The sequence below is a fragment of the Piscibacillus sp. B03 genome, assembly GCF_052246295.1.
Lineage (GTDB): Bacteria > Bacillota > Bacilli > Bacillales > Alkalibacillaceae > Piscibacillus.
Window position 1 is genome coordinate 1 of the sequence record NZ_JBQQCO010000015.1, and the last position, 57,671, is coordinate 57,671.

General features: G+C 37.2%; 60 protein-coding genes, 1 tRNA gene, 1 other RNA gene and 1 other annotated feature (1 of these 63 running past the window's edge). Of the genes, 14 read left to right on the top strand and 48 right to left on the bottom strand.

Features of this window, described 5'->3' with window-relative positions; genetic code table 11:
• Positions 1 to 141 precede the first annotated feature (141 nt).
• The 8 genes from ACTWQB_RS10930 to metG all read right to left on the bottom strand — a co-directional run bounded on the left by ACTWQB_RS10930 (position 142) and on the right by metG (position 7,600).
• On the bottom strand, positions 142 to 321 hold the full coding sequence (locus ACTWQB_RS10930) for a small, acid-soluble spore protein, alpha/beta type (protein WP_054754933.1): 180 nt from the start codon (positions 319 to 321) through the stop codon (positions 142 to 144).
• Positions 322 to 417: 96 nt separating this feature from the next.
• Complete coding sequence (veg, locus tag ACTWQB_RS10935) at positions 418 to 672, bottom strand: biofilm formation stimulator Veg (RefSeq protein ID WP_054754934.1); 255 nt, start codon at positions 670 to 672, stop codon at positions 418 to 420.
• A gap of 196 nt (positions 673 to 868) precedes the next feature.
• Positions 869 to 1,759 carry a sporulation peptidase YabG gene (gene yabG / locus ACTWQB_RS10940; protein ID WP_443139225.1) on the bottom strand — a complete coding sequence of 297 codons (891 nt, stop codon included), beginning with the start codon at positions 1,757 to 1,759 and terminating at the stop codon, positions 869 to 871.
• A gap of 62 nt (positions 1,760 to 1,821) precedes the next feature.
• Entirely contained in the window at positions 1,822 to 2,700 is an 879-nt protein-coding gene (rsmA, locus tag ACTWQB_RS10945; RefSeq protein WP_443139226.1) for a 16S rRNA (adenine(1518)-N(6)/adenine(1519)-N(6))-dimethyltransferase RsmA, read from the bottom strand.
• Complete coding sequence (rnmV, locus tag ACTWQB_RS10950) at positions 2,697 to 3,251, bottom strand: ribonuclease M5 (RefSeq protein ID WP_443139227.1); 555 nt, start codon at positions 3,249 to 3,251, stop codon at positions 2,697 to 2,699. Before rnmV ends, rsmA begins: the two co-directional genes overlap by 4 nt.
• A 68-nt stretch (positions 3,252 to 3,319) precedes the next feature.
• Positions 3,320 to 4,558 carry a ubiquitin-like domain-containing protein gene (locus ACTWQB_RS10955; RefSeq protein WP_443139228.1) on the bottom strand — a complete coding sequence of 413 codons (1,239 nt, stop codon included), beginning with the start codon at positions 4,556 to 4,558 and terminating at the stop codon, positions 3,320 to 3,322.
• Between the two features lie 251 nt (positions 4,559 to 4,809).
• Entirely contained in the window at positions 4,810 to 5,577 is a 768-nt protein-coding gene (locus ACTWQB_RS10960) for a TatD family hydrolase (RefSeq protein ID WP_443139229.1), read from the bottom strand.
• Between the two features lie 67 nt (positions 5,578 to 5,644).
• A complete protein-coding gene (gene metG, locus ACTWQB_RS10965; RefSeq protein WP_443139230.1) occupies positions 5,645 to 7,600 on the bottom strand; it encodes a methionine--tRNA ligase in 1,956 nt (651 codons plus the stop codon).
• A 276-nt stretch (positions 7,601 to 7,876) separates the two neighbouring features.
• Between metG and ACTWQB_RS10970 the strand changes: the two genes are divergently transcribed.
• Positions 7,877 to 8,158 carry an AbrB/MazE/SpoVT family DNA-binding domain-containing protein gene (locus ACTWQB_RS10970; protein ID WP_443139231.1) on the top strand — a complete coding sequence of 94 codons (282 nt, stop codon included), beginning with the start codon at positions 7,877 to 7,879 and terminating at the stop codon, positions 8,156 to 8,158.
• A 32-nt stretch (positions 8,159 to 8,190) separates the two neighbouring features.
• On the opposite strand, the gene rsmI is transcribed toward ACTWQB_RS10970, so the two are convergent.
• The 16 genes from rsmI to ffs all read right to left on the bottom strand — a co-directional run bounded on the left by rsmI (position 8,191) and on the right by ffs (position 19,883).
• A complete protein-coding gene (gene rsmI / locus ACTWQB_RS10975) occupies positions 8,191 to 9,066 on the bottom strand; it encodes a 16S rRNA (cytidine(1402)-2'-O)-methyltransferase (protein ID WP_443139232.1) in 876 nt (291 codons plus the stop codon).
• On the bottom strand, positions 9,041 to 9,823 hold the full coding sequence (locus tag ACTWQB_RS10980; RefSeq protein ID WP_443139304.1) for a tRNA1(Val) (adenine(37)-N6)-methyltransferase: 783 nt from the start codon (positions 9,821 to 9,823) through the stop codon (positions 9,041 to 9,043). Before ACTWQB_RS10980 ends, rsmI begins: the two co-directional genes overlap by 26 nt.
• Before the next feature lie 145 nt (positions 9,824 to 9,968).
• Positions 9,969 to 10,307 (bottom strand): initiation-control protein YabA, encoded by a 339-nt coding sequence (locus tag ACTWQB_RS10985; RefSeq protein WP_443139305.1) that lies wholly within the window; start codon positions 10,305 to 10,307, stop codon positions 9,969 to 9,971.
• A gap of 28 nt (positions 10,308 to 10,335) precedes the next feature.
• Positions 10,336 to 11,163 (bottom strand): PSP1 domain-containing protein, encoded by an 828-nt coding sequence (locus ACTWQB_RS10990; RefSeq protein WP_443139233.1) that lies wholly within the window; start codon positions 11,161 to 11,163, stop codon positions 10,336 to 10,338.
• Between the two features lie 10 nt (positions 11,164 to 11,173).
• Positions 11,174 to 12,166: a DNA polymerase III subunit delta' gene (gene holB / locus ACTWQB_RS10995; protein ID WP_443139234.1), complete on the bottom strand. Its 993-nt coding sequence runs from the start codon at positions 12,164 to 12,166 to the stop codon at positions 11,174 to 11,176.
• A 15-nt stretch (positions 12,167 to 12,181) separates the two neighbouring features.
• Positions 12,182 to 12,622, bottom strand: coding sequence for a YaaR family protein (locus ACTWQB_RS11000; protein WP_443139235.1), 441 nt, complete (start codon positions 12,620 to 12,622; stop codon positions 12,182 to 12,184).
• Between the two features lie 15 nt (positions 12,623 to 12,637).
• Positions 12,638 to 12,967: a cyclic-di-AMP receptor gene (locus tag ACTWQB_RS11005; protein WP_443139236.1), complete on the bottom strand. Its 330-nt coding sequence runs from the start codon at positions 12,965 to 12,967 to the stop codon at positions 12,638 to 12,640.
• Positions 12,968 to 13,050: 83 nt separating this feature from the next.
• Complete coding sequence (gene tmk / locus ACTWQB_RS11010) at positions 13,051 to 13,677, bottom strand: dTMP kinase (RefSeq protein ID WP_443139237.1); 627 nt, start codon at positions 13,675 to 13,677, stop codon at positions 13,051 to 13,053.
• A 12-nt stretch (positions 13,678 to 13,689) separates the two neighbouring features.
• A complete protein-coding gene (locus ACTWQB_RS11015) occupies positions 13,690 to 15,108 on the bottom strand; it encodes an aminotransferase class I/II-fold pyridoxal phosphate-dependent enzyme (protein WP_443139238.1) in 1,419 nt (472 codons plus the stop codon).
• Between the two features lie 280 nt (positions 15,109 to 15,388).
• Positions 15,389 to 15,580 (bottom strand): sigma factor G inhibitor Gin, encoded by a 192-nt coding sequence (locus ACTWQB_RS11020; RefSeq protein ID WP_443139239.1) that lies wholly within the window; start codon positions 15,578 to 15,580, stop codon positions 15,389 to 15,391.
• 67 nt (positions 15,581 to 15,647) lie between these two features.
• The gene (locus ACTWQB_RS11025; RefSeq protein WP_443139240.1) at positions 15,648 to 16,136 is read right to left on the bottom strand and encodes a GyrI-like domain-containing protein; all 489 of its coding nucleotides are present in this window, start codon (positions 16,134 to 16,136) and stop codon (positions 15,648 to 15,650) included.
• 305 nt (positions 16,137 to 16,441) lie between these two features.
• A complete protein-coding gene (locus ACTWQB_RS11030; protein ID WP_443139241.1) occupies positions 16,442 to 16,708 on the bottom strand; it encodes a pro-sigmaK processing inhibitor BofA family protein in 267 nt (88 codons plus the stop codon).
• Between the two features lie 78 nt (positions 16,709 to 16,786).
• Entirely contained in the window at positions 16,787 to 17,383 is a 597-nt protein-coding gene (recR, locus tag ACTWQB_RS11035) for a recombination mediator RecR (protein WP_443139242.1), read from the bottom strand.
• 12 nt (positions 17,384 to 17,395) lie between these two features.
• Complete coding sequence (locus ACTWQB_RS11040; RefSeq protein ID WP_443139243.1) at positions 17,396 to 17,713, bottom strand: YbaB/EbfC family nucleoid-associated protein; 318 nt, start codon at positions 17,711 to 17,713, stop codon at positions 17,396 to 17,398.
• 31 nt (positions 17,714 to 17,744) lie between these two features.
• Positions 17,745 to 19,436, bottom strand: coding sequence for a DNA polymerase III subunit gamma/tau (dnaX, locus tag ACTWQB_RS11045; RefSeq protein ID WP_443139244.1), 1,692 nt, complete (start codon positions 19,434 to 19,436; stop codon positions 17,745 to 17,747).
• A gap of 179 nt (positions 19,437 to 19,615) precedes the next feature.
• Positions 19,616 to 19,883, bottom strand: an RNA gene (gene ffs / locus ACTWQB_RS11050) — signal recognition particle sRNA large type.
• Between the two features lie 325 nt (positions 19,884 to 20,208).
• Here ffs and ACTWQB_RS11055 point away from each other — a divergent pair.
• On the top strand, positions 20,209 to 21,846 hold the full coding sequence (locus ACTWQB_RS11055) for a BCCT family transporter (RefSeq protein ID WP_443139245.1): 1,638 nt from the start codon (positions 20,209 to 20,211) through the stop codon (positions 21,844 to 21,846).
• 33 nt (positions 21,847 to 21,879) lie between these two features.
• Here the strand turns inward: ACTWQB_RS11055 and tadA are convergent, their stop codons facing one another.
• Positions 21,880 to 22,329 carry a tRNA adenosine(34) deaminase TadA gene (tadA, locus tag ACTWQB_RS11060; RefSeq protein WP_443139246.1) on the bottom strand — a complete coding sequence of 150 codons (450 nt, stop codon included), beginning with the start codon at positions 22,327 to 22,329 and terminating at the stop codon, positions 21,880 to 21,882.
• Between the two features lie 105 nt (positions 22,330 to 22,434).
• Here tadA and ACTWQB_RS11065 point away from each other — a divergent pair, with 105 nt between their 5' ends.
• Positions 22,435 to 23,718, top strand: a complete 1,284-nt coding sequence (locus ACTWQB_RS11065) for a LysM peptidoglycan-binding domain-containing protein (protein ID WP_443139247.1) — start codon at positions 22,435 to 22,437, stop codon at positions 23,716 to 23,718.
• Between the two features lie 126 nt (positions 23,719 to 23,844).
• On the opposite strand, the gene ACTWQB_RS11070 is transcribed toward ACTWQB_RS11065, so the two are convergent.
• The 5 genes from ACTWQB_RS11070 to acsA form a co-directional block, all read right to left on the bottom strand.
• Positions 23,845 to 24,606, bottom strand: coding sequence for a DUF3891 family protein (locus tag ACTWQB_RS11070; protein ID WP_443139248.1), 762 nt, complete (start codon positions 24,604 to 24,606; stop codon positions 23,845 to 23,847).
• Between the two features lie 98 nt (positions 24,607 to 24,704).
• Complete coding sequence (locus ACTWQB_RS11075) at positions 24,705 to 25,223, bottom strand: type 1 glutamine amidotransferase domain-containing protein (protein WP_443139249.1); 519 nt, start codon at positions 25,221 to 25,223, stop codon at positions 24,705 to 24,707.
• Between the two features lie 83 nt (positions 25,224 to 25,306).
• Positions 25,307 to 26,620: a lysine N(6)-hydroxylase/L-ornithine N(5)-oxygenase family protein gene (locus tag ACTWQB_RS11080; RefSeq protein WP_443139250.1), complete on the bottom strand. Its 1,314-nt coding sequence runs from the start codon at positions 26,618 to 26,620 to the stop codon at positions 25,307 to 25,309.
• Between the two features lie 47 nt (positions 26,621 to 26,667).
• Complete coding sequence (locus ACTWQB_RS11085) at positions 26,668 to 27,939, bottom strand: purine/pyrimidine permease (RefSeq protein ID WP_443139251.1); 1,272 nt, start codon at positions 27,937 to 27,939, stop codon at positions 26,668 to 26,670.
• A 306-nt stretch (positions 27,940 to 28,245) separates the two neighbouring features.
• Complete coding sequence (gene acsA, locus ACTWQB_RS11090; RefSeq protein WP_443139252.1) at positions 28,246 to 29,964, bottom strand: acetate--CoA ligase; 1,719 nt, start codon at positions 29,962 to 29,964, stop codon at positions 28,246 to 28,248.
• A gap of 243 nt (positions 29,965 to 30,207) precedes the next feature.
• Here acsA and ACTWQB_RS11095 point away from each other — a divergent pair, with 243 nt between their 5' ends.
• From ACTWQB_RS11095 to ACTWQB_RS11135, 9 genes are all read left to right on the top strand, one after another.
• The gene (locus ACTWQB_RS11095; protein WP_443139253.1) at positions 30,208 to 31,032 is read left to right on the top strand and encodes a M55 family metallopeptidase; all 825 of its coding nucleotides are present in this window, start codon (positions 30,208 to 30,210) and stop codon (positions 31,030 to 31,032) included.
• An 18-nt stretch (positions 31,033 to 31,050) separates the two neighbouring features.
• Positions 31,051 to 31,989: an ABC transporter permease gene (locus tag ACTWQB_RS11100; RefSeq protein ID WP_443139254.1), complete on the top strand. Its 939-nt coding sequence runs from the start codon at positions 31,051 to 31,053 to the stop codon at positions 31,987 to 31,989.
• A gap of 1 nt (position 31,990) precedes the next feature.
• Entirely contained in the window at positions 31,991 to 32,953 is a 963-nt protein-coding gene (locus ACTWQB_RS11105) for an ABC transporter permease (protein ID WP_443139255.1), read from the top strand.
• 5 nt (positions 32,954 to 32,958) lie between these two features.
• Positions 32,959 to 33,975 (top strand): ABC transporter ATP-binding protein, encoded by a 1,017-nt coding sequence (locus ACTWQB_RS11110; protein ID WP_443139256.1) that lies wholly within the window; start codon positions 32,959 to 32,961, stop codon positions 33,973 to 33,975.
• The gene (locus ACTWQB_RS11115) at positions 33,972 to 35,633 is read left to right on the top strand and encodes a peptide ABC transporter substrate-binding protein (protein WP_443139257.1); all 1,662 of its coding nucleotides are present in this window, start codon (positions 33,972 to 33,974) and stop codon (positions 35,631 to 35,633) included. Before ACTWQB_RS11110 ends, ACTWQB_RS11115 begins: the two co-directional genes overlap by 4 nt.
• A gap of 64 nt (positions 35,634 to 35,697) precedes the next feature.
• Positions 35,698 to 36,630, top strand: coding sequence for a S66 peptidase family protein (locus ACTWQB_RS11120; RefSeq protein WP_443139258.1), 933 nt, complete (start codon positions 35,698 to 35,700; stop codon positions 36,628 to 36,630).
• Positions 36,627 to 37,718, top strand: a complete 1,092-nt coding sequence (locus tag ACTWQB_RS11125) for a mandelate racemase/muconate lactonizing enzyme family protein (RefSeq protein WP_443139259.1) — start codon at positions 36,627 to 36,629, stop codon at positions 37,716 to 37,718. Before ACTWQB_RS11120 ends, ACTWQB_RS11125 begins: the two co-directional genes overlap by 4 nt.
• Before the next feature lie 18 nt (positions 37,719 to 37,736).
• On the top strand, positions 37,737 to 38,669 hold the full coding sequence (locus ACTWQB_RS11130; RefSeq protein ID WP_443139260.1) for a C40 family peptidase: 933 nt from the start codon (positions 37,737 to 37,739) through the stop codon (positions 38,667 to 38,669).
• Positions 38,666 to 39,673 (top strand): ABC transporter ATP-binding protein, encoded by a 1,008-nt coding sequence (locus ACTWQB_RS11135; protein WP_443139261.1) that lies wholly within the window; start codon positions 38,666 to 38,668, stop codon positions 39,671 to 39,673. The genes ACTWQB_RS11130 and ACTWQB_RS11135 overlap by 4 nt, the downstream gene beginning before the upstream one ends.
• Positions 39,674 to 39,746: 73 nt before the next feature.
• Here ACTWQB_RS11135 and ACTWQB_RS11140 read toward each other — a convergent pair whose 3' ends face one another.
• From ACTWQB_RS11140 to ACTWQB_RS11180, 9 genes are all read right to left on the bottom strand, one after another.
• Positions 39,747 to 40,103 carry a YidH family protein gene (locus ACTWQB_RS11140; RefSeq protein ID WP_443139262.1) on the bottom strand — a complete coding sequence of 119 codons (357 nt, stop codon included), beginning with the start codon at positions 40,101 to 40,103 and terminating at the stop codon, positions 39,747 to 39,749.
• Between the two features lie 66 nt (positions 40,104 to 40,169).
• Complete coding sequence (locus tag ACTWQB_RS11145) at positions 40,170 to 41,828, bottom strand: SulP family inorganic anion transporter (RefSeq protein ID WP_443139263.1); 1,659 nt, start codon at positions 41,826 to 41,828, stop codon at positions 40,170 to 40,172.
• Between the two features lie 85 nt (positions 41,829 to 41,913).
• Positions 41,914 to 43,044 (bottom strand): MBL fold metallo-hydrolase, encoded by a 1,131-nt coding sequence (locus tag ACTWQB_RS11150; RefSeq protein ID WP_443139264.1) that lies wholly within the window; start codon positions 43,042 to 43,044, stop codon positions 41,914 to 41,916.
• A gap of 95 nt (positions 43,045 to 43,139) precedes the next feature.
• Positions 43,140 to 43,709, bottom strand: a complete 570-nt coding sequence (locus ACTWQB_RS11155) for a sulfurtransferase TusA family protein (protein ID WP_443139265.1) — start codon at positions 43,707 to 43,709, stop codon at positions 43,140 to 43,142.
• 18 nt (positions 43,710 to 43,727) lie between these two features.
• Complete coding sequence (locus ACTWQB_RS11160) at positions 43,728 to 44,027, bottom strand: rhodanese-like domain-containing protein (RefSeq protein ID WP_443139266.1); 300 nt, start codon at positions 44,025 to 44,027, stop codon at positions 43,728 to 43,730.
• Between the two features lie 18 nt (positions 44,028 to 44,045).
• Entirely contained in the window at positions 44,046 to 44,525 is a 480-nt protein-coding gene (locus tag ACTWQB_RS11165) for a DsrE/DsrF/DrsH-like family protein (RefSeq protein ID WP_443139267.1), read from the bottom strand.
• 98 nt (positions 44,526 to 44,623) lie between these two features.
• Positions 44,624 to 44,851, bottom strand: a complete 228-nt coding sequence (locus ACTWQB_RS11170; RefSeq protein ID WP_277674082.1) for a sulfurtransferase TusA family protein — start codon at positions 44,849 to 44,851, stop codon at positions 44,624 to 44,626.
• Between the two features lie 100 nt (positions 44,852 to 44,951).
• Positions 44,952 to 45,212: a metal-sensitive transcriptional regulator gene (locus tag ACTWQB_RS11175; protein ID WP_091772922.1), complete on the bottom strand. Its 261-nt coding sequence runs from the start codon at positions 45,210 to 45,212 to the stop codon at positions 44,952 to 44,954.
• A 146-nt stretch (positions 45,213 to 45,358) separates the two neighbouring features.
• Entirely contained in the window at positions 45,359 to 45,946 is a 588-nt protein-coding gene (locus tag ACTWQB_RS11180) for a CotY/CotZ family spore coat protein (RefSeq protein ID WP_443139268.1), read from the bottom strand.
• Positions 45,947 to 46,120: 174 nt separating this feature from the next.
• Between ACTWQB_RS11180 and ACTWQB_RS11185 the strand changes: the two genes are divergently transcribed.
• The gene (locus tag ACTWQB_RS11185) at positions 46,121 to 46,768 is read left to right on the top strand and encodes a deoxynucleoside kinase (RefSeq protein ID WP_443139269.1); all 648 of its coding nucleotides are present in this window, start codon (positions 46,121 to 46,123) and stop codon (positions 46,766 to 46,768) included.
• Positions 46,765 to 47,436 (top strand): deoxynucleoside kinase, encoded by a 672-nt coding sequence (locus tag ACTWQB_RS11190; RefSeq protein WP_443139270.1) that lies wholly within the window; start codon positions 46,765 to 46,767, stop codon positions 47,434 to 47,436. The genes ACTWQB_RS11185 and ACTWQB_RS11190 overlap by 4 nt, the downstream gene beginning before the upstream one ends.
• Before the next feature lie 134 nt (positions 47,437 to 47,570).
• On the opposite strand, the gene ACTWQB_RS11195 is transcribed toward ACTWQB_RS11190, so the two are convergent.
• The 9 genes from ACTWQB_RS11195 to gyrA form a co-directional block, all read right to left on the bottom strand.
• Positions 47,571 to 47,708, bottom strand: coding sequence for a hypothetical protein (locus ACTWQB_RS11195; RefSeq protein WP_443139271.1), 138 nt, complete (start codon positions 47,706 to 47,708; stop codon positions 47,571 to 47,573).
• Positions 47,709 to 47,751: 43 nt separating this feature from the next.
• Complete coding sequence (locus ACTWQB_RS11200; RefSeq protein WP_443139272.1) at positions 47,752 to 48,669, bottom strand: peptidoglycan DD-metalloendopeptidase family protein; 918 nt, start codon at positions 48,667 to 48,669, stop codon at positions 47,752 to 47,754.
• A gap of 116 nt (positions 48,670 to 48,785) precedes the next feature.
• A tRNA-Ser gene (locus ACTWQB_RS11205) sits at positions 48,786 to 48,878 on the bottom strand.
• Positions 48,879 to 49,017: 139 nt separating this feature from the next.
• Positions 49,018 to 50,295 carry a serine--tRNA ligase gene (gene serS, locus ACTWQB_RS11210; protein ID WP_443139273.1) on the bottom strand — a complete coding sequence of 426 codons (1,278 nt, stop codon included), beginning with the start codon at positions 50,293 to 50,295 and terminating at the stop codon, positions 49,018 to 49,020.
• Between the two features lie 47 nt (positions 50,296 to 50,342).
• Positions 50,343 to 50,560: a binding site (T-box leader), on the bottom strand.
• A gap of 28 nt (positions 50,561 to 50,588) precedes the next feature.
• Positions 50,589 to 51,182, bottom strand: coding sequence for a pyridoxal 5'-phosphate synthase glutaminase subunit PdxT (gene pdxT / locus ACTWQB_RS11215; protein ID WP_443139274.1), 594 nt, complete (start codon positions 51,180 to 51,182; stop codon positions 50,589 to 50,591).
• Between the two features lie 12 nt (positions 51,183 to 51,194).
• Complete coding sequence (pdxS, locus tag ACTWQB_RS11220) at positions 51,195 to 52,079, bottom strand: pyridoxal 5'-phosphate synthase lyase subunit PdxS (RefSeq protein WP_443139275.1); 885 nt, start codon at positions 52,077 to 52,079, stop codon at positions 51,195 to 51,197.
• 27 nt (positions 52,080 to 52,106) lie between these two features.
• The gene (locus tag ACTWQB_RS11225) at positions 52,107 to 53,432 is read right to left on the bottom strand and encodes a D-alanyl-D-alanine carboxypeptidase family protein (protein WP_443139276.1); all 1,326 of its coding nucleotides are present in this window, start codon (positions 53,430 to 53,432) and stop codon (positions 52,107 to 52,109) included.
• A gap of 652 nt (positions 53,433 to 54,084) precedes the next feature.
• On the bottom strand, positions 54,085 to 55,191 hold the full coding sequence (locus ACTWQB_RS11230) for an HD-GYP domain-containing protein (RefSeq protein ID WP_443139277.1): 1,107 nt from the start codon (positions 55,189 to 55,191) through the stop codon (positions 54,085 to 54,087).
• A gap of 88 nt (positions 55,192 to 55,279) precedes the next feature.
• On the bottom strand, positions 55,280 to 57,671 hold the 3' portion of the coding sequence (gene gyrA / locus ACTWQB_RS11235; RefSeq protein ID WP_443139306.1) for a DNA gyrase subunit A. It continues 77 nt past the right edge of the window; only the last 2,392 of its 2,469 coding nucleotides appear in the window; the start codon falls outside the window, past its right edge; it ends in the stop codon at positions 55,280 to 55,282.

Consider the following 57,671-nt stretch of genomic DNA (forward strand, 5'->3'; position numbering starts at 1 on the left):
TTGTTAACGAATCGATCCCAATGATTATGTTTATCAAAAAATATGCGTCTTAGAATATTATCCATACTAAAAAAATACCACAGAACAGCGTTCTATGGCACAATTTTTATACTTTCTTATCTTTTAAAAAAGGATAGGCCATTATGACCTATCCTTTGACATTTGCTCTTGCGCCATCTGTACAGCCCTTTTGACCATATTTCCGGCATCTCGAGACTTAATGCCTCCCCATCCTTCTTTTTGCACCGTGTCGTAAAAACCCAATTCCTTTGCGATCTCTTCTTTCAAACGATCTGACATAATGCCACGTCGTCTTCCCATCGGTTGATCACAACTCCTTTTGTCGTTGTTTACGACACTCTTAGTATATGTAATTGCTAAGAAAAGATATTGGAAATGGATGGGGATCGCTTATTTTTACGCCATCTTGGTGACTTCATCTGTGAAGGTAATTTCAACCGTTTCAGTTAATACGTCCGTATAACTGTATGAAACTCTCTCAAAGTTGTGCTCTTCTTGGTCAAGTTCAACGATAAATACTGAAGGATATGTTTCTGCTAAAACGCCAGAACGTTCGATTGTTTTACGACGTCCTCCGTTTGCTTTTAACGTTAAACGTTCACCAATTCTGTGATCTAATACTTGTTTGATTTCCGCTAAGGTTTTTCCCATTAGACTCCACCTCACTGTATTTAATAATACCACACCAGTCCTCAAAAAGTCAAATAAAGTTAAACATTATATCAACTGGCACGCCGGCATGTCAACAAAATTTTATTCTTTTTTTAATTTTACCTAGTTTTTATAAAACATACATGAATTACCAAAAAACTTTTGTGTGGCTTGGTATAAACCCAACTATGATATACTATTCATCTTTTGACTTTTCGTTCGTAACCGGTAATTCTTTCATGTAAGGAAGTCCAACCCTAAACAAACCTCTCGTCTCTATTCCACCAATCCCTTTCTCTCTTGTGATGGTTTTGCTGACTACATCATAAATATCAACTTTTTCCATAAAAGGCGTATAACCAGCCTTAGCAACCACATAAACTGGGTCAAGGGCATGAATATTAATACGTGTTGGAGAGCTAGCAAAATTAGCTCCTGCTTTAATTAACGATTCAAAATGAGACTGACATGCTCCAGCAAAAATAACAAGTTGATCTAAACTCGGTTGAAACTTTCTGGCCTCTCGAACCGCTTCAACAAAATATTTGCTGTTACGATAGGCTCTAATGTCCTTCTCATCACCTTTTTGTTTTGAGTAAGAGTCGTGACCCGTAATGACTAAAATATCGGGTTGTACTTTCTCCATTAAAATTTTTACCTTCTCTGGCATTTCAGCTTCTTCAACATACATCCCGTGAACTTGAAGCCCTAATCTTTTATAAAGCTGAATACATTTTTTTAAAAAAAGTGAATCCCCATCAATGTGAAGCACTTTGGGACAAATTCTAAATTGTGAGATCGATTGTTCCTTTTCGTGTGTTGGCTGTGAATAATCACGAAATGAGCGTAAATAATAATCTTGACGAAACATTCGATAAGAATGATCTTCGTTGCGCTTCATCTCCTTACGGCGTAGGAAACGATCACTTTCGGTCACTTTCTTTAAATCTTTAAGTGGAGCATCAACTTTCAAGCGAAAATCTTCACCAAATAAAATCGCTTTGTCTTTATGAATATGTTGAACACGAAACAATAAATCATGATTATAAGAATGTCTCGTTACGATGTCACCTTTTTGCCAGTTCATAAAAAAATCCCCTTCTCAAATACCTTCTCTTATACGATATTGAAAAAGGGGCCTAAACGTGCCTACTCACTTAAGATCTTATGACAAACATTTGAAAGAGCCGCAAACTCTTTTATCGACAATGATTCGCCTCTTCGGCTAGGTTCAATTCCGGACTCCTCAAATAGCTGATTAAATTGTTCTTTTGTTATTCTGTTTTTAAATTCGCGTTGCAAGTTATTTTTGATTGTTTTACGACGTTGGCCAAAGCTAGCTTGAACTATTTCAAAAAATAGATCTTCATTTTCTACTTGGACAACTGGCTTTTCTCGTTTAACTAATTGTAAAATGGCTGAATCGACATTAGGTTGAGGGATAAAGCATGTTTTTGGAACTGTCATAACAACTTTTGACTTGGTATAGTACTGGACAGCAATCGACAATGAACCATATTCCTTTGTATTCGGTTCTGCCGCCATTCGATCGGCAACTTCTTTTTGCATCATAACCGTCATTGAATGTATTGGGACGTCTTCTTTTAAAAGCTTCATCAAAATAGGTGTTGTAATGTAATAGGGTAAATTGGCAACTACTTTAATTTGTTCACCATCTTCAACTTTATCGTCTAAGTACTTCTTCAAATTCGCTTCTAAGATATCTTGATGATACACCGTCACATGTTCATACGGAGATAAAGTGTCATTCAACACCTCAATCAAACGTTGATCTATTTCAAATGCATACACATGCTTCGCTTCAAACGCTAAATGCTCTGTTAATGCTCCTATTCCTGGTCCAATTTCAACTGCTATTGTATTTTGGTCCACCCCTGCTTTAGCGACAATTTTCTTTAAAACGTTAGGGTCAATTAAGAAGTTCTGACCAAGACTCTTTTTAAAATTAAGACCGTGTTTTTCCATTATAGCCTTCGTCCGAGTAATTGTTGCGATTGGTTTTGTCACGATGTTTCCTCCTCGATAATGTCTCTCATAGCATCTTCAAATGTATTAGGATCTATTTGAAACATGGATAACCTCTTGGCTAACTGCTTTCCGTTAGCATAGCCAATTTTTAGCTTTTCCCCGAGCTTTTGACGACGTTCTTTAGCATTAGAACCACCAATTAATCCATAATGAACTAAATATGGCTGCCAATCAGTCTCTAACTCTTTCTTCTCCACTAGTTCATAAACTTGGCTTAATGCCTCTCTAACGTCTTCCACACTCGCGTGTTCGATTCCAACTCCATTTTTACCAAGAGCCTTTCGTTTTGGTAAAAAAGCATGCTTACAACCTGGGACATGTTCGTCAATTAATCGACGCAACCGTTCTCCAGGGTAATCAGGGTCGGTAAATATAATGACACCACGTTTTTCTTTCGCGTGTCGGATTTGATTATATACTTGTTGATTAATTGCTGAGCCATTCGTTTCAATCGTATCAGCATCAACGGCTAGTTTTATTTTTACGGTATCATCTCGCCCTTCAACGACGATTACTTCTTGAATTTTCATGATCAAACCTCTCTAAACCAAAAATAAAGGATAATCCTTAGTATACCAGGATTATCCTTAAAGATTAATTACTTCTTAATTCTAACCTGAACGCTACGGTTACCCCAATTGTAAGCCTCAGATTTTGAATCAACTAAAATGTCAATTTTATTACCTTTAATAGCACCGCCAGTATCTAGAGCTATAGCAGTAAAACTGCCACTCGGTGTACGCACTTCTACAATCGACCTAAGTGGAATGACATTAGGATCTACAGCGATAATTCTCATGCCTTGATACGTAATGGTGTTATTAACGTTTACACCTGTTGCTGTATAACCTGAACAGCCGCTACAATTTGCGGTGTATTTAGTTGACCTAAATGTCATCCAATCGCCACTAGAACTTGAGCTAGAGCTTGAATTAGAATCCGAGCTTTTGCTCACTTGCTGAACGGGTTGCTTTGTTCCTTTTGCAACAATCTGGTTAACACTTTCTTTTACAACTTCTTCATCGACTAATTCTCTTGAAACTTCTTCACCGTTTTCCTTAGTCACTTCGTACGTTTCAACTTTTTTACCTTGTTCACCTTTTGTTAGGACTTTACTTTTCCCTTGTAAAAGGTTGGAGTCATTTTTAGTTTCTGTATCATAAGGAATTTCAATTTCTTTTGAAACTTTTTCCTTAGTTACACGTACTATTTCTATAGAACGATTATTTTCGACACGATCGTCTAAGTCGGCATTTAGTCGGTCGTGTTCATTAAGACTAATCTTTAAATCTTTTAATAAATCACCAATAGATTGGTTTGTTACCATAGCCGTTGTTTCTTTACCGCCATCGTTAACGGTAACTTCAAATGCTTTTTGAATTGAAATGGCCAAACCATCTTCTATATCTGTATTTAAATCAACGGATAATTCGTCATGTTCTGAGAGGTTAATTGATTCTTCCTCTAAAAACTGATTGACGTTTTCTGTTGTTGTAAAGTATGTTTCTGTCTGATCGTCAATTGTTACTTGGACTTCTTTGGCTTGAGTATACTCAATCACCATGCCATCCGTTATCTCATCGTCTAGGTCCACGGATAAATCATCGTGTTCAGATACCTCAATACCTAATTCATCCATGACGCCACTAACTTCATTAGCTGTCGTTAATGTACTGACTTCTTCACCGTCTTGAATAACTGAAACTTCAGCGGTGACTGTCTCGAATGCTATGTAACTCACTGTTGCGACAAATACAAAGATAGTCAACAAGGTTAGTAGGATCTTTTTGAAGCTAAATTGCTTCTTTCTTGGGTTAGCACCCCACTTGACGCTCATACATCACGCCTCCTTTTAACTCGCATTTGATTATATGGGTGATTTTATTCAAAGTCAATTGATTCTAAAACTATTTGACTAGTAAACTAGCTTTAGTTCCCTTATTTCCAACGATTTCAGGGATTATTAAGAATTTATTACAAGACCTGAAATAATTGAAATATAAGAAACACGCGCCCATATAAAAGAATCTTGGCCAAACTCTGCCTCTTTTATACGTACGCGTGTTTAATTATTTTTATGTTTAATTTTTACTCGATCGAAAAAAGTTTTTTGGCGTTTTCTGTCGTTTGCCTAGCGACTTCCTCTAGGGAAATCTCCCTAATTTCGGCAATTTTTTCTGCTACCAATTTCACATACGCAGGTTCATTGCGTTTCCCTCGATTTGGGTGCGGAGCTAGAAATGGACAGTCAGTTTCTATTAATAATCTCTCTAACGGAACCTCTTCGGCAACAATTTTAGGGTCTGCTGCATTTTTAAATGTAACAGGACCACCGAGTGAAATATAGAAACCTAATTCTAAACATTCTTCCGCATAGTCAATCACGTCATTGTAGCAGTGCATTATACCGCCACACTCTTGTGCGTTTTCTTCTTTTAGAATTTGCACGATATCTTCTGTCGCCTCACGGTTATGAATAATAATCGGCATATTCACTTTTTTAGCTAGATTAATTTGTTTACGGAACACTTCCTTTTGTACATCGTGCGGTGATTTATCCCAATGGTAGTCAAGCCCCATCTCACCAATGGCAACAACCTTTGGATGTTTACTCAATTCTTCAATCCACTTTAAATCTTCATCTGTCATATCAATTGCATCAACTGGATGCCATCCTACTGCGGCATAAATAAAATCATTTTGTTCCGCAATTTCAATGGCTAGCGGAATGGTTTTTCGATCAAAACCAACAACCACCATATACTCAACGCCCTCATCTAATGCACGTTGAATAACTTCATCTCGATCTTCCATAAATTGATCTGCATTTAAATGCACATGAGTATCAAATAACATTGTGTTCACTCCTAGATTTCTCAAACTTTGAAAAAAGGGCGAATTGCTCCGCCCCATCTTTTCAAAACTATTTTACTTTTGCTCCGTTTGGAAGCGTTTGGTCAATTGATGCTAACGATAAGTTACCATGATCATCCTCACCAGCTAAAATCATACCTTGTGATAGCTCACCACGAAGTTTCACTGGTTTTAGATTAGCTACTAGGACTACTTTTTGACCGACCAGCTCTTCTGGTTGATAGTACTGAGCAATACCTGATACAACTTGACGTTTTTCATTACCCACATCAAGCTGTAACTTTAATAATTTATCTGCTTTCTTAACTTTTTCAGCCTTAACCACTTCAGCTACTCGAAGGTCTACCTTAAAGAAATCATCTATCGTAATTTCATTCGACTCTTCATTCTTTTCTTCAGGCTCCGGTTCTGGTTTCGCTGTTTTCGTCATAATATCTTTAATCGCTTGAACTTCTTGTTCGTTATCAAGACGTGGGAAGATTGGTGTTCCTTTCTTCACAACTTCGCCATTTGTCACCACTCCAAAGTCACTTAGACTGTCCCAGCTTTGAAGGTTTTCATCTTGAATTCCTAACTGATCAAAGATTTTCTTAGGTGTTGATGTTAAGAATGGCTGAAGCATAACCGCAATTTGTCGTAATGATTCAACAAGATGTGCCATTACGTTACCTAAACGAGCTTTCTTAGACTCATCTTTTGCTAATACCCAAGGTTCATTCTCATCAATATATTTATTAGTACGACTTACAAACTGCCATAAAGTTGCTAGTGCTACCGAGAACTCCATGTTTTCCATAGCCTCTTCAACTTCATCTCTTGTTTGTTTTGCTAATTGTTTTAGGTTTTGGTCGTATTCTGTTTCATCTAAGTTAATATTAGGGATTTGACCATCAAAATATTTATTAATCATCGCAACGGTACGATTTAATAAGTTTCCTAAATCATTGGCTAGGTCATAATTCGTACGTTCAACGAAAGCTTCTGGTGTGAAAACTCCATCTGACCCAAATGGCACCTCACGTAATAGGTAGTAACGTAAGGCATCTAAACCATAACGATCAATTAAATCGACTGGGTCTACTACGTTACCCTTAGATTTCGACATCTTACCATCTTTCATTAGTAACCAACCATGTGCAAACACTTTTTTAGGAAGCGGAAGGTCTAATGCCATTAATATGATTGGCCAGTAAATGGTATGGAAGCGAACGATTTCTTTACCAACTAGATGTACGTCTGCTGGCCAATACTTTTGATAACGTTCGTCATTGTCTGTGTTGTAACCTAATGCCGTAATGTAGTTAGTTAAAGCATCAATCCAAATGTAAATAACATGTTTTGGATCACCTGGAACCTTTATACCCCAGTCAACTGTCGTACGAGATACAGCTAAATCTTCTAATCCTGGTTTGATAAAGTTATTTAACATTTCATTTTTACGAGATTCTGGTTGGATGAATTCAGGATTTTCTTCATAGAACTCAACCAAACGGTCTACATATTTACTCATTTTAAAGAAGTAAGATTCTTCTTTTACCTTTTCAACTGGGCGACCACAATCCGGGCAATTACCGTCTTCTAACTGACGATCCGTGAAAAATGACTCACAAGGCGTACAGTACCAACCTTCATACTCGTCTAAATAAATATCACCTTGTTTAACTAGGCGGTCAAAAATCTTCTCAACAACCTCTTTGTGACGATTTTGGGTTGTACGTATGAAATCATCATGTGAGATATCAAGCTTCTCCCAAAGGTCCTGAATACCTGAGACAATGTTGTCCACGTAAGCCTGTGGTGTCACACCATCTTCTTCAGCTTTACGCTGAATCTTCTGTCCGTGTTCATCTGTGCCTGTTAAATACATGACGTCAAAACCTCTCAAACGTTTATAACGTGCCATCGCATCACCAGCGACAGTCGTATAGGCATGACCAATGTGTAAGTTACCACTAGGGTAGTAGATCGGTGTTGTAATATAAAATGTATTTTGTTCTTTCGGCATGGTATAAACCTCCTTAATATGTGGTAGTTTTTTGAAATGTTTTTATTTTCTATTTTTCAGATATTTGGTAAACTAATGTACAGATGCTAGATACTATTGTAACGATATCAATTTATTATTTCCATAAGTAAGGGAAAATTCTGTTGTTACTAGCAATTTTAAAAAGATATTAAAAAATGGTAACAATGGAATAAATTAAATTGACTTCCAAAAAAATCAATGGTAATCTATCATCGTTAAGATAGCGAATTATGATCGAGAGGAGAGAAAAAGATAATGAAATCAACTGGTATTGTAAGAAAGGTAGACGAGTTAGGTCGCGTCGTCATCCCTATCGAGCTTCGCCGTACACTAGACATTAATGTGAAGGATTCGTTAGAAATTTATGTTGATGACGATAAAATTATCCTTAAAAAGTACAAGCCATATATGGCATGTGACATTACTGGGGAAGTCTCTGATTCAAACGAGCCTGTAGGTAATGGCAACATCGTTTTAAGTAAAGAAGGCGCTGAACAGCTAATTAACGAACTTCAAAAGAAATTCAACTTATCATAATGACTAGGGTTACAGCATTTGCTGTAACCTTTTTATTTTTCATGATAGGCTTGATAAATCTCATTTTTAGCTTGCCCACGTTCCTTTGCGACCATTTTAATCGCATCCTTTTTGGACTTTCCTTGATCAACATAGTAGTCTACGTGATCAATTAATGATAGATCTTGCCACCAGTTGTTAACGTCATCTTCAAACTCGATTTTCCCTTCTAATACTATACAAAATTCTCCTCTTAACTCTGCCTCTTCAGATGTCATAAATAGGTTGACCTCTTTTAAAGTTCCGTAAACATACTCCTCGAATTTTTTAGTTAATTCTCTAGCCACCGTCATCTTACGGTTTTCTGAATAGACTTCATGCATCACGGCAATCGTTTGTTTAATCCGGTGCGGTGATTCATAGAAGATTAAAGTGTGATCCGTTTTACCTAATAGTTTTAACACTTCAACAATCTCTTTTTTCTTCCTGGGTAAAAACCCATAAAACGTAAATGATGAAGATGTAATTCCAGAGCCAACAAATGCCGTTAATGCAGCATTAGCGCCTGGTAAAACCGTTACACTAATCCCTTCTTCTCTCACTCGTCTCACTAACTCAAAGCCCGGATCAGAAATAATCGGCATTCCAGCATCACTCACTAACGCAATCATCTCACCATTTTTTAATCGCTCAACTAACTTTTCTTCACGATCAAACTTATTATGTTCGTGGTAACTAATTAAAGGTTTTTCAATTTCAAAGTAATGAAGTAGTTTTTTTGTTTGCCTTGTATCTTCGCAAGCGATCGCGTCAACTTGCTGTAGTGTTTTAACTGCACGGTACGTCATATCATCCAAATTGCCAATAGGAGTTGGGACAATATATAAACGGGGGCTTTCCCCTTTAAAGCTTCGTTGAATTTGAACCATGCAAACGGCTCCCTTCTTCCCCGTAGAGTATTTTAGTAATTTCGGGTGTATAGTTACCATCCTCATCATGTATATAAATCGGCGGGATGATCTTTAAATCAGGCTTTCCGTCTCTCACATATTCAACTAACACGATATTAGATTCCTTGTTTCGTTTCGGATGTACAAATTGAATCCTTTTTGGTTCCAAGTTAAATCGTCTACCAATTTCAATTAATTCCGTTAATCGATTAGGTCTATGAACGAGTGAGACCTTCCCACCTGATTTCACAAGCTCACTACAAGACTTCAACACATCTTCTAACGTGCAGTATATTTCATGTCTTGCGATTGCTAAGTGTTCATTATTGTTACGTTTATCTAAATCCTCAGTTCTAAAATATGGAGGATTACATGTGACTAAATCATAGCGATGGTAGCCTGTCTTTTTCGCTAAGCCTATTAAGTCATCATTCATCAACTTGATTTGATCTTCTAGTTCATTTAATTTAACATTTCGTACCGCCATATCATATAAACGTTCTTGAATTTCAACGCCTGTCATTGGAACTTTAGAGCGTTTTGATAAAAATAGCGGAATTACGCCATTGCCTGTACAGAGGTCCATTATTTTTCCTCTAGTAAAAGGAAGATATGTAAAATGAGCAAGCAAAACTGCGTCAATTGAAAAGGCAAACACTGATTGGCTTTGAATGATTCTGCGTTTATGATCGGCTAACAAATAGTCAATTCGTTCATCGCCTCGTAGTTCTACCATAGTTGCTTTTCCTTCCATTTAAGTTTTTATAATTATATAAAACGAAACACACCGTGCGTCTCTTGACGTCGGTGCGTTCCCCTTAATTTGGTAAAGTTTCAAACTTGAGCTTTAACTTTATTGACAATTAGTTTGTAGTGCGTCCCTAACCGAAGAATTTTAAACAAAAGATACAATCTTCTTCCTCGCGTGGTGAGCCAAAGTACACATGGCAAATATGAAATCCTTCTTCATAGATCCTCGCAAGGTTATCGTATCCTTCTCCAACAGACGCATCGTCAGACTGATTGTTCGAATCCTGTTTCGCACTGTCTTGCTTAGCAGAATCAGGAGTTAAATCATCTAAACGCTGGCGCAAATGATGATTTTCATGCGCGAGCTGATGATTTTCCTCGACAAGTTGAACCAAGTCCTTCTTCAATGCTCCGAAGTCTTCTTGGAGTTCTTGAAATCGTTTTTCTAATAATGAAAACCGTTCTAACATTTCCTTTTTGTTCAAAACATCCACCTCGTTATTCTGTGGCTGGAACAGAAATAGCTCCTTCTTCAATTAGTTCATCTAATGTATATTCAACAACTCGTTCTAACTCAAACAGTTCAACCTGCACTAACATTTCAAGCATATTTAGTCCGACAACTTTACCTTTGCCGTTGTCTGTAAGAATAATCTCACCGATATCTGGAAGTTCACGTTTAGCTTCTTCATATTGGTCGTTTTCATACTTTAAGCAGCACATTAAACGTCCACATAAACCTGAGATCTTAGCCGGATTGAGTGATAAATTTTGATCTTTAGCCATCTTAATGGAAACAGGTTCAAAGTCACCTAAGAACGTTGAACAACAAAGCATACGACCACAAGGACCAATACCACCTAACATTTTAGCCTCATCACGAACACCAATCTGTCTTAACTCAATACGAGTTTTGAAGATCGCAGCCAAATCTTTAACTAGTTCACGGAAATCAACTCTACCTTCAGCCGTAAAATAAAAGATAATTTTATTGCGGTCAAATGTGAATTCCGCCTCAACTAGATTCATATCTAAGTTATGCTGTTTAATTTTATCCTGACAAACTTGAAAAGCTTCCTCAGTCTTTTCTTTGTTTTCGCTAACAGTCAGCTTGTCCTTCTCATCCGCAACGCGAATAACTTTCTTAAGTGGTAAAACAACATCCTCATCATCCACTTGTTTATTGGCAATGACAACTTTACCAAATTCAACCCCTCTTACTGTTTCTACGATGACATAGTCTTCGGTAGTCATCTGTATTTCACAAGGGTCAAAGTAATATATTTTACCCGCTTTTTTAAAGCGAACACCAATTACTTCTACCAAAACGTTCACCTCACCTTTGTAACTTAAGGATTAAATATTCCATTGCTAATGTCGGATGTACGTTTTGTGCTAGTTTTCTTCTTGTATTTAAAATTTCATAAATTAAACTTTTGGCTTCCGACAACGATACGACATAATGGAACTTCTCCAAGCGATCTAATTGGTCAATTAAAACGATGGAGTCTCGTTTATCTAAATGGAGCGAAACGATGTCTTGGAACCAAACGAGTAATAGCTCCAGTCCATATCCCATTGACTCTCGCCCCTGAAAATGTTTTAAATAAGCTTGATGTAACTCAAGGTAACCTTCCTCACTTGAATTCATAACCTTATCCATTAATTGTACCACTATTTTTCTAGCTTCGGCAAACCAATCATCTTCATGTAACTCGAGTGCTTCATTAATGTTCAGCTTCATGGCTGCAAATAGTTTCGAAGTTGACTCAGGCAACCCTTTTTCTATTAACTGTTGGTATAAATGATCATCCGTTAAGCTATGAAACTGAATTCTTTGGCACCTTGAAATAATCGTATCAAGCATCTGTCCTATTTGATCAGTTAATAGTATAGCTACTGTCTCACGACTCGGTTCTTCTAAAAACTTTAACAACCGATTAGAGGCATTTACCGTCATTTTTTCCGCTTCTCGTATCACATATACTTTTTGATTCGACTCAAGACCTGTGTATGTAAATTCTTTTTGTAAATATTCGATTTGTTCCTTTTTAATAGACTGACCATCTGGCTCGATCCAATGTAAGTCAGGGTGATTACCGGATTGAATTCTTTTACACGAGTTACACTCATAGCAAGGGTCCGGTTCATCCTCACGTTTATTTTCACAAAAATATCTCATCGCAAATAAGAGACTGGCTTCGTGCTTACCAGTCCCTGGAGGCCCATGAAATAAATAGGCATGAGCTATTCGATCTCTTATGATGCTGTTTTGTAACATTTTCATTGCGACCGGTTGAGAAGCTTTGAGTTCAACCCAAGACGTCATAGTTATTCACCCAATCTATGCCTGTAAATTAAGCAAAAGACCTTTAATCTCTCCAATTACGTCTAAAATTTCAATAGAAGATTTTTGCTCGTCTAGTAAATCATCCGTAAGTTGAATAAGATGGTCGTCTATTTGCTTAATGACTGTTAAATTTTGTTGCTGCCCATTCATACTCCAGTTTCTCGATTGCTCCAATGATAAGCCATTATGAACAGCTTCATCAATAAACTGACGGACCATTCGCTTATACCTGGCAAGGTCTTGAAACGAACGGAATCGGGCAACCTTTTCTCCTTGTGCTGTTAAGTCTTTCATAAACTGTTGTAACTGAGCCTCTTGAAGCTTTCCTTTTTCTTGGTTAACAGTTTGCTGAAAGGACACATTAGAACCTTTTCGTTGTTGCGCTTGGATTTTTGATGGGTCTAAGTTTGATTTGATTTCCTGATTAATTTTCATACGATGCGCACCTCTTTAAAAATGATGGAATGCATCAACTGGTAAGACGAAAACAGTTGCTCCTCCAACTTCAACCTTAACTGGCTTTGGAATATATGAATCAGCGTTGCCACCCATTGGTGAAATTGGTGCCACCATCTGCTCACGCTTACTACAGTTATCACGAATAATGTTAAGCGCAGCATCAACGTAATCATCTTCTACCCCGATCATTAGTGTCGTATTACCTTCCTTAAGAAAACCACCGCTAGATGCTAGTTTTGTTGTTTTGAAGTCTTTTTCAGTTAAAGCATCCTGCAAGCGATTTACATCTTTATCTTGTACGACAGCAAGGATTAGTTTCATCCTTTTCCTCCTTCAAACGTCTTTTATACTATTATTATAACAAGTTGTCTGACGATTTAGCAGTAATTTGGTTAAAAAACTAATTATTTAAGATAACCTTTAATGATGTTTAAACATTCTTGTTGAACTGTTTCTTGAGCTTTCTCTGCATCGACAACTTTTATACGTTCTGTAAACTTCTCTTTTAGAATATTATAGGCTTCTGCCACTTTTTCGTGAAACGAAAGCTTCTCTAAGTCTAGTCGATTTTGTTCACGACCTTTGTTATCTGTAATTCTTTTCAGGCCAACCTTTGGGTCTAGCTCGAAAAGAATCGTTACATCTGGCATGCATTCATCAATGGCAAATTCATTAATCTGATAAACTTCATCAATTCCTAAACCGCGTGCGTAACCTTGGTAAGCTAAACTACTGTCAATAAAACGATCGCAAAGTACAACAGCTCCTCGATCTAATGCAGGCACGACTTTTTCAACTAAGTGCTGTCTTCTGGCCGCAGCATAAAGTAATGCCTCTGTTTTACCATCCATCGAAGTATGATTTTTATCTAAAATGACTTCACGAATCTTCTCGGCAATTTCAATTCCACCAGGTTCGCGAGTCTGTATAACGTCATAACCTTTCTTTTCTAACTCATTGTAAACATATGATAAAACGGAAGTCTTTCCCGCGCCTTCAACCCCTTCAAAGGTAATAAATAATCCACTCACAACCATAACCCCTTAACTTGTTAAAATTTCTATACCTTTTGTTAAGTCTTTTCCTGAATACTGAATATATTGCCCCTGACTTAACATTTGTTGAACCGTATCAACATGATTAGACTGTATTGTTTCTCCTTTTAATAATAAAGGAATGCCCGGTGGGTAAGGAACGATCGATTCAGCTGCAATGTTACCTACAGCTTCACCCCACTTCACCCATGTCGGACGTAATTGTTTTAAATCAAAATAACTATATTCAAACTCATTTATATTGTTTTGTTCCATTTGTATTGTATCATGTTTAAGGTTTTTCTCGAGCTTTAATTCTATACTTTTAAGTTCATCAAGCCAATTTAACTTGATCCGTCGATGGTCGAGTCCAGCAATTAATAACATTTGGTTATTTTGAATCATCTCAGGATAAACTTGTAGTTGATGTAAGATGGCTTCCACCTTTGTTACGTCCATTTGTTCTGAAGTTATCGTAATCTTCAATGGGTCATCAACTTGAGATTTTATAGGTAAAGCTTTTAACCAAACTACTTCATTTACCTTTTCCCTTATTTGCTCAACTCTCTGAACCGTTAATTCTATGTCATTTTCACTTAGTTGAGAAGCATAGCGTCTAGCTAAATCAAGTGATGCCATAATAGGATAAGATGGACTACTTGATTGAAGCATTTGCAGGTAATTTTTAACTGTTTCATATGAAACATTTGAATGTTGTATATGTAAAAAGGAACCCATTGTCATGGCTGGTAAAGTCTTATGAGCGGAATGAACAACTATGTCAGCTCCTGCCTCTAATGCTGATTTCGGAAACTGATCCGTCAAAGGAAAATGGGCACCGTGAGCTTCATCGACTAACACCGGTATGTGATGGTGATGAGCTACTTTAACCATTGATTCAAGGTCATATGTCGTCCCAAAATAATCTGGATAAGATAACACAAGAGCTTTTGCGTTAGGATTTGCATGAACTGCTTGAACAACATCTTCAACAGCTACGTCCGAGTAGCGTTCAGTTCTCATATCATATCTTGGTGATATGAATATCGGTTTTGCACCTGCTAATTCCAATGCATTAAACACGGATTTATGACTATTCCTTTGAACAATAATAGCATCACCTGGCTGACAAACACTTAAGATCATCGCAAGGTTTCCAACAGTCGATCCATTCACAAGAAAAAAAGTATGTTTCGATTTGTATAGCTCGGTTGCTAATAGCTCGGCCTGTTGTATAACCCCTTCAGGTTGGTGTAAGTCATCTAACCCTGAAAGTTCTGTTAGGTCATAAGGTAGTAGACTTCGAAATGCCTTGGCATTAGTGTCAAATACTTGGCCGTTTTTATGTCCAGGAACGTGGTAAGAAATTGGTTTTTGATTAACATGTTGTTGTAAAGCCTCGAATAATGGCGCTTGATTCTGATTCATGTTTACTCTCCTCTAGAGACTATCAAGTTAAGTATATTGTATCGTTCATTTGAATAATGTAAAAGGCACTCTCAACAAACAGTTTACAAGCACTCCCCTGCTGTTTAACGACACATGACTCTATTTCATGTGCGCTTCTTCGCTCCAGAGCGACTTTTCAGCTCATTTCGATTACATTTTGTTTCTCTAGAGCGACAAACCGACACATTTCACGAACACTTACTTGCTGTTTAGTAACAAATAAAAAAAGAGCGTCAATCGGCGCCCTTTTAGAAGTTTATTATTGAATTAATAGATTAGAAACCTGACTGCGTTTTAAACGATCGACATAATACTGATAACGTTCATCTTGCGGGTCCGTTTCTATCATATCTTTCTCACAACTCGTACAAATAAATGATATAAGTAAATAAATTCCGTCTTCTTTCCACTCTTCGCAAATCTTACATTGCTTCATAGATTTTTGTGCCAAGTTCCCCACCTCCATCAACTAGGATGGACAAGGAAATCTAGTTTTATACTTAAATCTATGAAAAAATTTAAGATTTCTTCACTACAGGAATATAAATTTCAAAATGTGGGTCATTCGGATCCTGATCTGCTGGGTAATACTCATGTTTGATTGGCATATAAGGGTCATAATAGGTAACGTTTTCTTCCTTTAGTGCTTCGTAATCACTATCATGTAACCAGTTATGTAGTTTTGTATATGTTTGAACAATATCCTCACCCTTATGATGCTTCGTGCACATATACGTCCACTCTGGCACCTGTATCTCTACCATACCCTTTGGAACTTTTTGATCTTCATTTACTTCATACGCTGAATAATGTGCAAACCCATTCTCTACAACGTGATGAGATAATCCTAGCTGAATATCAGGATTAGTAGCACCGTCTAATTCATTTACCCTCGATTTCATCTCAGCAATGACTTCTTTTAGCTTTGGTATCTCTTGGAACGTCCCTTCCCACTTTAAACCCACTGCACGGTATCCTGGTTTCGAAACAATTTTATAATCCGGCATTTCTCCATCTCCTATAAATATACTCATATAAATGGTTCGACATTCTAGTTCATTTTCCTTTGTTAAATCGGAGAATATCCTATAAATCGGCTTCAATGTCTTATAAATTAAAACGAATACCCATTTTCGACAAAATTCAATTCCGCATTTTGGTGACAAACGCTTCATAAACTGTTTCTGATGCCCTATAAACATTTAAGCTTAATAAAAATGCTCGTTATTTCATGTATAAAATGGACGCCATAGTTTAATTGTATGTTTTTAACAAATAAAAAACCACAGACAAATGCCTGCGGTTCTCAATGCTATGGAATAATCATTAAATGAATTAGGATTAATGCTCCAACACCAAAGAGCCCTAAAAACCCTGCTATTGCTGATGTGATGAGATTGATAGGAATGTGAAGTCCAAACATCGCTCCAAACACATTAGCAAAGAAAATAAACAATGCACCTATAACAACCTTTAAAACTCCATATGAAGTCCAACGCATAATTTTTAAAGGTCGTCCGAAGAAAAGCAGTAAAACCATAATCGCAACAATGGTTAAAATGACGACTATTGGATCCATACCGAAACTCCTTTCACTTGTCCTACTTCAACTTATGCAATTAATAGTCATAGTAGAACTAAAAGAGGTAAGTTTCGGCTATAAATAACGCCTTCCTTCAAGTGCTTTTGATAACGTCACTTCATCAGCATATTCTAGATCCCCACCAACCGGAAGACCATGAGCAATACGAGAAATACGAATTCCTGATGGTTTCACTAGACGGGAAATATACATTGCCGTTGCTTCACCTTCTACATTTGGATTCGTTGCTAAAATAAGTTCTTCCACTTCATCATCTTTTAATCGTTCAATTAATGCTGAAACATTAATATCTTCTGGTCCAATACCATCCATTGGTGATATAGCCCCATGAAGAACATGGTATTTTCCTTGGAAATCTTTCATCTTCTCCATCGCAATGACGTCTTTTGGATCTTGAACAACACAAATTACAGAACCATCTCGCGCAGTATCATCACAGATACGGCAAGGGTCTGTATCCGTTATATGTCCACACACACTACAATGCGTGAGTTCTCGTTTCGCATTGACTAAGTTCTTTGCAAAGTCTAACACGTCATCTTCTTTCATATTCAACACAAAAAAAGCCAGGCGAACTGCCGTTTTTGGCCCTATACCTGGCAATTTTGTAAAACTGTCAACCAGCTTGGAGATTGGTTCAGGATAATACATGGTGCAAGCCTCCTAGAAACCTGGTATATTCATTCCCTGTGTAAACTGTCCCATTTTATCATTTGTTGTTTGATCAACTTGACTTAATACATCGTTTGTTGCTGCAATAATTAAGTCTTGAAGCATATCAACATCATCAGGATCTACTACTTCTTCATTTATCTCAATATCAGTAATTTCTTTCTTACCATTAGCAATTACCTTAACCATGCCACCACCTGCAGTTGCTTCGAATGTCATTTCATGAAGCTCTTCTTGAGCCTTCATCATTTTTTTTTGCATTTTTTGCATCTGTTTCATCATGTTATTCATGTTTCCCATACCTTTCATAATAGAAACCTCCTATATTTTAATCTAAAAGTTATTCTTTTATTTCTAACAACTCATCGCCAACTAACTTCCTAGCTTCAGAGATAAAAGGGTCTTCTTCTTGAGTAGACTCTTGTTCCTCAGCATCTTCTGATGTCTGTTGTTGGTTTAAAAAATCTTCCCTAATGGCTTGCCATTCTGTATCAGGGATTGGAATAATCGTTAGTCTCTTTCCAATGTATTCAGCTAAAGCATTTTCGATCATTTCTTGATTTTCCAACACTAAAGCACAATGAATTTCATACTTAAACGAAAGGATTAAAGATTTTGAAGAAGAAGCCCTTGGTGTACTATCTACTAACTTCGCACGAGCTGGTGGGCTCGTTTTCTTAAGTCCATCCATGAAAGCTGCCCAATTTGACTTCACATTTCTTAAATCGTCTTTCGTCGCCTCTGATAATGTATGGCGTACTTTTTCATAAGGTACTTTATACGTATTACTTCTAGATTTTGGTGCTTTACGCTTTTGAGCTGCTGGTTCTTGTGGTTGAGCTTGAACACCTTGTTCTTTAAGTTTGTTAAGTTCTTTTTCTAACTGAGCAATCTGTTGAACTAATTCAGTAGATACTGAGCTTTGATTGTTTGAAACTTGTTTAGATTGTAGTTCCTGTATATTTAATAGAGCGATTTCTAATAAAACTTTCGGACTGTTCGTCCACTTCATATCCTGTTGAGTTTGATTCAAGATATCAATGGCTTGCTCTAACCAGTGATTAGATAGTTGACTTGCAATCGTCTTGAACTGTTCATCTGGGATTGCTCGTACCAACACATCTTCCATGTTATCTTCACTTGTATACATATAGAGATCACGTAAAAAGTGTATAAAATCAAAAACAAACCTATTCGGATCTTTTCCTTCTTGCATACTTTCTTCTAACCCATTAAGGGCCTGCTTTGCTTCACCACTGTTCAATGATTCCACCATGGAAAGTAATCTTTCCTGTGATATAGAACCTGTAACAGCTAGAACATCATCCATATTAATATGAAGATCATCACTATAAGCGATTGCCTGGTCAAGTAAACTCAAAGCATCACGCATACCACCCTCAGCTGTCAGTGCAACATGAATAAGCGCGTGTTCATCATATTGGATATTCTCTTCATCTAATATATGTTTAATTCGCTCAACAATGACTTGATGAGTGATTCGCTTAAAATCAAAACGCTGACAACGAGATATAATCGTTAGCGGAATTTTATGTGGTTCTGTTGTTGCTAAAATAAATATCACGTGTTTTGGTGGTTCTTCAAGGGTTTTAAGTAACGCATTAAATGCCCCTTGTGATAACATATGAACCTCATCTATGATATAAACTTTATAATCCACAGCACTTGGAGCATATTTAACCTTATCTCGAATTTCACGAATGTCGTCTACACCATTGTTTGACGCAGCATCAATTTCGATAATATCTGAGACAGATCCATCCTGTATGCCTCGACAGGCCTCACACTCTCCACAAGGTTCCTTTACTGGTGCTTGTTTGCAATTTATGGCTTTTGCGAAGATTTTCGCTGCACTTGTTTTACCAGTACCTCTTGGGCCTGAAAACAAATAAGCATGCGCCACCTTTTGCTGTACCATTGCATTTTGCAAGGTTCTAGTAATATGTACTTGTCCGACGACATCTTCAAATTTCTGTGGTCGCCACACACGATATAAAGCCTGATATGCCATGGACAAACTTCTCCTTTAAGGTTTCTTCTTCATTATAACCGATTAAGAAGTATGATTTCAAAATTAATTGTGTACTGTAAAGAAACTTTGTAGGCAATAAACAATGGTAAATGAGTGAGAAAATCACTTAGAAAAGCTAACTCTTGAGGAGTTTTGAGGAAAGTTCTTAAAATATGTAACTGTGCACCTATCTTCGATGAAGTGATTCATAAGCGTTACGTAAGATCACAGCTCGATCTAGGCTACCCTACGACACACAAGAATGACCGCTTACTGCTGCTTCCTTCCGGACCTGACAGGGTTCACGGGTTCTCGTTGCATAGGACCCAGATGTCAACACTGCTCACTTACGGCAGACCTTAAAATCACTTCACCTCAGATAGGCATTCAGCCCCACTTTAGCGGATTGTGGGTTACAGGGCACCGCTACCTCCCCACCTAGCACAGCAATTATAAGTATAGTATTTTTTACGGTAAAATGCAATAATCATTTGATTCCATATTATGTAACTGGTAATCATATAAAAACTTAAAAGTGTTTAGCCCTCATGAGATAGGGTATAAAGTATTGTATGTTCAGTCGTTCGTATTTGTTAGACTTGCATAATCTGACTAAATACGTTAAATTCGCAAAGGTGCATTTTTTATGAATTAAAACATCAGCTCTATTTGTGAGTAAGAACATCTAAGTGATTATTTAGATGTTTTTTTACGTCATTAAGTCAGTTATGTAAATTTAAACAATTTTATTATAAGGGAGAGTTTTAGTTTTATGAGAGAAAAACCAAAGGGATTAACTTCATTTAGAGCAGCAGTTAAGACTCCTACTTTTATTATTTCTTTAATAATTGCTGTACTTTTCCTAGCTTTAGGTGTCTTCTTAGATAACTTTGGCACTTATGTAGATAATACCTTTACTTGGGTTGTTGAGAAGCTAGGTTGGTCATTCATACTAGGTGGAAGTATATTCTTAATAGTAGCAATCTACTTAATGGTCAGCCCACTTGGTGAAATTAAGCTAGGTGATGATGATGAGAAACCAGCTTACTCTACACCGGCATGGTTTGCTATGTTATTTAGTGCTGGTATGGGGATTGGCTTATTATTCTGGGGTGTATCAGAACCAGTCAACCACTATATGTGGCCTCCGAGTGGTGATGCAGAATCAGCAGGGGCTGTTCATAAAGCATTGCAATACTCATTTTTCCACTGGGGATTACACCCATGGGCAGTTTATGCGATCGTAGCAGCAGCATTAGCTTACTTTTCATATCGTAAAGATTTACCAATGTTACTAAGTTCAACACTAGAACCTATTTTAGGGCGCAACAAGATTAATGGATTCTGGGGTAACACTGTAAACATTATCGGTGTCATCTCTACATTATTCGGTATTTCAACTTCTCTTGGTTTAGGTGTTATGCAAATCGGTGGAGGTTTCGAACAATTATTTGGTATACAAAACGACACAGGATTATGGTTAATGATTATTGTTGTTGTAACTGGACTTGCGATTCTATCAACTACTTCAGGAATTGATAAAGGAATCAAATGGCTAAGTCAAGCAAACCTTGGTGTAGCTGGCTTACTACTATTATTCGTCCTAATTTTAGGTCCAACTTTATTTATCCTAGAAGCTTTAACACATTCAACTGGTTCTTACATTCAAAAGATCTTCCAAATGTCCTTTGGAATTGATGCAGCTGGTGAAGGAACTGAAGGTTGGTATGATGCTTGGACGATTTTCTATTGGGCTTGGTGGATTTCCTGGGCTCCATTCGTAGGTGCCTTTATAGCCCGTGTATCTAGAGGTCGCACAATTCGAAGCTTTACAATTGGGGTATTACTAGTCCCAACAGCTGTAAGTATTGTATGGTTTAGTGTATTCGGTGGAGCTGCTTTATTCTTAGAGCACTTCCAAAGCAGCAGTATTTGGGAAGCCGTAAGTGAAGATGAAGCACAAGGTTTCTTTGCATTACTACAAACCTTCCCATTTTCTAGTGTACTGATCATTGTAGCTATGCTATCTCTTACAGTATTCTTTATTACCTCTTCAGACTCCGGTACGTATGTTATTGGGATGTTAACATCTAAGGGTAACGTTAACCCTCCATTAGGATTACGTATTATCTGGGGTGTTATTGAAGGTGGATTTGCTGCCGTATTACTACTAGCTGGTGGTCTAGGCGCATTACAAACAGCCGCAGTTGTAGGTGGTTTTCCATTCATGTTAATCATGTTCCTTATGATTGGTTGTTTAATATATGCGCTTCATAAAGAACTAAGAGATGGTTCATTACCGCAAGAACGCGCAAGAATTTATGCAGCATTAGAAGATTTAAGAGAAGAAAAGAAAATCCGTAAAGGGATTATTCAAGAACAAAATCCTGAACAAAGAAATGATAAGTAATATAAAAGCTCCCGCGAGTTAATCGTGGGAGCTTTACTTTTTCCTCAGTTTTCTAAAAAAATCTTTTAACAAAGATGCGCACTCTTCCTCCAAAACCCCTCGTTCAACCGTTGATTGATGATTGAACCTCGACTCATCTAACAAATTCATTAACGTTCCAGCACAACCTGCTTTAGGATCGCTTGCACCAAATACCACTTCGGGAATCCTCGATTGAACAATCGCCCCTGCACACATTGGACAAGGTTCAAGTGTGACGTATAATGTACATTCTTCTAATCGCCAACTTCCTACCTTCTGGTTAGCTTTTCTAATTGCAATCATTTCAGCATGCGCATCACTATGTTGTAATGTTTCACGCTTATTAAACCCTCTAGCGATAATTTTACCCTTATGTACAATGACAGCACCAATGGGCACTTCATGAATGGCTTCTGCTTTTTTGGCTTCATTAATAGCTTCTTTCATAAACTCTTCGTGCATTATTGTCACCTCTTATCATAAGTATCATACCATAATCATGGATAGCATACGCCTAATTTCCACTCATAAAGTGTAGTTAGGAAGACTAGAAAGGAGTGCACTACTTTGTTAATCCATGTTGTGCAACAAGGCGATAACATTTATGCAATCGCCAATCAGTATCAAACTACTATTGATGAGTTAGTACAAGTTAACGGCCTAGACCGTCCGGAAGATTTAGTTGTAGGCCAGACATTAGTGATCCCTACTGATACTTATACGGTTCAAAGAGGAGATAGCCTATATAGTATCGCAAATCGTTACAACACAACTCCACAAGAACTTGCCGAATTCAACGGACTAGAGTTAAATTCTCCACTACAGATTGGTCAGGTATTAGAAATTCCACAACCTGCTAAGACTGATATTACAAGTAATGCTTATGTTGAACCTATAGGGGATTCTGTAAGCGAGACATTACAACAATCAGCGATGGCTAGAGCTCCATACTTAACCTACTTATCACCATTCAGCTATCAAGTCAATCGTGATGGGACGTTAATTCCACCATTATTAGATGACTTTCCTGCCATCGCTGCAGAAAACAATACCGCTTTAATGCTTACGGTGACGAACATTGAAGATGGGGAGTTTAGTGAGGAGTTAGGTAGGTTAATTGTTACGGACGAAAATGTACAAAACACTCTATTAGATGAAATCATTCAAACAGCTCAAGAAGTGGGGTACCAAGATGTTCATTTTGATTTAGAATTCCTCCCAGCTGATACTCGTGAAGAATATAACCAGTTTTTAAGAAAAGCTAAAGAACGTCTAAGTGCAAATAATTTAATGATTTCAACAGCATTAGCACCAAAAACAAGCGCCGAACAAACAGGACAATGGTATGAGGCTCACGACTACCAAGCTCACGGGGAAATTGTTGACTTTGTTGTATTAATGACTTACGAATGGGGTTATAGTTACGGGCCACCATTGGCTGTGTCACCTATCGAACCCGTCAGAGGCGTCGTTGAATATGCATTAACAGAAATGCCAGCTGAGAAGATCTTATTAGGTCAGAACTTATATGGCTATGATTGGACGTTACCTTTCCAAGAAGGTGGCGATCCAGCTGAGGCTCTTAGTCCTAACCAAGCCATTCAACGCGCAAGAGAGTACAATCAATCAATTGAATTTGATGAAGAATCACAAGCTCCATACTTCTTTTATTGGGATGAAAATGGAAACCAGCATGAAGTTTGGTTTGAAGATGCACGATCAATCCAAGCAAAATTTGATCTAATTAGAGAGCTAGGGTTAAGAGGAATCAGTTATTGGAAACTAGGTCTGGCATTTCCACAGAACTGGTATATGCTGAATGATCAGTTTAATATTAGAAAACTAGTTTAATAGTTAGTTTAGTTTTGGAACACTGCCATAAAATAAGCCGAACTTTTCAAGAGTGAAGTTTGGCTTATTTCTACATTAACTTTATTAAAGGTCACTTCCCGCAAGTAAGGTCTTATAAGTCACCAATCAATAAGCAATCAACACTTGACGCACTTGTACTGTTGCATCGTGATAAGCCTGCTCTAGCCCTTTTTCCTCTATATCATCATCAGTTATTTCTTTAAAAGGAACAAACACCTTAAACGGAGCTTTAAATGGAAACGGTTTTAAGACAATAACCTCATGATCTACCCAACTTGCGTTCATTCTTTGGTTTAACCCTTCAAACCTCTGTCTAAACCCCTCTTTAAACATAAAAATTTCATTCTCTTTAGATATATTTGGCTTATTTAAACAAATATAAAGAGATAAATCATCGCAAAACTGCAATAAATTAAATTGAAAATCTATTTTCTCTTTAGACTTTTCTAAATCAAGCTCTTGTTCCAATCGTTTTTGCCTGTCAATTTCCCGGGAAATGAAACGAGAAATATTAGAATCTGTCGAATTTTGTTTAAAGAATGATAGAAAATGAAGACTATTTAAATACCCCGCATATGGCGATAATTGCTCCACCTCATCTACACCCTGTTTATAAGCTTCCAATTTTGGTTCCATAGGAAAGTCCATAAATGAGTGAGGAACATTTTTTTCTTCATTCCAAATTGGTTTTTTATCTAATGGAATCCAAGCACGGTCATGTTCCCTAACGGCCAATTGAACATCTTTAAACCAATTTACACCTAAAAATAAATTATCTGACCAATATGGAACGAATTGTCCACTTAATATTGAGTGATCATGTTGTCTAAACAGTTGGTAACGTCCGTTATGTGTGGAGACAATCATCAAACCATCCTTTTTAACCTTTTTAATATTCTATGTTAATCCTATATAATGATTGCAAAAAGGCCCAAACGTAATGTTTGAGCCTTTGTAAATTAATATTACTTTTCTAATACTCTTAACGTTTCTTTGTTAAAGGCAGGTATATCATCTGGCTGCCTACTTGTAATTAATTGGTCGTGACATGAAACTACTTCTTGATCTTTGAACTTAACACCTGCGTTTTCCATATCTACTCGAATTGATTTAAAGCCTGTTGCCATACGACCATCTAGTGTCTTAGCTGTGATGAGTAACTGTGGCCCGTGGCAAATGGCAAAAACCGGTTTATCTTCTTCCATGAAATGTTTCGCGAACCAAACAAAGCGCTCATCTGCACGCAAGATATCGGGTGAGAATCCTCCAGGTAAAAATAATGCATCAAATTCTTCAGGTTTTACCTCATCAATACTTGCGTCTATTTCTACTTCTGCTTCACCTTGTTTACCTTCTACAATTTTACCTTTTTCCTTTTCAATCGTCACAACAGTGTGCCCAGCTTCACGATATGCATTTGCTGGTTCAGTATACTCACTGTCCTCAAACATATTAGTTAATAAGCATGCGATTTTTTTACCCATGATCAATGCCTCCTTTAGACATAATTATAGGATGAAACGTTGCTTCACTATTATGCATTCCCGCTATACTTTAGTTTAAACATCTACTCACTTTTAGGTAAAAACTGTTGGAAGATTTGAGTTTGATTTGTTTTAAATCGTTCTTCTCCCATAAGGTCATTAATAATCTCCATATTTCGTTGAACAGCCAATCCTAAATTAGTAGCAGCGGTTCCATGGGAGTGCTCCGTGTTGGTTACGACATAAAATTTATTGTTCTTTGGTTCTTTAAATGTTAGTTCGTAATTTCGTTTAACTTTAAACAGTTTGTCGTCTTCCCAAACAACATCATCTTGATAACGTTCCAAAAACCATTCAGGGATATTTGGTTTATAACCTGTCGCAAGAATAACCTTCTCTGAATGGTAATCGAACTCCTTCTCCTTTTGCCATTGCTTACTTTTTAAGACATACCCTTTGTCAGCTTTTTCGATGTTATTGACCTCTGTTAGTGGTTGGATGGTTATTCTAGGGTCCTTCCCTCCAACTGAGTAATGATATAACATTTCATAAATTCCATTTAATGTTGAATAATCAATACCATTTCGTAATGGGTCTAGCGTATCTAGTGCTTCTTTACGCTTTTCTAACGGTAGTTGATGAAAGTAATCAACATAATCCGGTGCAAAAAACTCTTGACCCACTTTAGCTGCTTCTAACTGAAAGATTCCTTCTGACCTGGTTAACCAACTTAAATGAAACTCATAATTCTCACGCTCTTCTAATAAATCATAGAAAATTTCAGCAGCACTTTGGCCTGAACCAACAATCGTGATATGGTCCGATTTCATGAGTGCTTCCTTTTCATATAAATAACGACTCGTATGGAGGACATCTTCATTCGGAAAGCCTTGCATGGATTCTAACACTAACGGTTCACTTCCAGTTGCCATGACAACGTGTTTAGCAAAATAAGTTTCCGTTTGACTTGTATCAGTATCAAGTATCGTTAGCTCATAATAATCACCGTGATCATCCGAATGATCAATGCAATCCACAACTTTCTTACCGAAATAAACTCCACTAATTTGATCCGTTGCCCATTGTAAGTAATTATTATACTCATTTCTAGGCACTTCTAATTTTTGAAAGAAGAAAAATTTATATAAACGGTCGTGCTCTTTCAAATAGTTTAAATAACTATAACGACTGGTTGGGTCCGCAAACGTCACTAAGTCTGCCATAAAAGGCACTTGTAGATCTGCCCCTTCAATCAACATACCTGGGTGCCATTCCATTTTTGGTGTTTGGTCAAAGAAAATGCGATCAAGATCTTCCATATCTTCCGTTAAGGCTGCTAAGCTCAAATTGTATGGTCCTACACCAATTCCTATAAAGTCATAGATTCTTTGGTCCATTTACTCACCTACTTTAGTCTACTTAATCTCTATTATGTACGCTCTTATTAATTTCTATCTTCTGTTTTCCATAACTGTTCTAAAAAGACAGCTAGAACTGTACCTACTAACATACCGTTACTGATGACTTGCCTAACAGTTCCTGGCAATTGCCCAAAAGCTTCTGAAGGTATAAACATTAATCCCGAACCTAGAAGCAACGATATAGTTATGATTGTCAAACGTCTCTGGTCTAATCCATCAGCAAATAAATTTCTTAACCCTAACCCCATCAACTGAACAAATGTTGCTAGTAAAGCAGCATTAGCAATAGGTGAAGGAATCCCTGCTAAGAAAGATATAATTGGTGGAAAGAATGCTACTAGTATAAGTAAAAGAGACGCCCAAATAAAAGGGCTTTTTCGTGTTTCACCCGTTAACTGTATAAAGCCAGCAGAAGATGCTAAAGGAACAACTGCCACGCTTGAAAAGATCCCAGATATTCCGTGATTCACCCCAAGCATAAAACTTCCTCGGTTCATTTGATTAATCGTAAAATTTGGCTTACCTTCAATGACTTCAGTTGCTGCCGATAATGAAGCAACAATATTAGATAGGAGAATCAAGGCTGTTAAAACTGCTACAGGGACAATACTCCAGTCAAATTGCGGCATCCCCCATGCAAACCAATCAGGAATTGAAACCCAAATTTGACTCGTTATTTGGCTTTTAGATTGATCAATAAATAGAACAAATAAAATCCAACCTAATCCAATTCCTAATAAAACAGCGTAACTTTTAATCCAACCTTTAAAAAAGTTTGAGAAAACTAATACAGCTATGAAAGTAATCATAGCCATTAAAAAACCGTCCATTTGAGCTACTTGTACGTCATCGCTTAACCCAAACATACCTTGAAGAAATGTGCCACTTAATTGAAAGGTCAGTAAAGTTAAGAATACTCCTGTGACTAATGGAGTAAAAAAAGATATTACTTTCCCTGATATCTTAAATACCCCAAATACGATTAACAAAACACCTGTTAATATCATGGCCATTTCTAGAAGTTGCAGTGCTTCAAGACCCTCTGCACCTGTTGAACCAACACTTGCTGCGAATACAGCAAATGTACTTACCCATAAGCCTGCAGGTCCATCAACAATCGGAAGCTTATGACCTAACCATCCTTGTAAAAAACAAGCTAGACCGATGACAAAAAACGTTCGTTGCATTAATAACATAATCTCCATTGGGTCCATTTGAAAAATCGATCCTATTACAACAGGAATCGCAACTGCATTCGCAAGCAAAAATATAAACCATTGAATAATCGAAAACATAACAAAACCACTGCTTTCTATCTTGTTGTTCGCTATTTGAATTATAAACGATTTAACTAATAACGTCTTTTATCCACCCTTAATCTTGATTTATCTACCCTTTTTTAAAATTTATCTACCATGAAATTTGTCGACGGAGTAAGAATAACTCTTTTATCTACCCTTTGAACGAATTTATCTAACTTTTTATACGATGAGGACGTACCAAACAGTTTGATAAAATTAAAAATAGAAGCCGAATGACTAGGTATGCTCTCACACCTAACATTCGGCTTCTTCTTGGGCTGAATCAAAGTTCAGCTACTATTACTCTTCTAATGTTGACGTATCACCTTCTGGTAAGCCTAGCTCGCGTGCTTTTAACAGACGACGCATAATCTTACCACTACGCGTTTTTGGAATGGAATCTGTAACCTCTATTTCACGAGGTGCAGCATGTGCTGCTAGACCTGTTTTAACAAACTGACGAATTTCCTCTAGTAATTCATTTGATTTTTCATAGCCTTCATTTAGAGCTATGAAAGCTTTAATGATCTCACCACGTTCTGGGTCAGGTTTACCAATAACACCTGCTTCAGAAACAGCATCATGTTCAATTAATTTACTCTCAACTTCGAATGGTCCAACACGTTCACCTGATGTGTTAATAACATCATCCAGACGACCTTGGAACCAGAAATAACCGTCTTCATCTCGGTAAGCACTGTCACCTGATACGTACCAACCATTTAAGAAGTAGCTTTCATACTTTTCTGGGCGCTTCCAAATGGCACGCATCATAGAAGGCCAACCTTCTTTAATAGCTAGGTTACCCATACGATTAGGTGGAAGTTCGTTACCTTCATCATCCACGATTGATGCAACAACACCTGGGATTGGTTTACCCATAGAACCCGGGCGAATATCCATAGTTGGATAGTTACAAATTAACTGAGCTCCAGTTTCTGTCATCCACCATGTATCATGAATACGACGGTCAAATGCTTTTAATCCCCAATGAATAACTTCAGGGTTTAAAGGCTCTCCAACACTTAAGATATGACGAACTGATGATAAATCGTATTTCTTCGCAACGTCTGCACCAGCACTCATTAATTTACGGAATGCTGTTGGAGCTGAATACCAAACCGTTACTTTATATTGATCTAACGCTTTATACCAAGCATCAGGTGTGAATCGTCCACCTACAACAACGTTTGTAACACCGTTTAACCACGGTGCAAATACACCATAACTCGTTCCTGTTACCCAACCTGGGTCAGCTGTACACCAATAAACATCATCTTCTTGTAAATCTAATACCCACTTACCTGTTTGGTAATGTTGAATCATCGCATTGTGTACGTGGTAAACTCCTTTTGGCTTACCAGTTGAACCTGAAGTATAGTGAATGACCATTCCATCTTCTAGGTCCACCCATTCAATATCAAACTCATCACTCGCTTCTTTCATTTCCACATGGTAATCAATATAACTATCATCAATATCCTTTGAATTACCGACTAAAACGATTTTCTTTAAGTCTGGAAGTTGATCTTGTGGAACACGGTATAACAAGTCAGGCGTAGTAATAAGCATGGTTGCTTCACTATCTTCTAAACGATCCTGAACCGCTTGCTCCATAAATGCCTCAAATAAAGGTCCTGCTATAGCACCCACTTTTAAAATCCCTAAGAAACTAGCATAAAACTCAGGGGACCTAGGCATGAATAAGAAAACTCTGTCCCCTTTTTCAATGCCTTGCTTTTTAAGCACATTTGCAAATCTATTACTAGTTTTACTTAAATCTTCAAATGTTAATTTCTCTTCACGATCGGGCGCCACATAATGTAGGGCAATTTGATCTTTCTTTTTAGGATCTTCCGCATGTCGATCGATAGCTTCATAGGCAATGTTAACTTTTCCTGTTTCATTCCAAGAAAAAGCTTTTTTAGCTTCTTCCCAGTCAAAGTTCTTGTAAGTTTGTTCATAGTTTTCTAAGTTGTGTTTCCCAGTTGATGCTTGTAACTCTTTTACTTCTGCCATTCTATCACCTCAACTATTATTTTTTATAACCTTGCTATTTATAGAGCAATAGTATAATCAAATCAAAATTTTCTTATTATGTGAAAATTCTGTTACTAACTATTGTATATGAGAAAGCGCTTTTTTTAAAGTGAAAAACTTACCATTAACAAAATCTGAAGAAAATTGATTTTTTTCTAAAAATTTGATAAATTTATATACATTATAATAAATATTTTTACATCAAGGAGGGAGCAAATACATATGAAACTATACATGTCTGTAGATATGGAAGGTATAACTGGTTTCCCCGATTATACATTTGTTAATTCTCAATTCCATAATTATGATAGAGCTCGTCATATTATGACCTTAGAAGCTAATCATGTAATTGAAACCGCTTTTAAGAATGGTTGTGATTACTTTTTAGTAAACGATAGTCATTCAAAAATGAACAACCTGTTAGTTGATGAATTATATCAAGAAGCGGAACTGATCACAGGAGGCGTCAAGCGTTATTCGATGGTGGAAGGTTTAGATGAATCTTATGATGGGGCAATCTTCTTGGGTTATCACGCCCGGGCAGGCCAACCTGGTGTTATGTCGCACTCGATGACGTTTGGTGTCCGTAATTTCTATGTAAATGACACAGCCGTCGGAGAACTTGGATTAAACGCATATGTAGCAGGGTACCATGGAGTGCCTGTCATTCTTGTTGGTGGAGATGATTGTGCCGCTAAAGAAGCTGAACAGTTAATTCCAAACATTGTAACAGCACCTGTTAAGCAATCAATCACAAGACAAGCTGTTAAAACCTTAACACCACAGAAGTCTGGTGAACTATTAAAAGAGAAAACAATCGAAGCTATGAATCAAGTAAATGAAATAGAACCTTTAGTCCCTCCTAAACAACCAACATTCAGAATTGAGTTTAATAACTACGGTCAAGCTGAATGGGCAGCGCTAATGCCCCGAACAGAGGTTGAACCTAATAGTTGTATAGTTAAGTTTGAAGCTAAAGATATCCTAGAAGCTTATCGAGCAATGTTAGTCATGACAGAACTTGCGATGAATTCGACTTTTAATTAATAGAAGGGGGACAGCATTTTGTTTCGATACATAATTAAACGTTTTTTAATGGCACTTCTAACCATCTGGATTATAGCAACACTGACTTTCATTCTAATGATGTCCATACCTGGTTCCCCGTTCAATGATGTTTCTGATAAAACCTCGAACGAAGCTGTACAACGGAACTTAGAAGCTCATTTTAACTTGGATCAACCGCCAGTTATTCAATACGTTCATTATTTGAAATCCATTGCGACATTTAACTTTGGTCCTTCAATTAAGAAGCCGAATGATACCGTTAATGAACTATTGGGTCGAGGTTTTCCTATTTCTTTTGAACTCGGGATTATATCAATTATTGTTGCCTTAATATCCGGTATAGCTTTAGGTGTACTTGCAGCGTTAAAACATAACAAAATAATAGATTACATGGCCATGACCATAGCTGTATTAGGGATTTCAATTCCAAACTTTGTACTTGCAACTCTATTAATACAACAACTAGCTGTTAATACTGGTATTTTCCCAGTCGCAACATGGAAATCTCCAGCTCATATGGTCCTTCCAACCATTGCGCTAGCAACTGGTCCGATGGCTATTATTGCTCGTTTAACACGCTCGAGCATGCTTGAGGTGCTTACTCAAGATTATATAAAAATGGCAAGAGCAAAAGGATTAGCTCCTTACAAAGTCATTATTAAACATGCATTAAGAAATGCTTTAATGCCAGTTGTCACCATAATGGGTACTTTATTAGCCGGAGTTCTTACAGGTACTTTTGTAATTGAGAAAATCTTTGCGATCCCTGGAATGGGGCAATATTTCGTACAAAGTATTAACGAACGTGATTACCCTGTCATAATGGGTACAACTGTATTTTATAGTGCGTTCTTAATCTTCATGCTATTTTTAGTTGATATTACGTACGGTATTTTAGATCCAAGAATTAAAATACACGATGAGAAAGGGGATTAGAATGGATCAACACGTTAAACAGAAAGAAAATCAACCACTAAATCCGAGTGAAATCCCCGCAGAATGGTTTCAGCCGATTGACCGAACTAACCAGTATCAAGAAGAAGTCGTTCGTCCATCTTTATCCTATTGGCAAGATGCTTGGCAACGACTAAAAAAGAATAAAATGGCTATGGGTGGGTTAATTTTCTTGTTTATTTTAGGATTCATGGCAATCTTTGGTCCTTATATGACGCCATTTACGGTTAATGGTCAAAATCTTGCCAATCAAAACCAAGCCCCGTCTCTTACTCATTGGTTTGGAACAGATGATTTAGGTAGAGATGTCTTTACTAGGACATGGTATGGAGCTAGAATTTCACTGTTTGTAGGTCTAGTTGCTGCAATTATTGACTTCTTCATTGGAGTTATTTATGGCGGTGTCTCAGGCTATAAGGGCGGACGTACCGATAACATCATGATGCGTATTGTAGAAATCTTATACGGTCTTCCTTATTTATTAGTTGTTATTCTATTACTAGTTGTGATGGGCCCAAGTTTATTTACGATTATTTTGGCTCTATCCATTACAGGTTGGGTAGGAATGGCAAGGATTGTACGTGGACAAGTATTACAGCTTAAAACATTGGAGTTCGTTCATGCTTCAAAATCCTTCGGGGCAAAAACAAGCAGAATTATTCGAAAGAATTTACTACCTAATACCATGGGGCCAATTATCGTTCAAATGACGTTAACCGTTCCAACTGCGATTTTCGCAGAAGCATTTTTAAGTTTCCTAGGACTAGGAATCTCCAGTCCTTATGCCAGTTGGGGCGTGATGGCAAATGACTCACTCACAACAATCATATCTGGACATTGGTGGCGTTTATTCTTCCCAGCGTTTTTCATATCAGCAACTATGTTTGCTTTTAACGTATTAGGCGATGGTCTCCAAGATGCTCTTGATCCAAAATTGAGGAGGTGACACCGATGAATAAAATACTTGAAGTAGATGACCTTCATGTTTCGTTTTCTACATACGGTGGCGAAGTAAAAGCTGTACGGGGTGTTTCTTTTGACTTATACCAAGGTGAAACACTTGCCATTGTAGGCGAGTCGGGTTGTGGGAAAAGTGTTACAGCTAACAGTATTATGCAGTTAATTCCTAAACCCGCAGGTAAAATTCATAACGGTAAAATTATATTTAAGGATCAAGATATTACTTATTATACGGAACGACAAATGAAAAACCTACGTGGTGTTGACATATCCATGATCTTTCAAGACCCAATGACAGCATTAAACCCTACATTAACCATTGGAGATCAGTTAACTGAAGGTGTTATGCAACATGAGAAAATTTCTAGAAGCGAAGCAAAAGAAAAAGCCATTGACATGTTAAACCTAGTAGGGATTCCGAATCCTCAAGAGAGACTCAAACAGTACCCCCACCAATTTAGTGGTGGAATGAGGCAACGTATTGTCATTGCGATTGCTCTCATATGTGAACCTGATTTACTTATTGCTGATGAACCAACAACTGCACTAGATGTAACCATTCAGGCTCAAATTCTAGAGCTTTTTGAAAAAATACAAAAAAATACGAATGTCGCGATTATTTTAATTACACATGATTTTGGTGTCGTTGCAAAAGTTGCCGACCGTATTGCAGTTATGTATGCAGGGAAAATCATTGAAACGGGACTCAAGAAAGAAATTTTCTATAACCCTAAACACCCTTATACGAAAGGGTTGTTACATTCAATTCCTAGATTAGATCAAAAAGACGAAAAATTAATTCCTATTGATGGAACACCACCTGATTTATTTTCACCACCAGTAGGGTGTCCATTTACTGCAAGATGTCCACATGCCATGGTCGCATGCGAGAAGGTATACCCTTTCCGTCATGAAGAAAGCAACTCACATTACGTCGAATGCTGGCTTTATGATGAGAGAGTCCAAAATATTAAAGTAAACATAAAATCAAAGGAGGAGTACAAATGAATAGAAAATGGCTATTAGCTATATTAGCTATTCTACTAGCGACGGTACTTGTTGCTTGTTCAACAACAGGTGACGGTGAAGATGAAGAGAACAATAATGAGGAGAATAACTCAGAAGAAAACGAAAGTGCAAACGAGGGAGATTCAGACGAGAAGAAGGTTCTATATTTAAACAACGCTTCTGAACCAACTTCTTTTGACCCACCAGTTGGGTTTAACGCCGTATCTTGGAATTCTTTAAATAACTTACTAGAAGGATTAACAAGATTAGATCAATCTCACCAACCCCAGGCAGCAATAGCAGAAGATTGGGACATATCGGATGATGGTTTAGAGTATACATTTTACTTAAGAGAAGATGCGAATTGGTCGAATGGTGATCCGGTTACAGCAGATGACTTTGTATATGCATGGAGACATTTATTAGACCCTGAAACAGCTTCTTCAGCTGCCTTTTTAGGTTATTTTATTGAAAATGGTGAAGCATACAACTCTGGTGAAGCATCTGCTGAAGATGTAGGAGTTGAAGCAGTCGATGAGAAAACGTTTAAAGTAACATTAGAATCACCTACTGGTTTCTTCTTAGATCTAGTAGCTAACCCTGCTTTCTTCCCTGTTAACCATCAAGTGGCAGAGGAAAATCCAGATTGGCACGCTGAAGCTGACACATTCGTGGCTAATGGTCCATTTAAGTTAAAATCATGGACTCATGACCAAGAATTTGTTTTTGAAAAAAACCCAGAATATTGGGATGCGGATACTGTTAAATTAGATGAAGTTCACTGGGCAATGGTTAATGACACAAATACAGAGTATCAAATGTATGAAAGTGGCGAGCTAGATTCATCAGGTATTCCTTCTGACTTAGCTGAAGAGCTATTAGAAAGTGATGAAGTTACTTATGAGGAACAAGCTGGTGCACATTTTTATCGTTTCAACGTAACAGAAGAGCCATTCCATAATAAGAAGATTAGAAAAGCATTTGCTTTAGCTGTTAACCAACAAGAAATTGTTGATTATATTACGAAGAACTTAGAGAAACCTGCTTATGGATTTGTATCTTACGGTTTCACAGACCCTAACGGTGAAGACTTCCGTGAAGCAAACGGTGACTTAATTCAAACAAACACAGAAGAAGCAAAACAACTTCTTGAAGAAGGTATGGAAGAAGAAGGTTACGATGAATTACCTGAAGTTACATTATCTTATAACACTAGTGACACAAACAAATCAATCGCTGAATATTTACAAGAAACCTATAACGAAGTTTTAGGTATAGAAGTACAATTAGAAAACACTGAGTGGAATGTGTTCTTACAAGACCAAAAAGATTTAAAACACCAATTCTCTCGTAGCTCATTCTTAGCAGACTACGCTGATCCAGTTAACTTCTTAGAGAGCTTTGTATCAGATTCATCTATGAACCGTACTGGTTGGGAGAACGATGAGTACGACCAACTAATCGCTAACGCTAAAAGTGAAACAGATGAAGAGCAACGTTTCGAATACTTATATGAAGCAGAGCAACTTCTATTTGAAGAGATGCCGATTTTCCCTCTTCATTTTTATAACCAAGTACACTTACAAAATCCAGACGTCAGCAACCTTGTACGTCACCCAGTTGGTTATCTAGAACTAAAATGGGCAGATAAAAACTAAGTAATCATTGGATAAGGGCATACATTGTTATGCCCTTTATCCTAACTTTAAAGGAGTCTAATTTATGATTCTACCTAAGTCTTTACAACCAGGAGATACAATTGGGGTCATTGCACCTGCAAGCCCTCCTAACATTACTAATTTAAAGAAGGCCATCCCCTATTTTGAAAACCTTGGCTTAAAGGTCAAACTAGGTAAATATGTTGAAGAAGTCCACGGCTACTTAGCAGGCACGGATGAACAACGATTAGAGGATTTACACAACATGTTCCAAGACGATGAAGTCGATGGAATCATTTGTGCAGGTGGTGGTTATGGTACAGGGAGAATTGCCTCGTCAATTGACTATGAACTCATTAAAGCAAAGCCTAAGATTTTCTGGGGTTATAGTGATATTACATACTTACATACAGCTATTAGGCAACGAACTGGTCTCGTCACCTTTCATGGACCTATGTTAGCTTCTGATATTGGCAAAGAAGATTTTCATGATCTCTCGAAGCAATCATTTAACCAATTATTTAAATCAAAAACAATCGTTTACGACAAAACATATTCTAACTTATCTACCATATCTGAAGGTGAAGCAGAAGGTAATATAGTAGGTGGAAATTTATCGTTAATCGTTAACTCTCTTGGTGGTCCATATGAAATTAATACAAAGGATCAATTATTATTCATTGAAGATGTCGATGAACCGCCTTATCGAATCGATTCATTTTTATCCCAATTAAAACACGCAAAAAAATTAGACGATGCAGCGGGTATTATCGTTGGGGATTTTAATAATGCAAAACCGAAAAAAGACCGTCCTTCGTTAACATTAGAAGAAGTGCTTGATGATTATTTTAAACCTCTTAACATACCGGTTTTGAGTGGATTTAAAATTGGACATTGTCAACCACACTTCGCCATACCTTTAGGAACAAAAGCATATCTATCAACCAAGACAAAAACATTAACAATTGAACCTGGTGTCATAGGAGGATCATCTTGAATATTAAACAACTCGAAACCTATCAAGTGAAAATTCCACTAAAAAAACCTTTCAAAACTGCGCTGAGAACCGTAACAGAAGCAGAAACTATTTACGTAAAAATCACTTTAGAAGATGGTACAGTAGGATTTGGAGAAGCCCCTCCAACCTTAGTAATCACTGGTGATAGCCTTAATAGTATTAAATACTGTATCGAAGAAGTCTTTAAACCAATCGTAATCGGGAAATCTATTAAGAATATACACCGATTACTAGAAAGCATTCATCGTTCTATTGTTAGAAATACAAGTGCGAAAGCAGCTATCGATATGGCATTATTTGACTGTTTATCAAGGGTCGCTAACCTTCCTTTATATCAACTTTTAGGTGGATACAGAAGTGAAATTGAAACGGATTATACTGTTAGTGTTAATGATCCTATTGAAATGGCTAACGATGCACAAGACTACATCGACCAAGGCTTTTCAATCTTAAAAGTTAAAGTAGGTAAAGATGAGATTGAACATGACATCCAACGAATTCAGGCAATACGCGAACAAATAGGGCCGAATACGACAATTAGACTAGACGCTAACCAAGGATGGTCAGTGAAAGAAGCTATCTATGCCATTCAGAAGATGGAACAACTAGACTTAAATATTGAGTTAGTTGAGCAACCTGTTAAAGCTGAGGATATTAGTGGTTTAAAAGAAGTCACAAGCCAAACTAATACACTTATTATGGCAGATGAAAGTGTCTTTTCACCTGATGATGCAAGAAAAGTACTTGAAACCCGAAGTGCAGATTTAATTAACATTAAACTAATGAAATCAGGCGGTATTTATAAAGCTTTAAAAATTAACCATATGGCTGAAACATTTGGAATCCCTTGTATGGTCGGGAGTATGATTGAAACAAAACTTGGCATCACAGCCGCCGCCCACTTTGCAGCAAGTCAACCAAATATCACTCGATACGATTTTGATGCACCATTAATGCTAAATGATGAAGCTGTTTTTGGTGGAGTAAAGTATTCAAAGAATGTTATGACACTTCCAAATGTACCTGGGTTAGGTATTACAGAAATAAACAAACACTACATTCTCTAACCGAAAGGATTATGTGATATGAGTCAACAACCAAATATCTGGGTTTGTAATGTTGCCGTTGCAACTATCTGGACGAAACCAGATTCACCAAGAGACATTGATCAAGATGGACTATCTCAACCAGTCCTTTTATATAACTGGTACGATCAATTAACAAAAGAACAAAGGTCAGACTTATGCTATCAAAACCTCGTACAATCTCAATTATTATTTGGTGAAGAGGTAATTATTGACCAGATTAATGGACAGTGGGCAAAAATTATCGCTGTTCATCAACCATCAAAAAAAGACGAGCGTGGTTATCCAGGCTGGGTACCATTACCTCAATTAAAGTTAGTTAGCCAAGAGGAATGGTATAAACCATCCATTGCGTTAGTAACCTCAAAACAAACGATTTTATATGATTCAGATAAGTTACCACTGAAAGAGTTAAGTTATGCTACTTATTTACCTGTAATCGAACAACAAGATAAATGGATAAAAGTAAGAACACCTGAAGAAGATGGTTGGTTTAAGGCGAAAGACGTGACAATTTACAATTCAATTAAAGATGTGCCAAAACGTGGTGGAGAATCCATCGTTAAATGCGCTGAACAATTTTTAGAGCTTCCATACTTCTGGGGGGGCATGAGTGCCTTCGGATACGACTGTTCTGGATTCGCTTACAACATGCACAAAATGAATGGTTACGAAATTCCACGTGATGCTTCAGACCAGGCAGTAAGAGGAAAACAAGTACCTTATAAGGATTTAAAAATTGGCGATCTTCTATTTTTTGCGGACCAAGATGGAAAAGGGAGAGTTAATCATGTTGGAATCTATTATGGTGATGGCCAAATGATTCACTCATCTATATCAAGTCCAGGTATAGAAATACGTACTTTAGAAGGATCAAAATATGAAAAAACACTATGCGAAGCAAGAAGGTACTATCAGGAGGAGTCCTCATGACGAAAAATATATTACAAGTTGAAAACTTAAAAAAATATTTTAACGTTGGAAGAAATCAAACATTAAAAGCTGTTGACGATGTAACTTTTTCAGTTAAAGAAGGCGAAACTTTTGGAGTCGTTGGGGAATCTGGTTGCGGTAAATCAACTGCAGGTAGAACCATCTTAACATTATATAATAAGACAGATGGTGACGTCCTATTTGATGGTGTCAATGTACATGACATTCCAGAAGAAGAACGCTTCAAGTTATTTAGACAGATGCAAATGATCTTCCAAGATCCTTATGCGTCTTTAAATCCTAGATCTACTGTTAAGGAAATTATTTCTGAACCAATGGAAGTTCATGGACTTTATAAAGATAAGCATGTACGCTTAGAGAAAGTTTACGAATTACTTGAAGAAGTTGGATTAAACCGTGACCATGCTAATCGCTATCCTCATGAATTTAGCGGTGGTCAACGTCAACGTATTGGTATTGCTAGAGCCTTAGCATTAGAGCCGAAATTTATTATTTGTGATGAACCAATATCTGCCTTAGACGTCTCTGTTCAAGCACAAATTATAAATTTATTAGAACGTCTTCAAGAAGAAAAAGGACTCACTTATTTATTTATTGCCCATGATTTATCAATGGTAAGACATATTTCTGACCGAATTGCCGTTATGTATTTGGGACATATTGTTGAATTAACGGATAGCAAAACATTATACGATGAACCGCTTCATCCATATACAAATGCATTGCTATCAGCCGTACCAATTCCTGACCCAGATATCGAAGAAAGCCGATCACGAATTGTTTTAGAAGGCGATTTACCAAGCCCAATGGACCCACCTTCTGGCTGTGTATTTCGGACACGCTGTCCATTAGCACAAGACATATGTGCCCAAAAGAAACCAACTCTAACAGAAGTTGAAGATGGACGTCATGTAGCTTGTCACTTATATGACCCTGAGGTTTATGAGATGGAATCAACTAATTTACAACAAATGCATAAATAAGAAAATCCAGTATGCAATATTGCATACTGGATTTTCTTTAGGCAAAAACATCACGATTTTTTGTCTTTTTAAATTAATAAACTAAAAAGTAAAAGAAAAATAGTAAAACGATAAATACAGTAAATATTGAAACTAACCACACAATACGGTTGGAAGGTTGAAAGGTTTGCTCATTAATCTGTCTTTTCTTTACGAGGTAACTCATTGTTGCGAACACAATAATAATTAAACCTAATATTACAGAAAAGATTCCAATCAATTCAGCAACTTGATCTGATAACACAGTTGTTGTCTGAGTAGAAAAATGAATATTGACGATTAAAAAACCAATACCTATCATTGCCAATGCAGTTCGAATCCAGGCCAAATAAGTTCTCTCATTTGCTAGATGTTGCTGGATATATTTTGAATCAATTGTTGTCTTAGTCATCTTCTCACCTTCTGTTCAAAACTAAAACTTTTTAAAAAGAGAAAGAGAAAATAGAGACCTAAGCCTCTATTCCCCCTCTTCTAAACATTGTTTAATCGAATGATATTGTACTCTTTTACCATACTTTTCTTCCCAACCAGCTTTTCTCGTTAAATCTCTAACTGGTCCTTTCATATTTGCAATGAGTATTCTTACACCATAGTCATCATACTCTTGAATAATTCGGTCTAACTCGTCCACTGCAACAGCGTCCATATCATTTACGCTTGAGAAATCTAATATAATACGTTTAGTTTCATCGTTCTTATCAATTAATTTCCCTAATTGATCCTCTAAAAACGCGATATTCGCAAAATATAATGATGCGTCAACACGAAAGACGATTGTATTTCCAAACGTTTCTGCGTGAGGATAACGTTCAATGTTTCTATAAATATCCTCATCTTTTAAATAACCTAGTTTAGCAACGTGCGGGTATGCACTTCTCCAAATAAACACTAATAATGAGAAGACAATACCAACAACAATACCTGTTTCAATTGAAGTTGATAACGTAGCTATGAATGTTACTAACAATGTCCAACCATCAATTTTCTTAACTTTAAATAGGTGTTTAGCTTCTTTATAATCAATCAAGCCGTAAACAGCTACCATAATAATCGCTGCTAATACAGATTGAGGTAAATAATAGAACCAATCTGTAAAGAACATTAACGTTATAATGATTAAAACCGCTGTAATAACGGCTGCAAAACCAGTACGCGCTCCTGCTTGATAGTTAACAGCTGACCTTGAGAAACCACCTGTTACAGGATAAGCAGAGAAGAATGAACCGACAATATTGGCTGCACCTAAACCGTTTAATTCTTGGTTAGCGTTGATCTTGTAACCTTCTTTAGCTGCAATAGCCTTGGCAACGGCTACTGACTCCATGAAACCTACGAATGTAATGGTTAAGGCCACAGGTAATAGAGCTGTAATTGTATTCCACTCAAACGCAGGAACAGATAATTCTGGAATCCCTGACGGAACTTCACCAACAATACCAACACCTTTATCTTGTAACTCAAATAGATAAACCACTAAACTACTGGCAACCACGACAACAAGTGGTCCTGGAATCTTTGGTACATATTTCTTGAAAACAACTAACGTAATAATACTTGCTATCCCGATGGTTAATGAATAGTAATTGATATCAGGAATACTCAAAAAGGCATTATATAAAATTTCAAATACATTACCTTTCTCAATATCCGTTCCTAACAAGTTTTTTAGTTGTGACAAACCAATTATAATAGCCGCAGCAGATGTAAAACCACTAATGACGGCATGCGATAAGAAATTAACTAAAAAGCCTAACTTAAAAAGTCCTAAAGCTAACTGCAGCACCCCTACCATTAACGCTAATAAGAGAGCGTAGGAAACGAATTGATCTGATCCGGGTTCTGCTAGCTGTGATACACCTGAATAAACTAATAGGGATACCATCGCAACAGGACCAACAGCGAGCTGTCTTGATGATCCTAAAAAAGCATATATGATTAACGGTATGGTTGATGCATAAAGACCAATTACTGGCGGAAGCCCCGCTAACATTGCATAAGCCATACCTTGTGGAATTAACATTATTGCGACGATAATACCAGCAATCATATCTCCCTTAAAATCCATACGATTGTAATTTTTCAACCAATCTACCGCTGGAAAATAATCTTTTAGCATACTTATTCACCTCTCATGCTGATAATCATCTAAAAGAAGGAGCAACTCTTGCTCCTTCTTTTTAGAATGACCTAATTTTATAATTTTACTTAACCGCACAACGGTTAGGGCCAATTTCCATTTCGCGTTTCTTCTCTGTTTCTGGTGAAATTTTACCCATGTTTGTTTCGCGGATTTCTTGGTATGCATTTGGTTGTGGTGGTAAGTTCTCTGTAACCATACGACGGAATTCTTGCTCATCATCTACATTTAATCCGTGGTTTTCTTTGTATAGTTCACCTAATTTTTCACCAACTGAACCGTCTTCGTTTAATTCATTATTTGTCATATAGTGTGCAGGTAACACAACTAATTCATCCGATAATTCTTTATAACGTTTATATAACGTTTCACGTAAGTCACCAACCCAATCATCAGCTAGACCTGCTAAGTCAGGGCGTCCAATTGAATCAACGAATAAGATATCGCCAGACATTAGATATTGATCGTCTACGATGAATGACGTAGAACCAATTGTGTGTCCTGGTGAATATAGTGCTTGAACACTAATTTTTGAAGAACCGATTTTAACATCTTCTCCATCTTCTAATGGCTTGTATTCAAACTGTACTTCAGTTGCATCTTTTGGTGGTAACCAATAAGTTGCACCCGTTTTTTCTGCAATTTCACGTCCACCTGAGATGTGGTCAGCGTGTAAGTGCGTATCAAATGCATGTGTGATTTTAGCACTTTTTTCTTCTGCAAAGTTAATGAATACATCTGCCATACGTACAGCATCAATCGTTGCCGCTTCACCGTCTGAGATGACCATGTAAGATAGGCAACCTTTACCTAAACGTACAAACTGGAATAGTTCACCGCCGTCTTTTAAGTCAGCGATCTTAACTGGCTCTAAGTGTTCACTCCATGCTTTCATACCGCCTTCTACTGAGTACACATTGTCAAAACCAGCTTCTACTAATTGTTCGGCAACAAATTCTGATGATCCACCTTTAGCACAAACAACTGCTACATCACGATCTTTTGGTACCTTATCTTGAATTGGTTCAATTCCTTCAATTAAATCAAAGTAAGGAACGTTTAAATAATCAAAGTTATCTCCTTCAATTTTCCAATCTTCATAAGCATCCTCGTTACGAACATCCAATACGAATAAATCTTCTTTGTTTACAACACGTTTTGCAATTTCTTGAACATTCATTGTTTTAACTGACATCTTTTTATACCCCCTGCGGTATTATTTTTGTGGTAATAAAAGAACTTGGAAGTGGACCAAGTCCTCACTTAATAATAAACAATCTTACTAAAGCTTTACTTACTTTCAACGTCTCCATCCCATTCACTCATACCAGGAACAACGTTGTAAACTTTATTAAATCCTTTTTCTCTTAATAATTGAGCTGCCATATCACTACGGTTTCCAGTACGACATACAACATAAATTTCCTCGTCTTGATTTAGTTCGGTAGCACGGTCTTCTAATTCACCAAATGGAATTGAGATAGCATTTGGAATATGACCAAACGCATACTCTGCAGATTCACGTACATCTAAAACTGTAACGTTACCTGAATCTAGTTTTTGCTTTAAGTCATCATTGTTAACTTTTTGATCATAAGAAGTTTCTTCTCCAGACTCACCTTCAGAAGCTTTGCGTACATAGTGTTTTAATACGTCACCTTCTTCAACTGTACCTAAATACTGATGACCACTACGCTCTGCCCAAGCTTTTAAGTCTGCTTTCGAACCTTGGTCTGTCGCTTCGATTAATAAAACTTTCCCAGGCTCTACATTTTCAATTTCCTTACGTGTTTTTACGATTGGCATTGGGCATGCAAGACCTTTCGCATCTAACACATGATCGGCATTAATATTAGTCATAGACAATCCCTCCAGTAATTATTTTTCAACTGGTCCTTCCCAGCCTAGCATTCCGTCTTCCATGTTGGTAACGTCATAGCCCTTACTTTGTAGAAACTGTGTCGCTTGGCCACTACGTCCACCAGAACGGCATACCATAATATATTCTTTATTCTTATCTAATTCATTTTCACGAAATTCGATTAATCCAAGTGGAATGTTCACGGCACCAGGTATCTTACCTTCTTGTACCTCTTCAACTTCACGAACATCGATTAAGTTTAAATCTTCACCTTTAGCTAGCTTTTCTTGTACTGTTTTAGAGTCAATAGTCTTCATTATGAATTACCTCCTCTATTAGATAAATAGGTTGATGGCGCCATCTTCACCTTCAGCAATATAAGCTGCTACACCACCATACTCAATATCATCTAGAAGTTCTTCCTTCTTAAGTCCTAGTAAATCCATTGTCATTGTACAAGCAAGAATTGTAATATCTTGCTCTTTTGCCATATCGATTAAATCTGGTAATGGCATCGCATTGTGTTTTTTCATAACACCTTTAATCATTTTTGGACCCATACCTAAGAACTGCATTTTAGATAGTGGCATGTTGTCAGCCCCACGAGGCATCATTTTACCAAACATTTTTTCCATAAATGATTTGCTTGGTTGTAATTTTTCATCTTTACGTAATGCGTTTAACCCCCAGAAAGTGTGGAAAATCGTTACGTCATGATCATAAGCGGCAGCACCGTTTGCAATAATATAGGCTGCCATAGCTTTATCGTACTCACCGCTGAATAAGATGATATTTGTCTTTTTGTTTTCAGCCATGTTAAATCTCCTCCCGATTGTTTTTTGAGGGAGGTAGCCTTTTAATGACTACCTCACAATTACTTATACCCGTATAGGTATATAATAAACTAAAAAAATTAACCCTTTTTAATATAGAACGTAAATACTCCGTTATCTTCATTCATGTCAACTAGCTCATGACCTGAAGACTTGCACCATGCTGTTAAGTCACTCTTAGCACCTGCGTCTGTAGCAACTACTTCTAAGATCTGACCGCTTTCGATGTCACCGATTGCTTTTTTAGTTTTTACAATTGGCATTGGGCATGCTAGACCTTTTGCATCTAAAGTTTTGTTAATATCCATGAAAAATTCCTCCTAAGAAATATTTTAGTATTTTTAATACCCTATGGGGTATATTAACTTATAAAAATTAATCCGTCAACAGTTTAAAATTATTTTTTTGTTAACGGCTTTTAACAAGCAGGTTAACCGCTTCTTTAACTTTATCTTCTGTTTCCTCACCATTTTCATTCGCTTCTTGAACACATTCGATGAGGTTATTACTTACAACAACTCCAATTGTACGATCAATCGCTGTACGGCTTGCAGATAATTGGGTAATCACATCTTTACAATCTGCTCCTTCTTCCATCATACGAAGAACACCGCGTAATTGACCTTCCAATCGTTTTACTCTATTTTTTACTTTTGCATCGTATTCCATCATGATTACCTCCTCTCGCTTATTATGATACAACGCAAAATTAATATTGTCATTTCTGACGTTACATATACATCATATACCCCTATAGGTATTTTGTCAAACATAAAAAAACTGGCGCCTTAATAAGGCACCAGTCTCTCAGATAATTAGTCGTCACATTTAGCGCTCGCACCTGCTACAGAAGGATTTCTTCTCCATTCCGAAACCGGTAAAGCTCTTACTGGATCTAAACAAGCGATTGCCATAAATTCACATAAGTCTACAGTGATACAAATACCTGTGCGCTGAAGGTTTCTGATAGAATTTCCTCTGAAATAGTCACAAACGTCGTCTCCACCGGAACCAGGAGTTTGACCTCCCATGTTTACTGGAAGTAGTAATTCAAGTTCCGCACAACAGTTTTTCTTCACCTTACTAACACGGAATACAGGAGTTTCAATACAATCGAATTCTGTAAACGTGTTTTGGCCTTGAGTTCGTTGTACAGTAATAACGCTTTTTCCAATAAACTCGTCACAGTCACCTTTACAGTATAAAATGAATGGAACGGTGTCATTATTAGTAGTCGGACCAGTTGTTGGTGATAGTAAGTCATTAATTGACTGTTTACATCCGGTATCACAACCTTGACCTCTACCCGCTACTTCATCTTGTGCTGCAGCAATTTTAGCTACCGTTTTACAAACACATTTGTTGTTTTTGCAATCAAAATCGTTGCAATTATCTTCAAACATTTATTCTCACCTCTCTTTTCATGGTTACAATATAAAATATGTTGGGGCTCTAAAAGTGTATAGGTCTTTGCTAGATATTTTTGGATTTTTAAAATCTATAGAAAAACACCCCCTTTGGAGTCGAAATTTGTTATCATGGAATAATAGAAAAGATATGTCATTGGAGGAGTCTGTATGGGGGAATACCATGTACCTTTTATTGCTGTAGAGGGCCCTATTGGCGTCGGGAAAACCTCATTATCCAACAAGATTGCACAACATTTCTACTTTCATTTACTTAAAGAAATTGTCGAAGAAAATCCTTTTTTAGGTAAGTTCTATGACAATATTGAAGAGTGGAGTTTTCAAACAGAAATGTTCTTTTTGTGTAATCGATATAAGCAACTAGAGGATATTGAAAAACATTACTTACAACAAAGCAAGCCTGTTGTGTCTGATTATCATATATATAAAAATATGATTTTTGCTAAACGAACATTAAATGAAAAACAGTTCAATAAATATGAACAAATTTTTCATACGTTAACGGATGATATGCCTAAACCTAATGTCATGATTTACTTACACGCAAGCCTTGACACATTATTAGATCGGATTAGAAAACGGGGTAGGGAAGTTGAGAAGAATATTCAAGCAGATTATTTAATGCAGCTATCTAAGGATTATGATCAATTCATGTATGAGTTTGAAGCTAATAATCCTGACATCCCTGTCATTCGCTTAAATGGAGATGACCTTGATTTTGTAAAACATCAAGACGATCTCGATTATATATTATCTATTGTTGAGAAGCATATTGAAAAAGGAGAAGTTGTTACATGAATGTCTATGACAGATATGGGGTTCCTAGTGATGCCGTTATCACAATCGCAGGAACAGTAGGGGTAGGAAAATCAACGATGACGAACGCATTAGCTAGTGCTCTTAACTTTCGCACATCATTTGAGAAAGTCGACGGAAACCCTTATTTAGATAAATTTTATAAAGACTTCGAACGTTGGAGTTTTCACCTTCAAGTCTATTTCTTAGCTGAACGTTTCAAAGAGCAGAAAAGAATCTTTGAATACGGGGGCGGGTTTATTCAAGACCGTTCGATTTATGAAGATACAGGTATTTTCGCTAAAATGCACCGTGAAAAAGGGACGATGACGGAAACAGATTATAATACTTATAAAAGTTTATTTGATGCGATGGTTATGACGCCATACTTCCCGCATCCTGACTTATTAATCTATCTAGAAGGATCTTTTGAAGATGTTTTAGATCGACTTAAAAGTAGAGGTCGCCAAATGGAACAAGATACACCAATTGAGTATTGGCGTGAAATGTATGATCGTTATGAAGATTGGGTTAATAACTTCAATACATGTCCTGTTATGAGAATTAATATTAATGATTATGATTTATTTAATAACGATCAATCGATTGAGCCAATCCTTGAACGTGTAGGGCATTTCATACAAACATCTAGAAATTATATTAAAGCTTAATGTATAGAGGCTCAAACAAACCCACTGAAGAAGACGAGTATTGGGGGTAAAATCACCCTAATACTCGTCTTCTTTTTTGCTACGTCAAAATGCTTCGCTTTCCGCAGGCACGGCTTCAACTTCCCCAAACTCACTTACGTTCGTTTGGGGTGATTATCAGCTCGTGCTGTTCTGCGACGACCTGGACGGTCTAGTGTCGGCGTTGACCATAGGACGTGGCCGTTTTTAGCCGACCAGAAGTCTTGCATTTTGACTACGATAATAACATTCAATATTCGTTTTACTATAAGCTATTTTTCTGTTATACCAACCTTTTTATTCATCCAAAGCATTTTGTATATACGTCATAAACGGATATGGATCGACTCGTTCTCCATCTTCTAATACTTCATAATGTAAATGAACACCTGTACTTCGCCCAGTGGATCCCATAAGTCCAATTAGCTGTCCTTGCTTCACTTGGTCACCTTTTTGAACATGAATATCATTTAAATGACTATAACGAGTTTTATAAGCATGTCCATGGTTTATAAGAACCGACTTTCCATAAGCCCCGTTCCATCCAGCAAACTCTACCACACCGTGTCCTGTTGAGTATATTTCAGTATCTAGTGGACCAGCTAAATCAATACCACCATGAAAAGAACTCACATTCGTAAATGGATCTGTCCTGTAGCCAAAGGCGGAGCTAACCACTTCAGTGTCTGCCGGCCAATAGATTGGCGTTCGTTTAAGGTCTTGAGTAACTTGATTCATATCTTGTACAGCTGTTTGATAACTAGCAACTAACTTTGAGAATTCTTCACTTATACTGCTGTAATCTCGATTGATTTTAAAATCAGATGATTTAACAAGACCTTCTTCTAAACCACCCTGTGGTCCTTCTGAGAATGCTGCTATACGGCCAGGATTTAGTTCTGAGACTAAATCATTCATCTGTTCTTCTAAAGCGCGTAGCTCAATTAATTGACGTGCTATCGTATGCTTTTCTTCTTCATACTGCAAAATTTTTTCATGTTGTGTTTGAAAACGTTGGTTAAGTTCTTGTACATGAGACTGTAATGCCTCATTTTCATTTACTTGCTGGCTAATGACATAAACCATCATTCCAACACTAAGGAGTGAAGTACTCACCAAAACTCCTATACTATAACCTACAAACTTAGATAAATATAACTGCTTGATTGATGTTTTACCATCGGAGATTATAATTTGCCACTCTCTTGGATGCATAACTTCTCATACCCCTGTGCACTTTTTATCTTATCTTTTGATATTTTTGCTATTTTATCCAAAAAAGGGCATAAAAAAATGGCTACAATTAATGTAACCATGAATTATTATATGTATGGCGGAGGAGGAGGGATTCGAACCCCCGCGGGCCGTGAAGCCCCTGGCGGTTTTCAAGACCGCTCCCTTCAGCCGGACTTGGGTACTCCTCCGTGTGAGCTGACAAAAATAAATATATCATACGATTCGACAGCACGCAACATATTCTATAGATTTTTTTATTTTCTGTCTTTTTAGTAAGATGTTTATATAAAACTTTAAAGAGGTGCGCTTATCGCACACCTCTTTTTATTAACGCTCAATGCGTTCTTTATTACCCATATATGGACGTAATACTTCCGGAATTGTAACTGAACCGTCTGCTTCTTGATAATTTTCTAAGATTGCAGCAACTGTACGACCGACAGCTAAACCTGATCCATTTAATGTATGAACGAATTCTGGTTTCGCTTTTGCATCACGACGGAAACGGATTCCCGCGCGGCGAGCTTGGAATGCTTCGAAGTTAGAGCAAGAAGAAATTTCACGGTACGTACCACTACTTGGCAGCCACACCTCAATATCGTACTTCTTAGCTGCTGTGAAGCCCAAATCACCTGTACACATACTCATAACCCTGTATGGTAATTTAAGAAGCTGTAGAATCTTCTCAGCGTGTCCTGTTAACACTTCCAAAGTATCATAAGAGTCTTCAGGTTTTACTAAATGAACAAGCTCAATTTTATTAAATTGATGTTGACGAATTAACCCTCTTGTATCGCGTCCTGCAGATCCCGCTTCAGAACGGAAATTAGCACTATAGGCCGCAAACTTCTTAGGTAAGTCATCAACAGATAAAATTTCATCACGATGATAGTTCGTCACAGGCACTTCTGCAGTTGGAATTAAGTAATAATCCCAATCCTCAAGCTTAAAGACATCCTCAGTAAATTTAGGGAATTGGCCAGTGCCTTTTAAGCTTTCTGTATTAACCATCTGCGGTGGCATCATTTCTTTGTATCCATGTTCATCCACTTGGTAATCCATCATAAAATTGATTAATGCACGTTCAAGACGTGCTCCTAGTCCTTTATAAAATGCGAAGCGGCTTCCCGTCACTTTTGAAGCACGTTCAAAATCAACAATATCTAACTCTGTTGCAACATCCCAGTGTGGCTTTTCATCGAAATCAAACTGACGAACATCCCCCCACTTGCGAACTTCAACGTTGTCATCCTCATCTTCACCAATAGGTGTTGATTCATGAGGAATGTTAGGGATTGATAATAATAGTTCGTTTAACTTCTCCTCAACCTCTTTTAAGTTCGTATCGATTTCCTTAATGCGATCACCAACTTCACGCATTTCCTTAATTAAGTGCTCAGCATCTTGTTTTTCTTTCTTCATTTGAGAAATTTCTTTAGAAACCTCATTACGGCGAGCTTTTAATTCTTCTGATTCTTGAATATACTCACGTCTTTTTTGATCCCATTCTTGAAAATGATCAAGGTCAGTTAAGTCTTCTCCACGGTGTTGTAACTTTGCTTTAACGTCATCAAAATTTTGTCTTAAGTACTTTAAATCAAGCATGATAATCCTCCTTATTTTTTTACGAAATAAAAAACTCGCCCCTAAAGAAAAGGGACGAGTTGTATACCCGCGTTACCACCCTTGTTGAAGAAGCCAACACTTCTTCCAACTCGGAAGCTTTAACGGCGCTTGACCGGGTTAGCTTACTCTTTCGTTCGGCTAACCTGCTCAGGGATGGATTCATTAAGGTCTTTTACTGGTTCGCACCTACCACCAGCTCTCTGAAAAAAGATCATTAATTACTATTTCCCATCAGTGCAATTAACTATTTGTATAATAATATAACTTTATTTTTATTGAGCTGCAAGTTTTAACTTACTGTTTTTCACCATTTCAACAAAATATTGAGTTAATCGATGGTCATCTGTTAGTTCAGGGTGAAATGCTGCGGCTAAATAATGACCTTGTTGAGCAGCAACAATTTGACCGTTGTAAGTCGCTAATACCTCTGTATCACCTTTCACCTCTACAATATGAGGTGCTCGAATAAATACAGCTTCAAAATCATCGGCTACTTCTTTTACTTCAAGCTTCGTTTCAAAGCTTTCACGTTGACGACCAAATGCATTACGTTCGACAACCATATCCATTAATTGAAGATGCGCATGACTTTGACCATTTATTTCAGTTGCTAATAAAATAAGACCCGCACATGTTCCGAAAATTGGCTTACCTGATTGTCCAAATTCTTTCAATGCCTCAAAGAATTCATAACGATCTATCAAACGTCTCATTGTGGTACTCTCACCACCAGGTATAATCAACCCATCGACTTCATCTAGTTGCTCTTTTTTCTTTACGATTAATGCTTCATGGCCACAAGATTCAATGGAATGCTTATGTTCTCTAAATGCACCTTGTAACCCTAATACACCAATTTTAAGCATTAGGATTCTCCTTTATTCGCTACGATCCTGCATACGATCAGACTCTGTTAATGTTGACATTTCAATACCTGGCATTGCTGTACCTAAACCTTTTGAAAGCTCACCAATTAATTTATAGTCATCATAATGAGTTGTTGCTTCAACAATAGATCTTGCAAATCGTTCAGGATTATCTGATTTGAAGATTCCAGAACCTACAAAGACACCGTCAGCCCCTAGTTGCATCATAAGTGCTGCATCTGCAGGTGTTGCAATACCACCCGCTGCAAAGTTTACAACAGGAAGACGTCCATTCTCACGAATATCAAGTAGTACTTCATAAGATGCACCATTTTCTTTGGCATAAACCATTAATTCGTCTTCAGCCATATTCGAAACTTCTTTAATTTGTTTTTGAACTTCACGCATATGACGAACCGCTTCAACGATATTGCCTGTACCAGGTTCACCTTTTGTACGAAGCATTGATGCGCCTTCGCCAATACGACGAACTGCTTCTCCTAAATTACGACAACCACAAACAAATGGAACTGTATAATCACGCTTATTAATATGATAAATTTCATCAGCTGGTGTTAATACTTCACTCTCGTCAATGTAATCAACACCCATAGCCTCTAATACTCGTGCTTCAACAATATGACCAATACGAGCTTTAGCCATTACTGGAATGGAAACGGCATTCATAACTTCTTCAACGATTGTTGGGTCTGCCATACGTGCAACACCACCTGCTGCACGAATATCAGCAGGGACACGCTCTAATGCCATAACAGCCACTGCGCCCGCTTCTTCTGCAATTTTAGCCTGCTCTGCATTCACAACGTCCATAATGACGCCGCCTTTTTGCATTTCAGCCATACCTCTTTTAACTCGATCTGTACCTACTTGACTCATAAATGAACTCCCCCTAATTGTTTATCTTTAATTAAATAGGCCTTTTATGCTTCCGAATAAATCTACAAAGAAATCACCTATTGCTTTTAACATTAAAACAAACCAGTTGGATTTATCAACCCCATCAGACGTTACTAATGGTACTGAAACCTCATCACCTTCTGTTAAGTGACCGTAATCTTCATCACCATTATTTACTAGAACAACTTTACCAACTTCAGTGCCTGCTTCAAACGGTGCCTCTAATTCACCATTCTCATTTAAAACTTCTTCATCAAATTCAAAAGTTGCAGAATAATTTCCTTCTTCACCTTTTTCAACTAATTTTTCAATCGCTTGTGAAGCTTCAACGTTAACTGTTTTTTCCTTACCTTTAGCAACAGGTATCGTTGAGTCATCTTCAAGTTGGAACCCTTCTTCAACTAACGTCGTACGTTCAAAATTATCGAATCCATGATCTAATAGTTTAGCTGTTTGGATAAAACGAGCTTCAATGCTATCAGTTCTCATAACAACTGAAATAAGACGTTGACCATTACGTTCTGCCGTACCAGTAAATGTATAACCAGCTAAGTCAGTGTGGCCTGTTTTTAATCCGTCTAGACCTTCATAAGAAAACTGCTGGAAGTTCTGGCTTTCATGTCCTGGTAACATCCAGTTCCAGTTAGTCATATTATGTCCTTCAAACTCTTTAAAAGGCGTACTAGATACATCTAATACTTCGCGATAATCCTTTATTAAATGATAAGCTAATTTAGCTGTATCACGTGCAGACATCATATTTTCACCTTGTGGGTCTGTACCTTCTGGGTAATCATCACCTAAAGATGTATTACTTAATCCAGATGAATTTACAAACTCATAGTCCGTCATCCCTAGCTCTTCAGCTTTAGCATTCATCATTTGAACAAACTCACCTTCAGAACCAGCAATGAGCTCTGCTAAGGCTATCGTAGTCGCATTATCTGAATAGATCACCATAGCATCATATAATTCTTTAACAGTATATGGGTGGTCTTGACGGAGACCCACACCTGAAAAATTATTATTTGCAGAAATCTTATATGCATATTCACTAATCTCGGTTTCAGTATCCCAAGATAAATCACCGTTATTAATCGCTTCTAATACTAAGTACTCTGTCATCATTTTTGTCATACTTGCAGGCGGTAATGACATGTCAGCGTTTTTCGCAAATAAAACATCACCAGATTCAAAATCAACAAGAATTGCTGATTCAGCTTCTACATCAAATGAATTTGCACTTGCTGCAAGTGGCGCAATATATAATGAGCTTAAAGCAAAAATTGCAATCATAAACCAAATTCTTATTTTGTGTAAGTTACTTCTCATTCTGTCTTCCCCCATCGAAATTCTTTTACGTCATTATTATACATTATTTATTAGACAAGCACATTGGTAAATTAGACAAATTAACTAAATTGAAATATTTAATAACGTAAACCCTCTTAAATTGAACATTTTAGCACAAAAAATAATCTACTATAATGTCTATAAAAATTCTGAACAACTCTAACTTAGAGCGACACTTGAACCTATTTCACGTACAATTTCCCGATGCCCTGTAATATATCGACAAATCTAGATTTAAAAGAGGCTGGGACAAAAGAAAAGTAGCTTAACAAAAAACGAATATTGAGTTTTATTAGCGTAGTCAAAATGCGCAGACTCCTGGTCGGCTAAAAACGGCCACATCCTATGGCCAACGCCGACACTAGACCGTCCAGGTCGTCGCAGAACAGCACGAGCTGAGGGGCCACAGGATGTGGGTCAGTTCGGCGTTGCAACATGGATGTTGCGTATTTAGCCGAACATCCTTAAACTCCGAACGAAAGTGAGTTTGGGGAAGTTGAAGCCGTGCCTGCGGAAAGCGAAGCATTTTGACGCAGCTAAAAATTGAAGACGAATATTAGGAGTCAAGTTACTCCTAATATTCGTCTTCTCTAAGGATAAGATATCTTTTGTCCCAGCCTCTGGTCAACGATTAAGAGCTTAGGATCTCTTCAATATATAAATTTTGATGCTGTACGAGTTGAATTATTTCATTGTCAGCATCTTTCTTAACCATTGGGCGGGTAGGATGTTTATCATCAACAAACACAATTTCACCGATTTCATTGTTTGTTAACCTTACTTTTGTCCCATTGGAAAAATAGACAATTGCTTGTACTAAAGCCTCTACTACTTTCATGTCTAATTTTCCTAAATAGTCATTTAACATCTCTTCAATAACTTTGAATGGGGATTGTTTCTTTCGATAAAGCCTCTCAGATGTCATCGCATGGAACATATCACTTACAGCAATTATCCGGGCATAAGGATGCAGCTGATCCTTTTTAACACCTAATGGATAACCAGAACCATCGAGTCTCTCATGATGTTGCAGAACGGCTAATTTAACTTGTCGACTAAGGTATACCTCTTGTTCAATCATACGATAAGAGATGATCGGATGTTGTTGAATTCTCTCATACTCTTTCTCAGACAATACGCCATCCTTCTTATAGACATGTGCACCCTCTTTAACCATACCTATATCACTTAAATATGCAGCTAAAGCTACTTGTAAGCATTCGGATTGCTCATAATGTAGCCTCATAGCAATAAATCCTGAGATCACAGAATTAGCCACCATATGATGATAAATATAGTCATGTTTATCGTTGTAATGATGCAACTCTATTATAGTCTCAATAGTTAAATCATTATCACGAACTAAAGGGATGACAATTTCTCTTATTTCTTTTAAGTTTAGATGCGGATGCTCTTCCCAACTTTTGAACATTTCTTTAGTTTGTTTTACCGCATTTACATAGTAATCAAAGAAACTTAGCTCTTTTGAATGATTTTTACTTCGAGTTGAATCGTCTTCTTTTTTTATCTTCTTTGGATCTACTTCCTCAGGTTGATAAGGGTCACCATTTACTAATCGATTAGCCACTTCTACATATGGGACTTGAAAATCACTTAAAACTTTTATGTGAATAGGCTCAATCACTGTATTTTTAGGTACAATCGGATATGTCGTTTTCCCCGTCACATCCTTTAGTAAAAGACACCCTGGTACTAAATCTCGTGGAAGAACTTTCATGTCATTCCCCCTCTCCCATAATCACTCAAGAAACTTACTTTTAAAAGAAAACTCGCCTAATAGTAGACGAGTTTTCTTGATGTTCAAATTAAGATTCTTCTGTTGTTTCCTCATCGTCATTAGTAGTTAATTCAGCTTCAGAACTCTCATCAACATCTATTAATTCTTCTTCTTCGTCTTCTTTTTCAACGCGGGCAACTGTTGCCACTTCTTCATCTTCAGCTAAACGGATTAACTTAACACCTTGTGTATTACGTCCCGTTTGTGAGATAGATTCAGAAGACATACGAATGAGTACGCCACTAGCTGTCATTAACATAAGATCTTCTTCTCCTGTAACAGGCTTAACAGCAACTACTGAACCGTTTTTATCACTTAACTTACACGTAATAATACCTTTACCACCACGGTTCTGTAAGCGATATTCATCTTCAGGAGTTCTCTTACCGAACCCTTTAGAAGTTACAGTTAAGAGATCCACGCCTTTATCGATAATTTCCATCGATACAACTTCATCGCCTTCTCGTAACGTAATCCCTTTAACCCCTGATGCAGTACGCCCCATTGAGCGAACATCTGATTCATGGAATCGGATTAGTAATCCATTCTTCGTGGCAATCATCATATCTTTATCGCCATCAGTTAATCGAACTGAAATTAATTCATCATCTTCACGTAGATTAATAGCCCTTAATCCACCTCTTCTAATATTCGCAAATTTCTCTAATGACGTACGTTTTGAAAGACCATTTCTCGTTGTAAAGAACAAGAACCAATCTGCATCAAACTCTTTAACACTTATAACAGCGTTAACCCACTCGCCTTTTTCAACTTGTAAAACGTTAACAAGTGGAATACCTTTTGCTGTCCGACTAAACTCTGGTATCTCATAACCTTTTGCACGATATACTTTACCTTTATTTGTAAAGAATAGTAGCGTATCGTGAGTTGACGTAGATAGTAGGTGTTCGACAAAATCTTCATCATTGGTTCCCATACCTTGAATCCCTCGACCACCACGTCGCTGGGCACGATAAGTCGTAGCAGGTAGGCGTTTAATATATCCTCTATGCGTTAGGCTGATAATCACTGTTTCTTCTGGGATTAAGTCCTCATCCTCAATGAAATCAGTGCCACCAATTGTAATTTCTGTTCGACGTGTGTCATTATATTTTTCTTTAATTTCTAATAGTTCTTCTCTTATAATCTCTAATACTTTTTGTTCATCTGCTAAGATTGCTTTTAATTCAGCAATTAATTCCTTAACTTCTTTATAGTCGTTATCGATTTTGTCGCGTTCTAAGCCAGTTAGACGCTGCAAACGCATATCTAAAATCGCTTGGGCTTGTTTTTCAGATAAACCAAATCGGTTCATTAAACCATCTCTAGCTTCATCTGTTGTTTGAGAGCCACGGATTAATTCAATAACTTCATCTAAATGATCTAGAGCGATTCTTAAACCTTCTAAAATATGAGCTCTTGCTTCAGCTTTTTCTAAATCATATCTAGTACGCCTAATAATAATTTCCTTCTGGTGTTCTAGATAATACTCTAGCGTTTGTTTAATATTTAAAACTTTAGGCTGTCCATCTACTAAGGCTAGCATATTGATTCCGAATGATGTTTGTAAGGATGTCTGTTTATAAAGATTATTTAAAACTACATTCGCATTAGCATCCCTGCGTAACTCGATTACAATTCTCAAACCATCACGGTCTGACTCATCACGTAAATCAGTAATACCGTCAATCTTCTTATCTCGCACTAGCTCTGCGATTTTCTCAATAAGTCTAGCTTTGTTGACTTGATAAGGAATTTCATTAACGATAATCGTGGATTTACCGTTCGGTTCTTCTACAATATCAGCCTTAGAACGAATGGTAAGTGAGCCTTTACCAGTTTCATAAGCTTGGCGAATACCACTTCTTCCTAAGATACTTCCTCCAGTTGGAAAGTCAGGGCCATGTATGTAATCACTCATGAGCTCTTCAATTGTAATATCAGGATTCTCACTAACAGCTAAAACGGCATCAATTACTTCACCTAACTGATGGGGAGGAATATTCGTAGCCATTCCAACTGCGATCCCTGAAGCACCATTTACAAGTAGGTTAGGGAACTTAGCTGGTAGTACTGCTGGTTCTCTTTCCGTACCATCATAGTTATCATTGTAATCAATTGTATTCTTGTTAATATCACGAAGTAATTCCATCGATATCTTAGACATACGCGCTTCAGTATAACGCATTGCGGCAGCTGAATCGCCATCAACAGAACCGAAGTTACCGTGTCCATCCACAAGCATATTTCGGAAGTTAAAATCTTGTGCCATACGGACCATTGCTTCATATACAGCCGAATCACCGTGTGGGTGATACTTACCTATAACTTCACCTACGATACGTGCTGACTTCTTATAAGCTTTATCCGCGTGCATACCTAAATCATGCATCGCGTATAAAATACGTCTATGTACAGGT

Excerpts from the sequence above, each read along its gene's own strand:
- ACTWQB_RS10930 (WP_054754933.1), bottom strand. The coding sequence starts at position 321 with ATGGGAAGACGACGTGGCATTATGTCAGATCGTTTGAAAGAAGAGATC.
- veg (WP_054754934.1), bottom strand. The coding sequence starts at position 672 with ATGGGAAAAACCTTAGCGGAAATCAAACAAGTATTAGATCACAGAATT.
- yabG (WP_443139225.1), bottom strand. The coding sequence starts at position 1,759 with ATGAACTGGCAAAAAGGTGACATCGTAACGAGACATTCTTATAATCAT.
- rnmV (WP_443139227.1), bottom strand. The coding sequence starts at position 3,251 with ATGAAAATTCAAGAAGTAATCGTCGTTGAAGGGCGAGATGATACCGTA.
- ACTWQB_RS10955 (WP_443139228.1), bottom strand. The coding sequence starts at position 4,558 with ATGAGCGTCAAGTGGGGTGCTAACCCAAGAAAGAAGCAATTTAGCTTC.
- ACTWQB_RS10960 (WP_443139229.1), bottom strand. The coding sequence starts at position 5,577 with ATGTTATTTGATACTCATGTGCATTTAAATGCAGATCAATTTATGGAA.
- metG (WP_443139230.1), bottom strand. The coding sequence starts at position 7,600 with ATGCCGAAAGAACAAAATACATTTTATATTACAACACCGATCTACTAC.
- ACTWQB_RS10970 (WP_443139231.1), top strand. The coding sequence starts at position 7,877 with ATGAAATCAACTGGTATTGTAAGAAAGGTAGACGAGTTAGGTCGCGTC.
- rsmI (WP_443139232.1), bottom strand. The coding sequence starts at position 9,066 with ATGGTTCAAATTCAACGAAGCTTTAAAGGGGAAAGCCCCCGTTTATAT.
- ACTWQB_RS10980 (WP_443139304.1), bottom strand. The coding sequence starts at position 9,823 with ATGGTAGAACTACGAGGCGATGAACGAATTGACTATTTGTTAGCCGAT.
- ACTWQB_RS10985 (WP_443139305.1), bottom strand. The coding sequence starts at position 10,307 with ATGTTAGAACGGTTTTCATTATTAGAAAAACGATTTCAAGAACTCCAA.
- holB (WP_443139234.1), bottom strand. The coding sequence starts at position 12,166 with ATGACGTCTTGGGTTGAACTCAAAGCTTCTCAACCGGTCGCAATGAAA.
- ACTWQB_RS11000 (WP_443139235.1), bottom strand. The coding sequence starts at position 12,622 with ATGAAAATTAATCAGGAAATCAAATCAAACTTAGACCCATCAAAAATC.
- ACTWQB_RS11005 (WP_443139236.1), bottom strand. The coding sequence starts at position 12,967 with ATGAAACTAATCCTTGCTGTCGTACAAGATAAAGATGTAAATCGCTTG.
- ACTWQB_RS11015 (WP_443139238.1), bottom strand. The coding sequence starts at position 15,108 with ATGAATCAGAATCAAGCGCCATTATTCGAGGCTTTACAACAACATGTT.
- ACTWQB_RS11025 (WP_443139240.1), bottom strand. The coding sequence starts at position 16,136 with ATGCCGGATTATAAAATTGTTTCGAAACCAGGATACCGTGCAGTGGGT.
- ACTWQB_RS11030 (WP_443139241.1), bottom strand. The coding sequence starts at position 16,708 with ATGGATCCAATAGTCGTCATTTTAACCATTGTTGCGATTATGGTTTTA.
- recR (WP_443139242.1), bottom strand. The coding sequence starts at position 17,383 with ATGTATTATCCTGAACCAATCTCCAAGCTGGTTGACAGTTTTACAAAA.
- ACTWQB_RS11040 (WP_443139243.1), bottom strand. The coding sequence starts at position 17,713 with ATGAAAGGTATGGGAAACATGAATAACATGATGAAACAGATGCAAAAA.
- dnaX (WP_443139244.1), bottom strand. The coding sequence starts at position 19,436 with ATGGCATATCAGGCTTTATATCGTGTGTGGCGACCACAGAAATTTGAA.
- ACTWQB_RS11055 (WP_443139245.1), top strand. The coding sequence starts at position 20,209 with ATGAGAGAAAAACCAAAGGGATTAACTTCATTTAGAGCAGCAGTTAAG.
- tadA (WP_443139246.1), bottom strand. The coding sequence starts at position 22,329 with ATGCACGAAGAGTTTATGAAAGAAGCTATTAATGAAGCCAAAAAAGCA.
- ACTWQB_RS11070 (WP_443139248.1), bottom strand. The coding sequence starts at position 24,606 with ATGATTGTCTCCACACATAACGGACGTTACCAACTGTTTAGACAACAT.
- ACTWQB_RS11075 (WP_443139249.1), bottom strand. The coding sequence starts at position 25,223 with ATGGGTAAAAAAATCGCATGCTTATTAACTAATATGTTTGAGGACAGT.
- ACTWQB_RS11080 (WP_443139250.1), bottom strand. The coding sequence starts at position 26,620 with ATGGACCAAAGAATCTATGACTTTATAGGAATTGGTGTAGGACCATAC.
- ACTWQB_RS11085 (WP_443139251.1), bottom strand. The coding sequence starts at position 27,939 with ATGTTTTCGATTATTCAATGGTTTATATTTTTGCTTGCGAATGCAGTT.
- acsA (WP_443139252.1), bottom strand. The coding sequence starts at position 29,964 with ATGGCAGAAGTAAAAGAGTTACAAGCATCAACTGGGAAACACAACTTA.
- ACTWQB_RS11095 (WP_443139253.1), top strand. The coding sequence starts at position 30,208 with ATGAAACTATACATGTCTGTAGATATGGAAGGTATAACTGGTTTCCCC.
- ACTWQB_RS11105 (WP_443139255.1), top strand. The coding sequence starts at position 31,991 with ATGGATCAACACGTTAAACAGAAAGAAAATCAACCACTAAATCCGAGT.
- ACTWQB_RS11110 (WP_443139256.1), top strand. The coding sequence starts at position 32,959 with ATGAATAAAATACTTGAAGTAGATGACCTTCATGTTTCGTTTTCTACA.
- ACTWQB_RS11115 (WP_443139257.1), top strand. The coding sequence starts at position 33,972 with ATGAATAGAAAATGGCTATTAGCTATATTAGCTATTCTACTAGCGACG.
- ACTWQB_RS11120 (WP_443139258.1), top strand. The coding sequence starts at position 35,698 with ATGATTCTACCTAAGTCTTTACAACCAGGAGATACAATTGGGGTCATT.
- ACTWQB_RS11130 (WP_443139260.1), top strand. The coding sequence starts at position 37,737 with ATGAGTCAACAACCAAATATCTGGGTTTGTAATGTTGCCGTTGCAACT.
- ACTWQB_RS11135 (WP_443139261.1), top strand. The coding sequence starts at position 38,666 with ATGACGAAAAATATATTACAAGTTGAAAACTTAAAAAAATATTTTAAC.
- ACTWQB_RS11140 (WP_443139262.1), bottom strand. The coding sequence starts at position 40,103 with ATGACTAAGACAACAATTGATTCAAAATATATCCAGCAACATCTAGCA.
- ACTWQB_RS11145 (WP_443139263.1), bottom strand. The coding sequence starts at position 41,828 with ATGCTAAAAGATTATTTTCCAGCGGTAGATTGGTTGAAAAATTACAAT.
- ACTWQB_RS11150 (WP_443139264.1), bottom strand. The coding sequence starts at position 43,044 with ATGTCAGTTAAAACAATGAATGTTCAAGAAATTGCAAAACGTGTTGTA.
- ACTWQB_RS11155 (WP_443139265.1), bottom strand. The coding sequence starts at position 43,709 with ATGACTAATATTAATGCCGATCATGTGTTAGATGCGAAAGGTCTTGCA.
- ACTWQB_RS11160 (WP_443139266.1), bottom strand. The coding sequence starts at position 44,027 with ATGAAGACTATTGACTCTAAAACAGTACAAGAAAAGCTAGCTAAAGGT.
- ACTWQB_RS11165 (WP_443139267.1), bottom strand. The coding sequence starts at position 44,525 with ATGGCTGAAAACAAAAAGACAAATATCATCTTATTCAGCGGTGAGTAC.
- ACTWQB_RS11170 (WP_277674082.1), bottom strand. The coding sequence starts at position 44,851 with ATGGATATTAACAAAACTTTAGATGCAAAAGGTCTAGCATGCCCAATG.
- ACTWQB_RS11175 (WP_091772922.1), bottom strand. The coding sequence starts at position 45,212 with ATGGAATACGATGCAAAAGTAAAAAATAGAGTAAAACGATTGGAAGGT.
- ACTWQB_RS11180 (WP_443139268.1), bottom strand. The coding sequence starts at position 45,946 with ATGTTTGAAGATAATTGCAACGATTTTGATTGCAAAAACAACAAATGT.
- ACTWQB_RS11185 (WP_443139269.1), top strand. The coding sequence starts at position 46,121 with ATGGGGGAATACCATGTACCTTTTATTGCTGTAGAGGGCCCTATTGGC.
- ACTWQB_RS11190 (WP_443139270.1), top strand. The coding sequence starts at position 46,765 with ATGAATGTCTATGACAGATATGGGGTTCCTAGTGATGCCGTTATCACA.
- ACTWQB_RS11200 (WP_443139272.1), bottom strand. The coding sequence starts at position 48,669 with ATGCATCCAAGAGAGTGGCAAATTATAATCTCCGATGGTAAAACATCA.
- serS (WP_443139273.1), bottom strand. The coding sequence starts at position 50,295 with ATGCTTGATTTAAAGTACTTAAGACAAAATTTTGATGACGTTAAAGCA.
- pdxT (WP_443139274.1), bottom strand. The coding sequence starts at position 51,182 with ATGCTTAAAATTGGTGTATTAGGGTTACAAGGTGCATTTAGAGAACAT.
- pdxS (WP_443139275.1), bottom strand. The coding sequence starts at position 52,079 with ATGAGTCAAGTAGGTACAGATCGAGTTAAAAGAGGTATGGCTGAAATG.
- ACTWQB_RS11225 (WP_443139276.1), bottom strand. The coding sequence starts at position 53,432 with ATGAGAAGTAACTTACACAAAATAAGAATTTGGTTTATGATTGCAATT.
- ACTWQB_RS11230 (WP_443139277.1), bottom strand. The coding sequence starts at position 55,191 with ATGAAAGTTCTTCCACGAGATTTAGTACCAGGGTGTCTTTTACTAAAG.